The sequence below is a fragment of the Lysobacter sp. CA199 genome, assembly GCF_052078715.1.
GTDB lineage: Bacteria > Pseudomonadota > Gammaproteobacteria > Xanthomonadales > Xanthomonadaceae > Lysobacter.
In genome coordinates this window covers 559,488-601,507 of sequence record NZ_JBQJIL010000001.1, presented here as the reverse complement: position 1 = coordinate 601,507, position 42,020 = coordinate 559,488, and the positions used below count along the sequence as shown (strand labels likewise).

General features: G+C 64.6%; 41 protein-coding genes and 2 pseudogenes (1 of these 43 only partly in view). 24 read left to right on the top strand and 19 right to left on the bottom strand.

The features are described 5' to 3' along the window. Positions 1 to 432: 432 nt before the first annotated feature. Positions 433 to 834 carry a hypothetical protein gene (locus ACTOWJ_RS02865; RefSeq protein WP_441333058.1) on the top strand — a complete coding sequence of 134 codons (402 nt, stop codon included), beginning with the start codon at positions 433 to 435 and terminating at the stop codon, positions 832 to 834. 77 nt (positions 835 to 911) lie between these two features. On the opposite strand, the pseudogene ACTOWJ_RS02860 reads toward ACTOWJ_RS02865, so the two are convergent. Further along, positions 912 to 1,488, bottom strand: a pseudogene (locus ACTOWJ_RS02860) (IS3 family transposase); the annotation flags it as partial. On the opposite strand from ACTOWJ_RS02860, the gene ACTOWJ_RS02855 reads away from it, so the two are divergent. The 7 genes from ACTOWJ_RS02855 (at position 1,482) to ACTOWJ_RS02825 (ending at position 8,140) form a co-directional block, all read left to right on the top strand. Continuing rightward, entirely contained in the window at positions 1,482 to 2,438 is a 957-nt protein-coding gene (locus ACTOWJ_RS02855) for an RHS repeat-associated core domain-containing protein (protein WP_441333079.1), read from the top strand. The pseudogene ACTOWJ_RS02860 and the gene ACTOWJ_RS02855 sit on opposite strands and share 7 nt — an antisense overlap. Next, complete coding sequence (locus tag ACTOWJ_RS02850) at positions 2,425 to 2,961, top strand: hypothetical protein (RefSeq protein WP_441333057.1); 537 nt, start codon at positions 2,425 to 2,427, stop codon at positions 2,959 to 2,961. The genes ACTOWJ_RS02855 and ACTOWJ_RS02850 overlap by 14 nt, the downstream gene beginning before the upstream one ends. A gap of 90 nt (positions 2,962 to 3,051) precedes the next feature. Further along, the gene (locus ACTOWJ_RS02845) at positions 3,052 to 4,860 is read left to right on the top strand and encodes an RHS repeat domain-containing protein (RefSeq protein WP_441333056.1); all 1,809 of its coding nucleotides are present in this window, start codon (positions 3,052 to 3,054) and stop codon (positions 4,858 to 4,860) included. Continuing rightward, complete coding sequence (locus ACTOWJ_RS02840) at positions 4,857 to 5,204, top strand: hypothetical protein (protein ID WP_441333055.1); 348 nt, start codon at positions 4,857 to 4,859, stop codon at positions 5,202 to 5,204. The genes ACTOWJ_RS02845 and ACTOWJ_RS02840 overlap by 4 nt, the downstream gene beginning before the upstream one ends. 130 nt (positions 5,205 to 5,334) lie before the next feature. Continuing rightward, positions 5,335 to 6,099, top strand: a complete 765-nt coding sequence (locus ACTOWJ_RS02835) for a transposase (RefSeq protein ID WP_441333054.1) — start codon at positions 5,335 to 5,337, stop codon at positions 6,097 to 6,099. Positions 6,100 to 6,616: 517 nt separating this feature from the next. Then, the gene (locus ACTOWJ_RS02830) at positions 6,617 to 7,114 is read left to right on the top strand and encodes a transposase (RefSeq protein ID WP_441333053.1); all 498 of its coding nucleotides are present in this window, start codon (positions 6,617 to 6,619) and stop codon (positions 7,112 to 7,114) included. 711 nt (positions 7,115 to 7,825) lie between these two features. Then, complete coding sequence (locus ACTOWJ_RS02825; protein WP_441333052.1) at positions 7,826 to 8,140, top strand: hypothetical protein; 315 nt, start codon at positions 7,826 to 7,828, stop codon at positions 8,138 to 8,140. A gap of 19 nt (positions 8,141 to 8,159) precedes the next feature. Here ACTOWJ_RS02825 and ACTOWJ_RS02820 read toward each other — a convergent pair whose 3' ends face one another. Beyond that, the gene (locus ACTOWJ_RS02820) at positions 8,160 to 9,104 is read right to left on the bottom strand and encodes a LysR family transcriptional regulator (protein ID WP_441333051.1); all 945 of its coding nucleotides are present in this window, start codon (positions 9,102 to 9,104) and stop codon (positions 8,160 to 8,162) included. Between the two features lie 158 nt (positions 9,105 to 9,262). Here ACTOWJ_RS02820 and ACTOWJ_RS02815 point away from each other — a divergent pair, with 158 nt between their 5' ends. The 4 genes from ACTOWJ_RS02815 to ACTOWJ_RS02800 all read left to right on the top strand — a co-directional run bounded on the left by ACTOWJ_RS02815 (position 9,263) and on the right by ACTOWJ_RS02800 (position 12,744). Next, positions 9,263 to 10,279, top strand: a complete 1,017-nt coding sequence (locus tag ACTOWJ_RS02815; protein WP_441333050.1) for a zinc-dependent alcohol dehydrogenase family protein — start codon at positions 9,263 to 9,265, stop codon at positions 10,277 to 10,279. Positions 10,280 to 10,682: 403 nt separating this feature from the next. Next, positions 10,683 to 11,237: a GNAT family N-acetyltransferase gene (locus tag ACTOWJ_RS02810; RefSeq protein WP_441333049.1), complete on the top strand. Its 555-nt coding sequence runs from the start codon at positions 10,683 to 10,685 to the stop codon at positions 11,235 to 11,237. Continuing rightward, the gene (locus ACTOWJ_RS02805) at positions 11,234 to 11,779 is read left to right on the top strand and encodes a GNAT family N-acetyltransferase (protein WP_441333048.1); all 546 of its coding nucleotides are present in this window, start codon (positions 11,234 to 11,236) and stop codon (positions 11,777 to 11,779) included. The genes ACTOWJ_RS02810 and ACTOWJ_RS02805 overlap by 4 nt, the downstream gene beginning before the upstream one ends. 224 nt (positions 11,780 to 12,003) lie before the next feature. Further along, positions 12,004 to 12,744 (top strand): hypothetical protein, encoded by a 741-nt coding sequence (locus tag ACTOWJ_RS02800; RefSeq protein WP_441333047.1) that lies wholly within the window; start codon positions 12,004 to 12,006, stop codon positions 12,742 to 12,744. 55 nt (positions 12,745 to 12,799) lie between these two features. Here the strand turns inward: ACTOWJ_RS02800 and ACTOWJ_RS02795 are convergent, their stop codons facing one another. The 4 genes from ACTOWJ_RS02795 to ACTOWJ_RS02780 form a co-directional block, all read right to left on the bottom strand. After that, on the bottom strand, positions 12,800 to 13,861 hold the full coding sequence (locus ACTOWJ_RS02795) for a DNA methyltransferase (RefSeq protein WP_441333046.1): 1,062 nt from the start codon (positions 13,859 to 13,861) through the stop codon (positions 12,800 to 12,802). Further along, a complete protein-coding gene (locus ACTOWJ_RS02790; protein WP_441333078.1) occupies positions 13,854 to 14,960 on the bottom strand; it encodes a hypothetical protein in 1,107 nt (368 codons plus the stop codon). Before ACTOWJ_RS02790 ends, ACTOWJ_RS02795 begins: the two co-directional genes overlap by 8 nt. A 280-nt stretch (positions 14,961 to 15,240) precedes the next feature. Further along, positions 15,241 to 16,665, bottom strand: coding sequence for a nicotinate phosphoribosyltransferase (locus ACTOWJ_RS02785; protein WP_441333045.1), 1,425 nt, complete (start codon positions 16,663 to 16,665; stop codon positions 15,241 to 15,243). Between the two features lie 75 nt (positions 16,666 to 16,740). Beyond that, positions 16,741 to 17,811 (bottom strand): bifunctional nicotinamide-nucleotide adenylyltransferase/Nudix hydroxylase, encoded by a 1,071-nt coding sequence (locus ACTOWJ_RS02780; RefSeq protein WP_441333044.1) that lies wholly within the window; start codon positions 17,809 to 17,811, stop codon positions 16,741 to 16,743. A 288-nt stretch (positions 17,812 to 18,099) separates the two neighbouring features. On the opposite strand from ACTOWJ_RS02780, the gene ACTOWJ_RS02775 reads away from it, so the two are divergent. Together ACTOWJ_RS02775 and ACTOWJ_RS02770 are read left to right on the top strand one after the other, a co-directional pair. Then, positions 18,100 to 19,095: a hypothetical protein gene (locus ACTOWJ_RS02775; protein ID WP_441333043.1), complete on the top strand. Its 996-nt coding sequence runs from the start codon at positions 18,100 to 18,102 to the stop codon at positions 19,093 to 19,095. Positions 19,096 to 19,174: 79 nt separating this feature from the next. Beyond that, on the top strand, positions 19,175 to 20,194 hold the full coding sequence (locus ACTOWJ_RS02770; RefSeq protein WP_441333042.1) for a hypothetical protein: 1,020 nt from the start codon (positions 19,175 to 19,177) through the stop codon (positions 20,192 to 20,194). Positions 20,195 to 20,323: 129 nt separating this feature from the next. Here ACTOWJ_RS02770 and ACTOWJ_RS02765 read toward each other — a convergent pair whose 3' ends face one another. Beyond that, positions 20,324 to 21,862: a hypothetical protein gene (locus ACTOWJ_RS02765; protein WP_441333041.1), complete on the bottom strand. Its 1,539-nt coding sequence runs from the start codon at positions 21,860 to 21,862 to the stop codon at positions 20,324 to 20,326. A 27-nt stretch (positions 21,863 to 21,889) separates the two neighbouring features. Next, positions 21,890 to 22,114, bottom strand: a complete 225-nt coding sequence (locus tag ACTOWJ_RS02760; protein ID WP_441333040.1) for an RNA-binding S4 domain-containing protein — start codon at positions 22,112 to 22,114, stop codon at positions 21,890 to 21,892. A gap of 171 nt (positions 22,115 to 22,285) precedes the next feature. On the opposite strand from ACTOWJ_RS02760, the gene ACTOWJ_RS02755 reads away from it, so the two are divergent. Both ACTOWJ_RS02755 and ACTOWJ_RS02750 read left to right on the top strand, forming a co-directional pair. Then, positions 22,286 to 23,278, top strand: coding sequence for a zinc-dependent alcohol dehydrogenase family protein (locus tag ACTOWJ_RS02755; protein WP_441333039.1), 993 nt, complete (start codon positions 22,286 to 22,288; stop codon positions 23,276 to 23,278). A 350-nt stretch (positions 23,279 to 23,628) separates the two neighbouring features. Beyond that, on the top strand, positions 23,629 to 24,018 hold the full coding sequence (locus ACTOWJ_RS02750; RefSeq protein ID WP_441333038.1) for an MAPEG family protein: 390 nt from the start codon (positions 23,629 to 23,631) through the stop codon (positions 24,016 to 24,018). Positions 24,019 to 24,035: 17 nt separating this feature from the next. Here ACTOWJ_RS02750 and ACTOWJ_RS02745 read toward each other — a convergent pair whose 3' ends face one another. Continuing rightward, positions 24,036 to 24,344 (bottom strand): GIY-YIG nuclease family protein, encoded by a 309-nt coding sequence (locus ACTOWJ_RS02745; RefSeq protein WP_441333037.1) that lies wholly within the window; start codon positions 24,342 to 24,344, stop codon positions 24,036 to 24,038. Between the two features lie 158 nt (positions 24,345 to 24,502). Here ACTOWJ_RS02745 and ACTOWJ_RS02740 point away from each other — a divergent pair, with 158 nt between their 5' ends. Then, positions 24,503 to 25,540, top strand: a complete 1,038-nt coding sequence (locus tag ACTOWJ_RS02740; protein ID WP_441333036.1) for a fatty acid desaturase — start codon at positions 24,503 to 24,505, stop codon at positions 25,538 to 25,540. A gap of 261 nt (positions 25,541 to 25,801) precedes the next feature. Then, complete coding sequence (locus ACTOWJ_RS02735) at positions 25,802 to 26,116, top strand: metalloregulator ArsR/SmtB family transcription factor (RefSeq protein ID WP_441333035.1); 315 nt, start codon at positions 25,802 to 25,804, stop codon at positions 26,114 to 26,116. Positions 26,117 to 26,155: 39 nt separating this feature from the next. On the opposite strand, the gene ACTOWJ_RS02730 is transcribed toward ACTOWJ_RS02735, so the two are convergent. The 6 genes from ACTOWJ_RS02730 to ACTOWJ_RS02705 all read right to left on the bottom strand — a co-directional run bounded on the left by ACTOWJ_RS02730 (position 26,156) and on the right by ACTOWJ_RS02705 (position 30,591). Continuing rightward, entirely contained in the window at positions 26,156 to 26,830 is a 675-nt protein-coding gene (locus tag ACTOWJ_RS02730) for a serine/threonine protein kinase (RefSeq protein WP_441333034.1), read from the bottom strand. 37 nt (positions 26,831 to 26,867) lie between these two features. Beyond that, positions 26,868 to 27,422: an RNA polymerase sigma factor gene (locus tag ACTOWJ_RS02725; RefSeq protein ID WP_441333033.1), complete on the bottom strand. Its 555-nt coding sequence runs from the start codon at positions 27,420 to 27,422 to the stop codon at positions 26,868 to 26,870. Between the two features lie 114 nt (positions 27,423 to 27,536). Next, positions 27,537 to 28,610 carry a hypothetical protein gene (locus ACTOWJ_RS02720; protein ID WP_441333032.1) on the bottom strand — a complete coding sequence of 358 codons (1,074 nt, stop codon included), beginning with the start codon at positions 28,608 to 28,610 and terminating at the stop codon, positions 27,537 to 27,539. Then, positions 28,607 to 29,593, bottom strand: coding sequence for an acyl-CoA desaturase (locus tag ACTOWJ_RS02715; RefSeq protein ID WP_441333031.1), 987 nt, complete (start codon positions 29,591 to 29,593; stop codon positions 28,607 to 28,609). The genes ACTOWJ_RS02720 and ACTOWJ_RS02715 overlap by 4 nt, the downstream gene beginning before the upstream one ends. Positions 29,594 to 29,851: 258 nt before the next feature. Next, positions 29,852 to 30,346 carry a GreA/GreB family elongation factor gene (locus tag ACTOWJ_RS02710; RefSeq protein WP_441333030.1) on the bottom strand — a complete coding sequence of 165 codons (495 nt, stop codon included), beginning with the start codon at positions 30,344 to 30,346 and terminating at the stop codon, positions 29,852 to 29,854. Between the two features lie 113 nt (positions 30,347 to 30,459). Further along, entirely contained in the window at positions 30,460 to 30,591 is a 132-nt protein-coding gene (locus tag ACTOWJ_RS02705) for a hypothetical protein (protein ID WP_441333029.1), read from the bottom strand. Between the two features lie 237 nt (positions 30,592 to 30,828). On the opposite strand from ACTOWJ_RS02705, the gene dbpA reads away from it, so the two are divergent. Beyond that, complete coding sequence (dbpA, locus tag ACTOWJ_RS02700) at positions 30,829 to 32,229, top strand: ATP-dependent RNA helicase DbpA (protein WP_441333028.1); 1,401 nt, start codon at positions 30,829 to 30,831, stop codon at positions 32,227 to 32,229. Between the two features lie 154 nt (positions 32,230 to 32,383). Beyond that, positions 32,384 to 32,443, top strand: a pseudogene (locus ACTOWJ_RS02695) (DUF6053 domain-containing protein); the annotation flags it as partial. Between the two features lie 24 nt (positions 32,444 to 32,467). On the opposite strand, the gene ACTOWJ_RS02690 reads toward ACTOWJ_RS02695, so the two are convergent. The 3 genes from ACTOWJ_RS02690 to ACTOWJ_RS02680 form a co-directional block, all read right to left on the bottom strand. Next, positions 32,468 to 32,863 carry a DoxX family protein gene (locus ACTOWJ_RS02690; protein WP_441333027.1) on the bottom strand — a complete coding sequence of 132 codons (396 nt, stop codon included), beginning with the start codon at positions 32,861 to 32,863 and terminating at the stop codon, positions 32,468 to 32,470. Between the two features lie 142 nt (positions 32,864 to 33,005). Further along, entirely contained in the window at positions 33,006 to 34,202 is a 1,197-nt protein-coding gene (locus ACTOWJ_RS02685) for a glycoside hydrolase family 64 protein (protein ID WP_441333026.1), read from the bottom strand. 38 nt (positions 34,203 to 34,240) lie between these two features. After that, entirely contained in the window at positions 34,241 to 34,603 is a 363-nt protein-coding gene (locus ACTOWJ_RS02680) for a hypothetical protein (protein ID WP_441333025.1), read from the bottom strand. A 127-nt stretch (positions 34,604 to 34,730) separates the two neighbouring features. Here ACTOWJ_RS02680 and ACTOWJ_RS02675 point away from each other — a divergent pair, with 127 nt between their 5' ends. The 3 genes from ACTOWJ_RS02675 to ACTOWJ_RS02665 all read left to right on the top strand — a co-directional run bounded on the left by ACTOWJ_RS02675 (position 34,731) and on the right by ACTOWJ_RS02665 (position 39,550). Continuing rightward, positions 34,731 to 36,158, top strand: coding sequence for a M1 family metallopeptidase (locus tag ACTOWJ_RS02675; protein ID WP_441333024.1), 1,428 nt, complete (start codon positions 34,731 to 34,733; stop codon positions 36,156 to 36,158). 450 nt (positions 36,159 to 36,608) lie between these two features. Further along, positions 36,609 to 39,029: a TonB-dependent receptor plug domain-containing protein gene (locus tag ACTOWJ_RS02670; RefSeq protein WP_441333023.1), complete on the top strand. Its 2,421-nt coding sequence runs from the start codon at positions 36,609 to 36,611 to the stop codon at positions 39,027 to 39,029. Positions 39,030 to 39,124: 95 nt separating this feature from the next. Next, complete coding sequence (locus tag ACTOWJ_RS02665) at positions 39,125 to 39,550, top strand: TfoX/Sxy family protein (protein ID WP_441333022.1); 426 nt, start codon at positions 39,125 to 39,127, stop codon at positions 39,548 to 39,550. A gap of 352 nt (positions 39,551 to 39,902) precedes the next feature. On the opposite strand, the gene ACTOWJ_RS02660 is transcribed toward ACTOWJ_RS02665, so the two are convergent. After that, the gene (locus ACTOWJ_RS02660; RefSeq protein WP_441333021.1) at positions 39,903 to 40,787 is read right to left on the bottom strand and encodes a LysR substrate-binding domain-containing protein; all 885 of its coding nucleotides are present in this window, start codon (positions 40,785 to 40,787) and stop codon (positions 39,903 to 39,905) included. 316 nt (positions 40,788 to 41,103) lie between these two features. Here ACTOWJ_RS02660 and ACTOWJ_RS02655 point away from each other — a divergent pair, with 316 nt between their 5' ends. Further along, a protein-coding gene (locus ACTOWJ_RS02655) for a DMT family transporter (protein ID WP_441333020.1) crosses the window boundary here: on the top strand, positions 41,104 to 42,020 show its 5' portion. Its footprint extends 13 nt past the window's final position; only the first 917 of its 930 coding nucleotides appear in the window; its start codon is at positions 41,104 to 41,106; its stop codon lies off the right edge, out of view.

The window sequence follows — 42,020 nt, the reverse complement described above, 5'->3', positions numbered from 1 at the left end:
CCGCACAGCGCCTTGAACTACAGACCACCAGCGCCCGAGGCCTTCATGCCTGCCAACGCAAGTGCACATCCACGTTTAGCCGCTTAAACTAACTTTACTTCTGGACCAGTTAACGCAGGCCAGTCAAGGCCAGTCAAAGGGTCCGAACGGCGAGTATTTGTCGGGAAAGAACGTATGGGACATGATCAAGGATGAGTACATAAAGGGTGGCTACAAGAAGATTCGAGTGGCAGCTTGCGAAGCAGGTAAGCCAACTGAAGGCGAGCGCAGCTTCGCGAGCGATCTTGCCGCATGGTCAAAGCAGCCCGTTGAGGCGACACCCTACCTAGTGCGCTATCCGCTTGACGGGAACATATTCGTTGGGCGAGAACTACCAGGATCTGGCGGCCGGAAAACCATCCCATTTGAGAACGTAACGTGGAGAGCGTACTGATGAAAAAACTTGCTCGGTGCATGATTGCACTTTCAGCCCTGGTACTTTGCGCCGAAGCGAGCGCTCAAGCCAAACAAGAGCCCAAGATCTCTTGCCCCATCGATAAAGCACTGTCCGGAGAGGCGCTGGCGGCAAAGTTATGTGCCGATGAAAGCCTCAAGATCGATCAGAGCATGCATCGCTATTGGACTCAGATCGCGGCAGAAAATGGCGACGCCCTTTGTCAGTACAACCTCGCGCTCATTCTGCTAGGCAAGAAAAGGCAGCACGATAGAGTGCGCGCTGTTTTCTGGTTAAAAAAATCGGCTCAAAGCGGCTTTGCACTGGCAAAAGATGTTTTGGAGCAACTCGAAAAGAACCCAAGCATTACGATCCCCGTGGCTCCTCCACCTAGTAATTGAGAGCCCGTTAGTCAGGTGTTTCAGGATAGTGGCATTCATAGGCTGGACTGCCCAGGAATTTAAGACACTCGCCAGCCTCAAATTGAGGCACGCTCAAAGGCCTCAGGACTAACGCCGCCCAGATGGCTGTGGCGACGGGTGGGGTTGTAGAACATTTCGATGTAGTCGAAGACGTCGGCACGGGCCAAATCGCGGGTTTTGTAGACGCGTTTGCGAATGCGCTCTTTCTTCAGGCTACTGAAGAACGATTCGGCGACGGCATTGTCCCAGCAGTTGCCGCGCCGGCTCATGCTGGGCGAGAGACGGTGCGAGCGACAGAACCGCTGCCAATCATCGCTGCCGTATTGTGAGCCTTGGTCTGAGTGAACGATCACGTCCTGGGACGGCTTGCGCCGCCACAAGGCCATCATCAACGCATCGATCACCAGGTCGCGTGCCATGGTCGGTTTCATCGACCAGCCGACCACCTTGCGCGAGTGCAGGTCGATGACGGCCGCCAGGTACAGCCAGCCTTGCCAGGTTCGTATGTAGGTGATGTCGGTGACCCAGGCGCGATCGGGTGCATCGACGGTGAATTCCCGATTGAGCCGGTTCGGCGCGATGATCGATGGACGCCCCAACAATCCGGCGCGGCGCATTATAGCCGGATGAAGCAGGTCAAGCTGGGTGGCGTGGTTAAGATGGGGTATCGCTATAACGCCATCGGTGAGCGGGTTGCCGCGATTAATGGCGATGCCGGCGCAGTCACAACCTACACGCTCTATGACGAAGATGGGCAGTGGATCGGTGACTACGACAGCGCGGGCGCGGCAGTACAGCAAGCGGTGTGGATGGGCAGTACTCCGGTCGGCTTGCTAGCCGGTGTCGGCGCCAGCCAAGCCTTGAAGTACGTGCAACCAGATCATCTTGGCACTCCCCGCGCAATCATCGACCCGACGCGTAATGTAGCGATCTGGACGTGGGACACAAAGAACGAAGTATTCGGCAATAGTCCACCGAATCAAGATCCGGATATCGACGGCGTCGCGTTTGTGTTTAACTTGCGATTTTCGGGGCAGCGTCATGACCCGAGTTCAGGGCTAAGCTATAACTACTTCCGCGACTACGATCCGACTACTGGCCGGTATGTCCAAAGCGATCCTATCGGATTGAGTGGAGGAGCAAGTACCTATGCCTATGTGCGTGGAAACCCACTTAATCTTGTTGATCCGCTGGAGCTACAGGACGGAACATTTCTTCATTTGTATGATTCTTATATGCGGCATTATTATCGCAATGCGCTAAATGTAGTTCCCGCGAATCAAGCGGCTGCGCAAGCGGCCGGAAATTGGAAACAAATGTCGCCTGCTCAGAGTGTATTCCATCAGCAAGGTATGGACGGGAAGTACAATACGAAATGGGTTGATGATTCAGGTCATTGTGAGGCGATTTATAATAAACAAGGTGATTTAGTTGTCGATAATCTAAACGGAGGCACATACAACTACGCGTCACCATACAAGAATTACGGATATGATCACTTAATTCTTGATGTGGTTCCGTATCTCTTGTGGGGGAATGGTCCAGTCATTGTTGATCTGGAGCGTGTAGTTGTTCGTCCATGATATGAATATCTCATCGGCTCTCAAACGGTTCCTGATCTTGGCCTTCGCTATAGTGCTGGTTTTGGCTGTGTTGGGGGTGGCGGCATTTGATCGATATCGCTATTACGATTATGAGCAAGCGGATTGCTCAACGGATGAGTTTTTGATCAAGGCATGGCTGGAAGGCTCATTTCAAAAAAATCATCCTAATGAAAGATCGTCGCCATATTTCTTGCGCGTTGAGGTTGTCTCGAAGTTCCGAAATTCCGATGCCAATAGTGTGAGCGTCAGTGATCTCGTTCTTGCCTCTTCCGCAACAGGGAAGGAAGTTAATCTTCAGCAGTCATCTAGGCACGATTTCGGCGATGCAACTGTCTATCTTGTTCAGTCTATTACAATGCCTTTTGAAGACTACGAGTTGAAGGGGAAGGTGAAGTCGAGCGCGCCTATGTCAATCGGAAAAGCTGAATTCCGTTGCCGGTTGCATAAGAGGTTCGGCCAAGAATTGCGTATCCCGTTATGGGATGCAATTTTAAGCGCATAGCTGGATAAAAGGATTCTGCATTAAAAAGGTTCCAGGTTCATTTTCATTAGTCCTGAGACGTAAAGGTTTCAGGTTCCAGGTTCATTTTCATTGGCTCCGAGACGCGTTACCTACAACGCCGGCCTGCTGGCGACCAAGAAGGATGCCAACGACGCCGTCGCTCACCGTTACACCTACGACGCCTTGAACCGTCCGAAGGCGATCTTCTACACCGCCGCCGGCCCGGCCGATGTCGAGTACGACTACGATGTCGTCAATACCGAGTGCGCCGCAGGTCAGACCTTCGCGCTGGGTCGCGTCACCGCGATGCGTCACGACGGCACCGAACTGAAATACTGCTATGACCGCTTCGGTCAGGTCGTGCGCAAGGTTCAGGTCGTCGCGGGCAAGAGCTTCACCCTGAAGTATGCCTACACCATTGCAGGCCACCTCTACACCGTCACCTATCCCGACGGGACCACAGTGGACTACGTCCGCGATACCCAGGCGCGCATCAAGGAAATCGGCGTTCGCCCGTACGGCGGCACCCGCACGGTGCTGTTGAACAATGCCGCCTACGAACCGTTCGGCCCGGTGACCGGCTGGACGTACGGCAACGGCCGCGCTCTGAGCCGCAGCTATGATCTCGACTATCGGTCAAAGACGGTGTTCGATCCGGCCAGTGGCGGCCTGTCGTTGGGTTACGGCTACAACACCGTCGGCGAGCTGACTCAGCTGAAAGATGGGCTGCAAAGTGCGCTCCAGGCGAAGTACGACTACGACACGATCGGCCGACTCAAAGTCACCAGCGACGGCAACAGCAACGCGCTGGAAACCTACGAATACGACCAGACCGGCAACCGCACGAAACTGCATCACGGTGGGATCACCGATCTTTATGTGATTCTGGCCGACAGTCATCGTCTGAGCAGCGTTGGCGGCATCGGCCGTGGCTACGATGCGGTTGGCAATACCACCAGCATCGGCGGTTCGGCCAAGGAGTTCGTTTACAACGCTAATGACCGGATGAAGCAGGTCAAGCTGGGCGGCGTGGTGAAGATGGGGTATCGCTACAACGCCATTGGTGAGCGTGTTGCTGCGATCAATGGCGATACTGGCCCGGTCACGACGTACACGCTCTACGACGAAGACGGGCAGTGGATCGGCGATTACGACAGCACCGGCGCCGCCGTGCAGCAAGCGATCTGGATGGACGACGTGCCGATCGGTCTATTGGTCGGGTCGGGTACGAACCCGACGTTGAACTACGTGCAGCCCGATCGGTTGGGCACGCCACGTGCAGTCATCGATCCAATTCGTAACGTTGCGATCTGGACATGGGATGCTAAGAGCGAGGTGTTTGGTAACAGTCCGCCGAATCAAGATCCAGACTTGGACGGCGTAGCGTTCGTGTTCAATATGCGGTTTCCGGGGCAGCGCTATGATTCTGGCTCGGGGCTGAGCTATAACTACTTTCGTGACTATGATTCGGCGGCGGGTCGGTATATCCAGAGCGATCCGATCGGACTTGAAGGGGGCGTCAGTACGTATGCCTATGTTGATGGAAACCCGATCAGCTACATCGATATATATGGGCTGAGCAAGTTCGACAAATTGTTTGGCCTGCCTAAGAAGTTCTGGAGCTGGTACCACCGCCAGGTGAAAAAGCCTGGCGATCAAGATATCGGTAGGGAAGAAGCTGAAGCCTTGCATAAGGAATGGAAAGATTTGGAATGTCCAACGCCAGACTCGAAGAAGAGAGGTCGCAACAACCAAAGTGGTGGTGCCGATCTTGGGTTGTTGGAATGGATGATTCCTTGGCAAATAACGCCCACTGAAATAGGTTGCGCTGAGCTGGATTGCGATAGAAATGGCAAGCCAGATATGTTAGAAGAAAATAATCCTAAGGATAGACCATGAGTCGAGCTTCTGTAGGGGCGCTTCTTGCAATCGCTAATCCTGGTATTGTTCCGAATGATGTGCTCGATCATCTAGTCAAAAGAATGCCTCAGGTCCAGGAGGCTGATCCGGCATGGGGTTTGGTGTTGGAAGAATCTTGCGAATACGATGATCTTGAGGGCTGCCTGAATTCGGTCGAAGAGCACATTAAATCTTCGGGCGTCTTCCCCAAGGATGCCGGACTGCTTCTGCGAGTTGCGGTCTATAACGAGGCGTTCACGTACACCGGGAGAATTGAGCCCCGACAAATTTTCGTGGACTGTGGGCTGGCGATAGAGCTTAGTATTTATCCGACTGATGATTAATCCGATATGGATCAGTAAAAAGGTTCCAGGTTCATTTTCATTAGTCCTGAGACGCGCTCATGCCGGCAGAAATTCCTACATGCAAACGCGGAGCGCGCTGGGTCCGGGGCCGAATGAATGGGGCTAGAGTATGCGCATCCCTCAGTGGGCACTTGCCATGCCAAGGTCGCCTCGATTCGATCTTCCCAGTGTCCCGCAACATGTCGTCCAACGTGGCCACGATCGCTTGCCTTGCTTCGTTGAGGAGGACGACTACGTACGGTACTTGCAAGAGCTCGATGAGGCTTCGCGTAAGTATGGTTGTCAGGTTCATGCGTATGTGCTGATGACTAACCATGTCCACCTGTTGATGACCCCGGCCGAGGCCGGTGCGATCAGTCGAATGATGCAAGTGTTGGGGCGGCGCTACGTGCGGGGCTTTAATGAACGCTATCGCCGTCGCGGTACGCTGTGGGAAGGGCGATATAAGTCCTGCCTGGTCGACTCCGACGACTACTTGCTGCGTTGCTATCGATACATCGAGCTAAATTCCGTTCGCGCAAGGATGGTGGCAACGCCGGAGCAGTATCGTTGGTCCAGCTATCGGAGCAACGCATTAGGTTCGCCAGATGCGCTGGTGAAGCAGCACGACGTGTATCGCGCCTTAGGTTGCGATGATGCGATGCAGGGTATCTCGGAACGACTTTGGGAAATATTCGAAAGTACAATCCTAGGGCTAATTCAGTTAGCGATATTCCGCGCCCAGTGGCGCCTAATAATGGAAAATGCGAATGCAGCGCTCAATCAAAATAGTTGGTCGACGCTCTCTTGCGGTTTTGACCGCAGGGGCGATTATATTTGCTCCGCAGGTGTCTGGTGCATCAGGATGGAGTTCCCCTTTTTGCGGAGAAACTGAAGGGCCGGCAAAGGCCATGTCAGTTGCTTATTTGGCGTTCAAGGAGGTGATTCCGCAAAAAGGAAGTGCAACGTCAGAAGACGAGGTTGAGGCATCAGATCCATCAAATTATGACATCGTCGTGACGCAAAATGAGAAAGAATACATTATTGATTTTAAGCCGGCGGCTAACAGGTCGCGGGGTGTAAGGGGAGGGGCTTACCAGTACATAATTAATAAGGAGGGCTATAAAGTTGTTAATGTTACAGCTCGGTCTTGACGTTGGGAGTGGAAAGAGAGGGTTCGTCAGGCTCTGCGAGCGTCCCGCGATTTCCTCGGTCCAATCGATAGAGGAAAGGCTTCGGGAAAAAGTTTCAGGTTCCTTTTCGTTGGCCCGCGGCGCGTTCCAATTGTAGAAATTCCTACATGCAAACGCGGAGCGCGCTGGGTCCGGGGCCGAATGAATGGGGCTAGAGTATGCGCATCCCTCAGTGGGCACTTGCCATGCCAAGGTCGCCTCGATTCGATCTTCCCTTTGATGACCCCGGCCGAGGCCGGTGCGATCAGTCGAATGATGCAAGTGCTGGGGCGGCGCTACGTGCGGAGCTTTAATGAACGCTATCGCCGTCGCGGTACGCTGTGGGAAGGGCGATATAAGTCCTGCCTGGTCGACTCCGACGACTACTTGCTGCGTTGCTATCGATACATCGAGCTAAATCCCGTTCGCGCAAGGATGGTGGCAACGCCGGAGCAGTATCGTTGGTCCAGCTATCGGAGCAACGCATTAGGTTCGCCAGATGCGCTGGTGAAGCAGCACGACGTGTATCGCGCCTTAGGCTTCGAGGACGCGGCGCGGCGCCAAGCCTATGCGGCCTTGGTCTCGAAAGGTATAGATGGAAAAGAGATCGCGGAGCTTCGCGACTATCTTCGACAAGGGCGGGCATGGGGCAGTGGCCGGTTTCAAGCGCACATTGAAGAGATGTTTCGTCGGGTCGCGGTGGTTCGCCCGCGTGGGCGTCCGTCTCCGGCGGGATGAAATTGAACCTGGAACCTTTTCAGAACCTTTTTAAACCTGTCTTGGGAAGGAGTGTCGCAGTGAATAGCGTCGTACGCGGTGCAGGGATGCTGAGCTGGCTAGCGCTAGCGGGCGCATGTGCAGTGAACGATTCTCCCGTCCTTCCAAAGGCGGAACGACGGGTGGTGCTAAGCGACATTTATGGCATTTGTACTATCGGGCCAGGCGAATTGAGGCAGGATGTTGGCCGAAGGGGTATTGATTCGGATTCTGGAACCCTGCGTGCGAACTCAGCCAGGGTGTCGTATGAAGTGGGCTACGGGCCTCAAGTAGATCACGCGCGGGGAAAACGAACGGAATACCCGGCGCTTACTCACGACGATGTCACGATCTATCTATGGGAGGATCCGGACATTTCTGCTTTCGTAGTAGAGGGGCTGCGGGAAAGGAAGCATCCGAGCCAAACTTCAGTGGAAATTTGGTACTCTTTTGAGAAGTCGGATGGCAAGTCCAAAGCGCTTGCGGAATCTCTGACGCCCACGACGGCGAACTGCAAGTAATGGCAAAAAAAGCTACAGATTCATTTTAATAGCTCTGAGGCGCGTTCAAGCCCGCAGAAACTCCTGCGTGCAAACGCGGAGAACGCTGGGCCCTGGGTCGAATCACTGAGGACTGGAGTATGTGTGCTCCGCGCATCCGCCTTGGCAACTGCAGGCCGTCACAGAGGTAAGCATGGAAATTGCGATATCGATTGTCTTCGCCGCGGCTTCCTTGTTCGTGTCTACGAGGGTTTATAGCGAGTTGGGGCGGCTGATCTTCGTCGCGGTCACGCTGGCGTGGGCGTGTGTTGTAGTGCTTCTTTATCCGGGTGCGATCGTGCGGGCTACGATTGCGGCTGCGGATTCGGAGAAAATCGCATACGACTCTTGCAGGGTCGCGCTGCTGCGCTTGTACGAAAGCCTGCAGCCTGCTGGGATCTCGGTACTTTTGTGTTTGGCGGCGTTGGCTGTTCTGGCGGTGGTCCCAAGGCCCAGGAAGGCCGGTTAGGCCTTTCGAAAGGCATTTGCTAAGCCGCCGCACTCCATTCCCCACCATTCGCCCCACCCCCCGCCAACGCCGGAATCCGCTCCACCAGCAAATCGATCGCCGCGCGCGTGCGCAGCGGCAGGTAATGCGTATGCGGCCACACCGCGCTGATGCGGCTGCCGATGACGCGGTCGGCGTGCATCACCATTTGCAGTTCGCCGGTGCGCACGTAACGGGTCAGCAGCCAGCACGGCAGCATCGCCAGACCGGCGCCGGCGATGGCGGCGTCGGCGATGGCTTGGACGTCGTCGAAGCGCAGGCGCGCTTGCACGCGCGGTTCGCGCACGGTGCCGGTGGCGTCGCGCAGCAGCCAGGGGTTGCTCTGGCCGTTGCGGCCGTAGACGACGGCGCGGTGGCCTTCGAAGTCGTCGACGTCGTGCGGTTTGCCGTGTGCGGCCAGGTACGCGGGCGCGGCGCAGATGCCCATGAGTTCGTCGTACAGCGGACGCGCGGCGAGGGTGGAACTGTCGGGCAGGCGGCCCAGGCGGATGGCGAGGTCGTAGCCGTCTTCGACCAGGTCGACGATGCGGTCGTTGAATGACAGGTCGATTTCCAGTTTCGGATGCCGCTGCGCCAGTTCCAGCATCACCGGGGCGATGCAGTGGCGGCCGAACAGCACCGGCGCGCTGATGCGCAGGCGGCCGCTGGGTTCGCGCCGGCCGCTGTCGAGCGCGGCTTCGGCGGCGTCGAGTTCGGCCAGCGCTTTCACGCAGCGCTCGTAATAGGCCTGGCCGTCGTCGGTGAGGCTCTGGCGACGGGTGCTGCGGTGGAACAGGCGCACGCCGAGTTGTTGTTCGAGCCGGGCGATGCGCTTGCCGATCGCCGAACGGGTGACGCCCAGGCGTTCGGCAGCCACCGCGAAGCTGCCGGCCTCGGCGGATTGGACGAAGGCGATGATGCCGAGCAGGCGGTCGTTGACGGCCATATTGGTTCCCTTGTGGATACAAAGAGTGGCTTAACTATAGTCACTATAGAGCGTTGGGCGACGATATCTTAGCGCTACCCGGACCTGCCGGCGCAAGCGCGCCGCCGCTCCGCCCCTGTATCCCCCTTGCTTCTTTCCCTCTTGCTCAGGAGATGTCCATGAAGGCTTTCAGTATCCGCAGCGGCGCCGGTATCGGTTCGCTGCAATCGTTCGAGCGCGCGTCCGCCGCGGTGGCCGCGGGCCAGGTGCGGGTCAAGGTCCGCGCGGTGTCGCTGAACTTCCGCGATTTGATGGTGGCCGACGGCAGCTATCTGACCGATAGCGATGCGCCGGTAATTCCGGCGTCCGATGCGGTCGGCGAGATCGTTGAGGTCGGCGCGGGCGCGTCGCGTTGGCGCATCGGCGACCGCGTGGCGACCAGTTTCTTTCCGTACTGGCACCACGGCGCGGCGACGTCGCACAACAGCCGCGACCCGTTCGGCGCGGCGGTCGACGGGGTGTTGGCGGAGGAAATCGTGGTGAGCGAGGACTCGCTGTTCGCGGTGCCCGATCATCTCGACGACGCGCAGGCCGCGACCCTGACCTGCGCCGGCGTCACCGCGTGGAATGCCTTGTTCGTCGAATCCGGGCTGCGGCCCGGTCAGAGCGTGTTGCTGCTCGGCACCGGCGGCGTGTCGATCTGGGGTTTGCAACTGGCCAAGGCCGCGGGTCTGGAGGCGATCATCACCTCGTCGAGCGACGAGAAGCTCGAACGCGCCAAGGCGCTCGGCGCCGACGCCACCGTCAACTACCGCACCCATCCGGAATGGCAGGAGCAGGTGCGTGCGCTCACCGGCGGCCGCGGCGTGGACGCGGTGCTGGAGGTCGGCGGCAAGGGCACCTTGCGGCGGTCGATCGATGCGGCGGCGATGAATGGCACGATTTCGATCATCGGCGGGGTCAGTGGTTTCGCCGGCGAGTTCAATCCATTCTCGCTGATCATGGGCGCCAAGCGCTTGTCGGGCATCTTCGTCGGCAGCAGCGGCATGGGCGAGGACCTGTCGCGCTTCGTCGGCATCAACAAGATCGTGCCGGTGGTGGACCGGGTGTTCGATTTCGATCAGACGCCGGCTGCGTACGAGTATCTGAAGAGCGGCGCGCATTTCGGCAAGGTGGTGATCCGCGTCGCGGGTTGATTGGATGCGATGCGACCGTCGTCGTTCGGGCGGCGGCGGTCGGCGAATGAGTGTTGGGTGGTTGAAGTGGGGCTGGGTGGCGATCGCTGTGCGGGGTTTCGTCGTAGGGCGGAGGTCGCGGTCGCGGCTTGCGCCGCTCCTGCAGGGGGCTGACGCATTCGCCGGATGGCGAGCCCTGTAGGAGCGGCGCGAGCCGCGACCGCGGGGTAGCCGTCGCGCCGTAGCTATCCAGGACGTGATCGCCCCTGCAAGGGAGCTGCCAAGAATCAGGCAGGTCTGCGGGCCCGAAAATCGCACGTGTGAAGGAAATCGACCGACCCGCCTGCGACTTTCCGCCGATGTGCCGGGTTCGCAGTTCGTGGCATCGTGCCGTCTCCATTTCCGCATGCCTGCGATTCTTGCGATGACTGCTTCCGCCTCCGACCCGACCGCGCAAGTCACCCGCATCCGCCGCGCCGACGCCAACGATGCCGGCGCACTGGCGCTGGTCGGCGCGGCCACGTTTCTGGAAACCTTCGCCGGGATCCTGGCCGGCGACGCCATCGTCGAGCATTGCCGGGTCCAGCACGCGCCGGGCGTCTACGCCGAATGGCTGGCCGATGCGAACGTCGCGGCGTGGCTGGCCGAAACCGAAGGCGCCGCGCCGGTCGGCTACGCGCTGATCGCGCCGCCCAAGCTGGCCTTGCCCGACCTGAGTGAGCGCGACCTGGAACTCAAGCGTATCTATCTGCTGTCGCGTTTCCACGGCGGCGGCGTGGGTCGCGAGTTGATGGATCAGGCCGTGGCGCAAGCGCGCGCACGCGACGCGCGGCGCTTGTTGCTCGGCGTGTACCGCGGCAATGCGCGGGCCTTGGCGTTTTATGCGCGCAACGGGTTCCGCCAGGTCGGCGAGCGCCGTTTCCAGGTCGGCGAGCGGTTCTACGACGATGTCGTGCTGGCGTTGGAGTTGCAGGCTTGAGCGCGACGATCGAGCCGCTGCACGCCGAACATCTGGCGGCGGCGGCGGGTTTCGATTCCGGGTTCGTGGTCGATTCGCGTCTGCGGCTGCGGTTGGGCGAGGACGGCGCGATCGGCTATGAAGCGATACCGGTGGCGCCGTACCAGAAGCGCTACGATCAGGGCACCGACGCCGAAGAATTGCGCGAGTACCTCGGTGACGAAGACTGCGCCGCATTCGTCGCGATCGATTCGGGCGCAGTCATCGGCCGCCTGCTGCTCTCGAAAAGTTGGAACGGTTATGCGCTGATCGACGATATCGCGGTCGACGTCGGCGCGCGCCGCGGCGGTGCCGGCTCGGCCTTGATCGATCGTGCCCTGGCCTGGGCGCGCGAACGTGGTCTGCCCGGCGTGATGTTGGAGACCCAGGACAACAACGTCGCCGCATGCCGTTTCTATGAACGTAAGGGCTTCGTTCTGGGCGGTTTCGATCGCTTCCACTATGCCAACGATCCGGCGGTGGCACATGAAACAGCACTCTTTTGGTATCAAAAAATCACCTGAAGAACGTCGCAAATTTCTTGTGCCATGATCGAGTGCGCAGTGCTTGCACTCAAGTGATGTACGACGGCGTAGTGGTACTTACGTATCTTTCGCCGCCGCATCGGAAGCGGCGTTCGACGGCGTGCAAAATCACGATGAGTTGACATCGATTTGTGCGCAATCCCTCTGGCCTGAACAAAACGTGATAACCATTGCGTCGTTCGGCCACGGCTAAGGAGGGAGCCATGAGCATTTTGGTCGTCGATCGGTGGATCGAATACAGAGGAACCGTCGTTCATGCCATCGATACGGGGGTTCGACAGGCCTACGCATACTTGAGTCCGGGCATCGCCATCACCGCCGCCGGTGCACCCGACGCCTACCATCCCGAAAACATCGGCAGCGGGCACATACGCAGAACCGAGTGGCCGGATGGCGAGTGGCGGTGCGCATTGGTGGCCGATCCCAAGCATCCCCGGCGTCCGTTGCAACAGCCCGCCGGCCGCCATGCCGGCTATTTCGTATCGATCACCGCCTTGAGCGACGTCAGCCGGGCGCGTACCGACCCGGGCGCCTACGTAGACGCGGGCCGGATTCCGTACCTGGTGTTGCCCGCGTCGTTCCGAGCGATGGAAGGCACCGGGGATCTGGGCGATTTCGTCGTCGCTTATCAACCCGCGACCCGCCGCTGCAGCTATGGCCTGATCGGCGACATCGGCCCGGATCGCTCGCTGGGCGAAGTCTCCACGCGGATGGCCAGCGATCTGTCCGGGCAGCGCGCCGAAGCGCGCAGCGGCCGCGGCCTGCCGCCGGGCCCGACCCTGTGCCTGGTGTTTCCACGATCGCGTCTGGCTCCGGTTTGGCCGATACCGCCGGCGGCGATCCGGGGGCGTTGCGAGTATCTGCTCAAGGGGCTGGGCGGGCCGATACGCCTGGTGCAACTGGCCGAAGCCTTGGGCGAACCGGCCTGGGAGGAAACCGCCTGATGCATGGCGGCGGGCGCGAACCTCAGCGCGTCGCGTCCGCCTGCTGCGCAAGCACCTACGCGGCCGCTTGCGAGGCCAGGGACAAGTCCAGCCGCACCAGCCGGCCCAGGCGGTCGCGACGTTGCGCGCGCAGAAACCAATGGGCGCGCAACCGGTCCAGTCGCACCGGCGGGCGTGCCGGTTCGCCCCACAGGCTCAGCTCGAAGTGGCGTTCGTGCAGCCAGTGCAGCAGTTGGTTGAAGCGCGCCTCGTCGTCGGGCAGCAGCAGATCGGCGTCGGCCGGCGGCCGCGGCGATTCAGCGTCGCCGTGCTGCAGCCAGCGCGCGAAGCTGCCGTAAAGCTCGAACGCGAAACCGGCCTGGCGGATCGCTTCGAGCGCCGACAAGGTGCTGGCGATGCAGATCGCCTCGCGGGTCTTCTGAAACACCAGCGCGTACTCGTGGCTGCGATTGCTGTGCGTCGCCGCCGCAGGCAAGGCCTGCGCTTCGCGCGGATAACACAGCAGGCGTTCTTCGCGCGCCACGAACAATCCGCCGAGCAGTTGGCCCAGATCCCAGGCCAGCGGCAGCATGCGCTGCTCGATCACCACGTTCTCGACCATCGCGATGCAGAAGCCGTCGTCGGGCAGCGCGCCGCGCACGGCGTGGAAGATGTCGCGCAGGCGGTGCAGGTAGGTGGCGTAGTCGTTTTCGAGGTAGAGCTGGCCTTCGCTGGGATCGCCCTCATCGGTTGGCCAGCGGCAGCCGAAGTAGGGCACGTTGGTCAGGCACAGATCGATCGCGCGCGGAATCTCGGCGTGCGGCAGGCTGCCGACCGCGATCGGCGCGTCGATGCCGTGGCGGCGCAGGCGTTCGCGCGCCAGTTCGGCGCGGCCGGCGTCGATCTCGATGCCGCACCCCTCGCGGCCTTCCAGCGCGGCGGCGAGCAAGGTGGTGCCGAATCCGCAGAACGGATCGAACACGCATTGGCCCGGGCGGCTGAAATGGCGCACGAACGGACGCATCTGCGCGACCCAGCCGCAGTCGCGGCCGCCGAAGCGATCGCGCGCGCGCAGATCTTCGGGCAGGGTGTGCTGCGGCGGATCGGGTTCCAGCACCAGCCAACTGCGGCTATCCATGCGCAGGCTCCGTCCGGGGCGGTCGCGCACCGGGCTGCCAGAGCACGTCGCGATCGGGTTGCCAGCCCGCGCACAGGCGGCCGTCGGCATGCAGCACCAGTTTGTAGATATCGCCGGACGCGTGGCGTTGGTGCATGGCGCTGTAGTCGGAGGATTCGAACACCACGTCCAGGCCGCGGGCTCGATCGCGCAGGCGCAGATTCCAGAAGTAATAGCCTTCGGTGATCCGCTGCGGCGTCATCGCCGACCACCAGTCGGCGGCCATGCATTCGTCCAGCACCTGTTCGATCGGCACGCGGTGGCTGTCGAGATAACGGCGCGTGCCGTTGTCGCGATAACCCTCGCCCAGGCGCGAGAACTCGCGGAAGATCACCGTGCCGGCGCCGCACTGGCGCGCCCAGTCCAGATACGCGGCCACGCCGGACGCATCGTCCACGCCGCCGTGTTGCAGGATGCAGATCTGGCGCAACGGCAGGGCCGCGGCGATCGAGCGCGCGACCTGCTCGAATACGGCGTTGTCGGCGATCGGCTCGCCGCCCTGGAAACGCATGATGTGCTGGTTGCGCAGGCCATCGGGATGGTGCCGCGACAACTCCAGCCACGACAGGCCGAAGCCGGTCAGCGCGGCGATCAGCTCGGCGCCGCGTCCGCGGGCGAAGCCGGCGCCGTTGCTGTAGAGCACGCGTTCCTCGGCCACGATGCCGTCGCGCTCGGCCTGTCGCAGGGCGCTCAGCAGGCGCAGGAACCAGTCTTCGTCGTCGCTCGATTCCAGTCCCGACAGCGACCACGACAGCGGCAAGCCGCGCAGTTGCGCCAGCGCCTGGCCGAGGATGTCGAAGTAGTCGACGCCCGGCCGCAGGGTTTGCGCCATCGCGCCGCCTTGGGCCGGGCGCAGGGTTTCCGAACAGAAACGGCAGCGCGCCGAGCACGGGCGCGCCGAGGCGTAGGGCGTGAAGGTGATCGGCTGGGCGAAGCGATAGCGGCGGCCGTCGAGGGTGTGCGAGCGCCAGCGGCTGGCATCGTGTTCGACCGGCGCGCGGCGGGCGAGGAGCGGCGTGCTCGCGCGCAGGCGTTCGAACAGACGGGAGGCTGCGCTCAGGGGCAGGGTCGCCGGGTCTGCGGCGGCGAGCCCTTCGATGGGGGCTGGCATGGTGGGTTCCGATGTTGTGGATGTCGCGAAAGCATTCGCGCCTTCGGCGCTCATCCCCTCACCCTAGCCCCACCCCGGCCCAAACGCATAGCGTTTGGGTGTTCGCGGACGCGCGAGCCAATGGCTCGCAAGCAGCGCCCACTCACCCCGCAAGCGGGAGAGGGGCTAGGAACGCCCAAACGCTATGCGTTTGGGCCGGGGTGGGCGTGGGGTGAGGGCAGCCGAGCGCTCAAAGCCGCGTAGCGTTCGCCAACTCGCGCACCTGCGCGAACGTCCAGTCGTTGACGATCCGGCCGTCCTCCCACACCGTCACCATCGCATCGTCGAAGCCCAGCGGCTTGACCGCCTCGTCCAACGACGCCGCTTCCGGCGGCACCGGCACGGTCTTGAAGTGGCCGTACTCGCGATGGCGCAGCAAGGTCATGCGGCCGCGCTTGCTCGACTTGCCCTTGTCGGTGATCGGATCCTTGTACACGTCGATCCACTCGCCGTTGACCCGCGCCGCCGAACACTTCAGCGCGAACTTCTGGGTGTCCCGGTCCAAGCGCTGCAACAGCGCGCCGCCCATGCCGAAGGCGAGGTTGTCGGTGGCGTAGCCGTAACTGGTGATGCGTTCCAGGATCGCGCGGATGCTGGTCGGGTTGATGCCGTCGCCCTGGATCACCCGCACGTGGTTGAGCACCTTGAAACCCTTGCTGTTGACGGTGTGGCCGAAGGCCTCGTCGAGCATGGTCACGCACTGATGCACCACATCGACCGGGTCGCCCGAGTCCGGGCGCACCACCAAGGTCGCCCCCGAAGCGATCACTTCCTCGCGCAAGGTCTTACCCCAATGCTCGCCGATCGCGTGGAAGATGTCGTAGCTGTCGGACACCACCGCGACGATCGCGCCGGGCTTGCCGAACTGGGTCAGCATGTTGCGGTACGCATCGACCTCGTGCTCGCGTCCCCAACTGGTGATGGTGCTGTGCTCGGCGGCCGGGATCGAAAAACCGGCCATCGGCTCATGGTAGTAACGACGCGCCAGCAGCAGGCCGGACACGGTGTCGGTGCCGAGGAAGTTCACCAGATGCGCGGCGCCGCCGAACGCCGCCGATTCGGTGCTCGACACGCCGCGCGCGCCGAAGTCGTGCAGCTTGAACGGCAACTGGCCTTCCGGATCGTCGCTGGTGCGTTCCAGGAACTGGCGGATGGTCTGCTTGGCGTGCCAGCTGATCGTGGCGACCGTCACCGGGTACCACAGGCGCAGCAGCAGGGTTTCCAGGTACGAGGGCACCCAGTAGGCGTTGGGATCGGTGGATTCGATCGTCACCAGCGCCTGGTGCGTCGGCACCACCGTGCCCTCGGGCACGGCGCGGATCCGGATCGGCATCAGCCCGCCGTGCTGGTCGACGATGTAGCGCCAGCCGGCTTCGTTGAACGGCTCGCCGTGCGCGGCGAACAAGTCGCGCGCCTCGTCGATGTCGGCATGAGTGATCGGCTTGGCCAGGTATTCCTTGAGGATCGCCTGCAGACCGAAGAACACCGTGCGGTCGTGCACGCCGCCGCGCGATTCGACGTAGAAGAACGTCGCGTCGGTGCCGGGCGGGTATTGCAGCCAGTGGCTGGCCTTGTAGCTGTCGGTGTTGAGCAGCAGGTTGTCGAGGCATTGCATGACGGAAGCTCCTTCGCGTCTGGGATAAGCCGGCGGTCTGTCCACCGGCGCGTGCGGCCGGGCGGTCCCTGTGGACTAACCGTGGCCGAGGAAGAATTCGAGAATGTGCAGATGGTCTTCGAACAGTTGCGGACTCATCTCCAACGCCTCGCTGACCGGAATCCAGCGCGCCTTGTCGGCGTCGTCGCCGCCGCGCACCGCCGGCAGTTCGCCGGCCGGGAATTCGAAATGGAAGGCGTGGGTGATGGTGCGGCCGCGCGCGCTGCGTTCGGGGTGGTCGAACACGTGCTCGCCCTTGATCGAGCCCTTGAGCACCGGCAGCGGCAGCTTGAGCCGGGTTTCCTCGCGCAACTCGCGTAGGCAGGCATCGAGCAGGCTCTCGTGCTGGCCGACGAAACCGCCCGGCAGCGCCCACAAACCCTTGCCCGGTTCGGCGCGGCGGCGTACCAGCAGCACGTGGCCGGAATGCACGACGACCGCATCGGTGGTGACGAAGGTCGGCGCATACGGCGCGTCGGCCCAGGCGGCGCGGTACTGCTCGATGAACTGGTACTCGGCGACCAACTGGGTGAAGGCGGGCGAACTCTTACGGAAGGCCTCGAGCATGTCGAACACCGGGCCGGGCACGTTGGCGCGGATCAGCATCAGGCCGCCGTGGCTGTCGATCTGGTTGGCTTCGAACAGGAAGCGGCGCAGCTCGGTCGCCGACAAGGTCGCGGTATGGCTGACGTCGACCAGCGGCCACTGCGGGAATTCGCGCAGGTAGTAGCTGGAGGCGTCCTTGTCCATGCCGATCAGGCCGATACGTGCCTCTCTGAGCGGCGCGTCCGCATCGCCGCCGTCGGCGCGTACCGCTTCGGCGACGCTGCGCTGGACGTTGGCGATCCACAGGCTCTCGTTGTAGAGGTGGTCGCGCAGCGGGCGCACGATCAGCCGGTCGGCGGCGTCGGCCAACGCGGACTGGATCATCACCGCGCGCTCGGCGACGGTGAACGGGTTCTTGATGGTGCGGGGAGTGTCGGCGGAGCCGACCAGGAAGATGACCTTGGCGGCCTTGCCCAGCGCGTGGCGGGCGACGGCGGCGTGGCCGTTGTGGAAAGGCTCGAAACGGCCGATAAAAACGAGGTAATCGAATTCGATTGCCATGAGAATCCCTCACGGTAGTTGGGTCGCCATCGGTCTGTCCGCTGGCGTATGGGAAATGCTACGCCGATGGTTTGGCTCGTCAAGTGCCTGTGTTCAACGGCGACAGTTTCGGGTCACCCCCGTGCAGGAGCGGCGCGAGCCGCGACCGCGATACCGCACTTGCGTCGCTGCCATGAGGAGGCGTCGTCGATGTAATGACGCGGTCGCGGCTTGCGCCGCTCCTACAGAGGCGATCGCTGAATTCGAAGCATACTGTCGCCCTGGCCCAGGGAAGCGAGGAGGACAAGGATGGCGATGATCGTTCCGGAGTTTTGGGCCGAGGGGCGGGTCAGTGAGAAATTTGCGAAGGGGCATGGCTCCGGGCGGTATTCGCTGACGGTGCGTCGCTTCGGTTGGTCCGACATCAGCCTTCTCGAAGCTCAGGCGATGGCCGATGCGCGCGCACGCGAAGCCTTCGACCGCATCCTGGCCGGCGCGAGTCTGCCCAAGCGCGACCCGCGCGTGCCTTACGACGCCGAAGGCCTGCCGATCCGCGAGCAGATCGTCGAACGCGATGGCGATCTGGTGATCACCCGCAACAGCTATGGTGCGCGTTGTCTCAACTCACCCGACGTCTTGTTCGCGGACGTCGATTTCGACGCGCCCAAGTCGGCCTGGAACAGGTATTACTTCCTCGGCGCGCTGCTGGTCGCGGTCGCGGTGGGGGCAATTGCGCGCAATCTCGGCGTGTTCCTGATCGCGATGATTTTTGCGGTCGGCATTGCGATCGGATTGGCTAATCGGCAAGGCCGGCGACGGCATCGTGCCGACGGCGGCCCGGAACGGCGCGCCCGCGCACCCATCGACGCCTTCGTCGCCGCCCACCCGGATTGGCATTTGCGCCTGTACCGCACGCCCAACGGATTTCGCCTGCTGGCGATGCATCGCGTATTCGATCCGCTGGACCCTGCGGTGCCCGAGTTTTTCAAAGCCATCGGCGCCGATACGTATTACGCGTTGTTGTGTCAGCGCCAGCATTGTTTTCGCGCCCGCCTGAGTCCCAAGCCCTGGCGCATCGGTATGAGCGAGCGCATGCCGCCGCGTACCGGCGTGTGGCCGATCGCCCCTGAAAAGAGACCGGAGCGCGAACGCTGGGTGGCCGAATACGAACGCAAGGCCGAAGCGTACGCTTCGTGTCGTTTCGTCGAAGCGCTGGGCAGCCGCGATTACGTTTCGGCGACCCAGGCCGTGCAGCGGATGCACGATACGATGTGCCGGGCCGAAACCACGCTGCCGCTGGCATGATCGTAGTGGGTTCGTCCGGGCCATCCTCTGCCGGTTGCCCCCCGGAATACGGTCCTGCGATACAGCCATGGAGACACATATGAGCAGGGACGCAGGATCGAAGCTCAACACCAGGTGGATCGCCTGGTTCGCTTGCGCGCTGGTGGTCGTGGTCGTGGTCGCGGCCATGATCGCGAGTCGTCGCGATGCGGCGCCCGTCGGTTCCCTCGACGAGCAGCCTCTGGCGATGATCGTCGACGAGAATCCGCAGCCGCATGTCCTCCGGGCACAGCAACGGGAGCGGCGCATCCTGCGAGAGGCCGGTGAGCTTGGTTCGCGGCACGCATGGGCCGGCCGTTATCACTGGTCCACGGGCTTCGTGTACGCGCACCTCTCGCTTGCCCCCCGATCCGGCGCAGTCCTGGTCCATGGCTCGGATGTGATAGGCAGTGAAGCCTACTTCGAAGGCGCGTTGCGAACCGGCGCCGATGGTTCGATCCAAGTGCAGTGGCTCGAAGCCGCACGGCGTGCGTACTCTCCGTTCGTCCCGGCCGCGCTGATTCCGATCCGTTGGGGGGACCGGCGTTACCTGGTTGCCGCGGAACGGCTGCCGCGTTTCGTCGATGCGATCAATCTGGGTGAGGAACCACGCATGTACGCGATAGTTCGATCGCCGGAGCACGACGCTTTTGCGTTGCTGCGCGAGAACGACGAGCTCAAGCCCGTGTCCGGCGTGCCGCAACTTTCGGCCGGACCCTTGCCCGGCGTTCGTCTGGCGCCGCAACCGATAGAGGTGGTAGAGGTCGTGGTGGTGGAGCGCCGACGGACCGGGGACGGATGCAGCATCGATTATCGATTCGTCCTGGGTCGGGGGCGCGACGAGGACCTGCAGGTCGGTGAAGTATTGGACATGAGGTCGGCCGAGGTCCAAGGGCAGCTGCAAGTTTCCGACGTCGGCCCGCGGCAATCGCGCGCTTTGTGGAGCCAGGACGGTTGCAGCGACCGGCTCGCTTCGTTACGCGGCGCCAAGGTCAGCCGGAAGTTTTACAACCCGGTCGCGGCGCAGATGGCGCTGGCCGCGGCCGCGCTCGATCGGCCGGCGGGGTCGGAATCTAAGTAAGACGAAACGATCCGCATCGGGACACGAGCGCGCGGCCAAGATTCGTTTCCAGGACGAAAGCGACCGTCCGCGGCTGCGTATTGGCGGACGCCGATGCGCAGGGCCGACAAGCTCAGAGCGAATCGCGCTTTAACGGGGTTCGCCGCTGTCCAACCGTGAGCGCAACTCCGAGGCCGTTTCGGCGGGCAGGTGCGTTACGGCCGCTTGGAACAGCGCGCGCAGATGGGGCAGCGCGGCGGGGTCGAGCGGTCCGAAGCGGTAGGCGGCATCGTTACCCCAACGCCGCAGGCCTTCCACGATGGCATCTCGCACCGCCGCGGGCTGCGGCTGCGCGAGCACGCGCAGCAGAAACTCCAGTGCCTCCCATTTGTTGATCGTATCGGTGGTCTGAACCAACAGTGCGCGGAACTCCGGTGACGTCTGTAGCGTCCAGGCCTCTAGCACGGCGGCCGCGGACATCGGTGCGCGGCCGTAACGGGCGGCCTCGAAGGCGGGCTTGAACAGTACGTGCTCTCGCGATCCCAATGCTTGGCCGATCAGGCCCGCCAGTTGCGGCGCCTTGGCCAGGATCAGCCCGTCCAGGGCGTGGCTGCGCACGCGTGGATGGGGATGGGCGAACCAGCGCACGAACAGTTCGGCGTCCTCGATGCGGCCATGGCTGCTCAACGACATCAGCGCCTTGCGCGCGTCGCGGCTGTCCGGGCCGGAGGCGATTGTGCGCCAGAATCCGATGGCGTCTTCGCCGTATTCGGTCTGGAGCAGATAGCGGGCCAATCCGCGTACCGACGGCGAGCGGTCGAGCAGCGCCGTCAACAGGATCGAACGCGCGTCCGCCACGGCGAATCGCTGCAGCTGGCGCAGGGCTTCGATGCGCACGGCGAAGTGGGCGAACCGATCGGTCTGGGCGAGCGCGGCGTCGCGTTCGATCGGCGGCAAGACATCGCCGATGGCGCGCAGCGCCGGCAGCGCGATGCGCGGATGCGGGTCATGTAAGGCGGCGATGGCGGCCTGGGCGGTGCGCTCGGGATCGCATTCGCGCACCGCCGCATACGCCCATGCGCGCACGCCAGGCGATGGATGCGCGGTGGCCTGCCAGCGCGCCAGCGCATGCCGCGGCGAGCGCAGGGCGGGCTCGAGGCGGCGCGACCAGATGCCGTCGCGGAAGCGGGTTCGCATGCGCAGGCGCAGCGCCAATTCCAGGGTTTCGAACAACAGCGCGTCGTCTTGCAGCAACAACCGGCCGAGCAGCCGTTCGGCTTCGCGACGCACCGTGTCGACCCAATCGTCGCAACGGATCAGCGCGGTGGTCAGCGCCAACCGGCCCGGGTAGGCGGCGAACTCGCGCAGCGCGGGTTCGCGCACGTAGCCGCTGGCATCGCAGGCCGATACGAACAGACAGGCCTGCGCCAGCCGCGGGGCGTCGCTCAGCGAATCCAGGCGGATGTGGCCGCCGGGACAGTCGCGCGGTCGCGAGTAGCCGGATTTGCCGCGCAGGTAATCGTCGAGTTGCATCAGCCGCGCCGGCTTGAGTTCGAACAGATCCTCGATCGCATCGTCGTAAGCGGCGGACAAGGACAGCCGGCCGTGCCAGGCCGCCAGCGCGGCCGCCAGGTAATGGCGCCAGCCGGCCGGCATTCGCGCGGAATTGGAGAAAGTGGTGAAAGTCATGGCGCAGTTCCGTCTGCGTGAGTTCGCTCAGACGGCGATCACTTCGATCGTCACGCCCTCGAACTGCACGGTCTGGCCCGCGCGGATCTTGCAGGTCTTGCGCAACTCGACCTGCCCGTCGACCCGCACTGCGCCGCTGGCGACCAGGGCCTTGCCGGCGCCGCCGCTGCCGCACAGGCCGGTCAGTTTGAGCAGTTGGTTGAGTTCGACGTGGTCGTGGCCGGGGTCGAGTTCGAAACGGATCGGTTGCATGAGGCCGGCAGGTCGTAAGGCAGGGCAGGGTCGCAGCGCTGAGACTTGGATGCAAGACGTTTGCACCCCGCCCGGCGTACTCTCGCGTATGTGCGCGGGTTCGGCCGGTCGATAGCGGCCGTCGACCCCGCCGATCCACTCACGACCCGCTGACAAAACCCGAGGATGGCGATGAAGAAGGCCCTGTACGAGCAACGCGGTCCGGTACCGCAGGACGTGATCGACGCGGTGGAATTCCAGGCGCCGCCGTTGACCGCCGGGCAGGTGTTGATCGAGGTGCTGGCCGCGCCGATCAATCCCTCCGACGTGCTGACCCTGACCGGCGAATACGGCCTGTTGCCGCCGTTGCCGGCGGTGGGCGGCAACGAGGGCGTGGGCCGGATCGCCGAGATCGGCCCGGAAGTGACGAACTTGAAGCCGGGCCAGACCGTGCTGCTGCCGATCCAGGGCGGTACCTGGGCTACGCATATGGTCGCATCGGCCAAGCATCTGATCGCGCTGCCCGACGGCGCCGATCCCAAGCAACTGGCGATGATCACGGTCAATCCGCCGACCGCGCTGCTGATGCTCAGCGAGATCGTCGAACTGCAGCCGGGCGACTGGGTGATCCAGAACGCGGCCAATTCGGCGGTGGGCACCTATCTGATCCAGATCGCCAAGGCGCGCGGGCTGCGCACCATCAACGTGGTGCGGCGCGAGTCGGCGGTGGAAGCGGTGCGCGCGGCCGGCGGCGACGTGGTGTTGGTCGACGGCGAGGATCTGGGCAAGCGCGCGCGCGAAGCGGCGCAGAAGACCCCGGTCAAGCTCGGCATCGATGCGGTCGGCGGGCTGGCGACTCAGCACGTCGCCCAGGCCTTGGGTGAGGGCGGGGTGGTGGTCAATTACGGCGCGATGAGCGGCGAGGCCTGCCAGATCTCTCCGGCTTCGTTCGTGTTCCGCGATGTCAGCCTGCGCGGCTTCTGGTTGTCGCGCTGGTTCCAGACCGCGACGCCGGCGCGGCGCGCGGAAGTGTTCGGCGAGATCACCCGGCGGGTCGCGACCGGCGAACTGCATGTGCCGGTGCAGGCCACTTACGGCCTGGATCAGATCAAGGATGCGGTGATCGCGGCGGCGGCGGGCGAGCGCGACGGCAAGATTCTGGTTCTGCCCAACGGGCCGGTGTAAGCGCCGCAGGGCGCAGTGGTTTCCAGGACAGGCCTTGCCGTCCTGGCGATGTCGCAAGGCTTGGCTTGGGCCCTGGGAATGGGTTTGGCTGTGGTGGGAAGGGCTTGAGCCCCGGCGCTTTTCCAGAACTGTTGCGAATGCATCGCCTTGAAGGAAAAGCGTCGGGGCTGAAGCCCCTCCCACAACCGCAAGGCCCCTCCTGCAACAGCTAAGGGCTTCCCACAACAGCAAAGCCCCTCCCACAACAGCTCTGCCTTGCCGAAACAACTGCAGCAACCGCAAGCGCGCAGCCGTGACGGTCGGGTCCATCGCATACGATTGCGATAGGAATTCATTCGAGGCGCGCGTCGATGAGCACCGAACTGCAGATGCTGGCCTGGACCATCGCTCTGGGCATCGTCCACCTGTTGGTCAACGCCGGCTTCATGACCGCTCAGCGCGGCGTGCGCTGGAACGCCGGCGCGCGCGACGGTGTGGCCGAGCCGCTCACCGGCGTGGCCGCGCGCATGGACCGGGCCTGGCGCAATTTTCTGGAAACCTTCCCTTTGTTCGCCGCCGCCGTGCTGGCGGTGAGCCTGAGCGGGCGCGGCGACGACGCCACTGCGCTCGCCGCGCAGGTCTACTTCTGGGCGCGGGTGGCCTATGTGCCGGTGTACGCGGCGGGCATTCCCTATCTGCGCTCGGCGATCTGGGCGGTGGCGTTATGGGGTCTGCTGCAACTGCTATGGGCCTTGTTGTGAGCCCCGGCCCGGGTCGTTCATGCGGGGATCGGGTCGCCGGCGGCTGCGTCCGGACCGGTGTCGGCCGCCGAGGTTTCGCGCAGGTTCGCGCATAAAGCCCGTTTGGCCGGGGGACTCAACTGCTTGATCGCGTACTCGGCGCGCAGCGCCGACGAACGGTCGGGGTGCTCGAATCGCGCCAACAGCCGCTCCGGCGGGTGCGATCGGGTGTAGCGCGCGCCCTTGCCGGCAGCGTGCTCGGCATAGCGGCGATCCACGTCTACGGCAATGCCGGTATAGAGGCTGCCGTCGCGGCATTCGATGACATAGACGTACCAGGGCGACATGGGACATAGCCTAACGGCTGTCATGGGCGGGCGCAGGCGGGTTACTTACGTCATGGCTTATGTGAACCCCGCCGTTCATCACAACCATACGGACGCGAACGTCATTGCCTAGACTTGATGCGCTCACCACAATGTAGAGTCCTCTCTGGAGTTGCCGCTTGAACGCCGACGCCGAACCGCAACAGTCCGTTTCCAACCTGCGTCAGCTTTGCGCGCGTTTCGCCAAGCCCCAACTCGGGCGGGCCGTCTGGCAACTCGTCAATACCCTGGTGCCGTTCGCGGCGATGTGGGTGCTGATGGCCTGGAGCGTGGTCGGCCACTGGGGCTACGGCTGGACCTTGCTGATGGCGATCCCGACCGCCGGCCTGTACGTGCGCGCCTTCATCATCCAGCACGACTGCGGCCACGGCTCGTTCTTTGCCAGCAGCCGCGCCAACGACATGGTCGGGCGCTGCCTGGGCCTGGTCACCCTGTTCCCGTACGGGTACTGGAAGAAGACCCACGCCATCCACCACGGCACCTCGGGCAACCTCGACCGCCGCGAGATGGGCGACATCGAGACCCTGACCGTCGCCGAATATCGCGCGCGTTCCTGGCTGGGCCGCCTGAGCTATCGCCTGTACCGCAGCATCCCGGTGCTGCTCGGCGTCGGCCCGGTCTATCAGTTCGTGATCAAGCACCGTTTCCCGTTCGACCTTCCGTTCACCTGGAAGCGCGAGTGGGCGAGCGTGCTGTTCAACAATCTCGCCCTGGCGCTGACCGTGATCGCGATGGGCTTCGCGATCGGCTGGCACACGGTGTTCATGGTGCATCTGCCGATCGTGCTGTTGGCCGGCGCCGCCGGCGTGTGGCTGTTCTATGTGCAGCACACCTTCGAAGACGCCTACTGGACCCGCAAGGGCGAGTGGGATTCGCACGAGGCGGCGATCGCCGGCAGCTCGTACTACGACTTGCCGGGCATCGTGCATTGGTTCACCGGCAACATCGGCTACCACCACATCCACCATCTGGCCAGCCGCATCCCCAACTACCGTCTGCGCGAGGCGTTCGAATCCAGTCCGCTGCTGCAGGCCGCACCGCGCCTGACCCTGTGGTCGAGCCTGAAGTGCGCGCGCATGAAGCTGTGGGACGAGGAACTGCAGCGGATGGTCGGTTTCCCCAAGCGCTTGAAAGAACCCAAGTGCGCCAGCGCCTGAAACAACCCAAACGCACAAGCGCTTGACCCAATCCCCTCTCCCGCTGGCGGGGTGAGCGGACGCGGCTTGCGAACCATCGGCTCGCGCGTCGGGGAACCCCCAAACGCTATGCGTTTGGGCTGGGAAAGGCAGGGGTGAGGGGCTCCCGGCCGCTGAAATCCCTCCCCCAACCGCGAAACAATTAGCATTTTAGTTAAATAAGCATCACTATAATCCGACCCGCGCCATCCCCGGCGCCGGCCCGATCGCAGCGGTGCCCTCATGACGCAGGACAAGATCTTCGAAGCCCTGGCCTCGTCGCCGCGACGGCAGATCCTGGCCTTCCTGTCCGAACGCGAGCTCAGCGCCGGCGACATCGCAGCGCGTTTCGACATGAGCGCGCCGGCGGTCTCGCGGCACCTGTCGGTGCTGGTCAATGCAGGCCTGATCAGCAGCGAGCGCCGCGGCCAGTTCGTGGTCTACAAGCTGGTGCCGGACCATCTGGGCAACACCCTGACTCAGTTCGCCTTCGAGATCTGCCCGATCGGCGGCCCGCTCAAGCGCGAAAGCCGGCGCGCCAGGAAGGCGATCGGCTGAGCGTGCACGGCTACGATCGCGGGCATTGAGCCGCGCGCCTTACTCGCGTTCGAACTGCTTGATCTCGTCCAACAGCGCCTGCGCGCGGCGCAGGCTGACGCCGGTGACGCTGTCGTTCATCAGCTTGGCCAGGCGCGGCCGGCCGGGCTGGCGCGACCAGTGGTAGAACCCCCAGCTCGCAAGCAGGCCGATCACCCCGATCACGCTGCCGGTGACGAATACCGAAGGCGCGTTGCGGTACAGGTCGACGCCGAACAAGGTCATGAGCAACACGCTCACGAACGGCATCCACAGCAGCCACCACACCAGCCCGACCGCCAGGCCGGTGCGGATATAGGTCTTGCGCAAGCTCGCCAGGCGTTTTTGGATCGTCACCACCGGCGCGTTGTAGTCGTTGTCGGCGAGCAGCGCCTGCATCGCGGCGCCGCAGCCGATCAGGGCGATGCCGTAGACGCTCACGATGAGGCCGAACGCGAACAGATGCGCGGTACCCAGGTGATGCAATCCGAACACGGTGCCCAGGATCACGCACATCACGCCGAACACCATCTGCAGTGCCTGTCCCCATGCCAGCGGACGCAAGCCGGACTTCATCCGCTGCCCGCGCTCCTCGCGGAAGCGCAGCAGTTCCATCGTGTATTGGCGCTCGAGTTTGCGGTCGAGTTCCTGCCAGGCCAGCTTGAGGTCGTCGAGTTCCATCGTCATTGCGCTCATGGGTTCGTGGTGCCGTGTCGGGTGGTGAGGGGGGCGGTCAATCGGCCAGATCGTTGCGGATGCGCTGCTTGAGCCGCGCGATCTTGGTGGCGACGTTGGTTTCGCTCAGGCCGAGCACTTCGCCGATCTCGCGGTAGCTGCGTTCTTCCAGATACAGCAGCAACAAGGCGCGATTGAGCGGCTCCAACGCCGCGATCAGCCGGTTGAGCGCGCGCAGGCGCTGCTCGGTTTCCGGATCGGCGGCGCGATCGTCGGCGATGTCGTGTAAGTCTTCGTCCAGCGCGACCGCGTGGCGTTGCCGCGGCGCATCGCCGCGCACGTGCGAGATCGCCACATTCAGGGCGATGCGGTACATCCAGGTGGAGAAACTGCGTTCGGGATCGAAAGCGGGAAACGCGCGCCACAACTGCACGGCGATTTCCTGGGCCAGATCGGCGCGGTCCTCATCGCCGCGGCAGTAGCTGTTGACGACCTTGTAGACGATGCCGCGATGGGCCTGCAGCAGCGTTTCGAAACGCTGCCGCGCCGCCGTTGCCTCGCTGTCGCCTGCGGCCTTGCCGCCGCGCGCCGATTTGATCTGCGTGTGTTCCATCGCCTGCCGGTTCCTGCCCGTATGCCTGGTGATTCGCGCGATGGGGCGAATCATCACACCCCGCGCCGGGCCACGGCGTCGGGACGGGCGGGGCAGGGCTGGCGCCGGCCGGGTTCAGGCGGCCGGAGCGGGCGGGCCGGCCTCGGCGCGGTGGCGGTAGAACTCCAGGATCACCTGGCTGAAATCGCCGATCAGCCAATCGGCCAGCGGCACCGTGTACCAGTTGAAGCCGGTGCTGACCCGGTAGTCCATGCGGATCGTAAGCTCGGTCGCGTCGCCGCGCGGGGTCAGGGTGTAACGCGTGTCGAGCAGATCGAAGTAATCCCCGCCGATGCGCACGTGATCGTCCAGGGCGCCGGCGGGTACCGAATCGGGGTCGAACTTGTACTGCCAGCGCACGTAGCGCTGCGGCTGCCAATCGGTCGACATCTGCTTGAAGTGGATGCCCTTGCCCATGCGCACCTCGCGCACCAGGCCGGTCGGCGTTTCGTGCGTGAGTCCGGCCAACGGCGTGGGCACGCCGATGCGGTACATCCAGGCGCGGTCGACTTCGGCCGATTGGATGCGATCGGCATCGAGCAGGCCCTGCCAGACCTGCGCGGGCGCGGCTTGGATCAGGATGCTGCGTTCGACGTGTTCGAACCGCTGCGGCTCGTTCTGTCCGACGCCCAGCATCCCCAGCACCAGCGGCAGCGCCACGAAGCTGTAGACGGTCGGTGTTTTCGACCAGCCGGCGCGACGGCAGACTTGGCCCATCACCAAGCCGCCGATCGCGCCGAAAACCGCGAAGATCGGCATGATCAGAATGACGCAGATGGCGCCTTCGAGCATGAACCACATGCTGCCGAACATGCACAGCACGACGCTGAGCATCGGCGCGAAGAAGTGGTATCGGTTGCTGCGCGCCCTGACCCGTTCGGCGAGATACACCGTGACCGCGCCGATCGCGAACGGCGCGAGCAGGATGAAGATCCACAGCATGGCTGCGAACGTGCTGCCGGGCTCACCGTTGAAGGCCAGTCGCAGCAACAACCCGATCAGCGCGCCGCCCAGCACCGGCGATGCGTGGGCGAGTATCTCAAGGCTGTAGTCCTTGCGCGGCCTGGGAGACTGCGGCAACGGCAACGGCAACGGCGGCGGTGTCGCCGGATCGGCGGATTCGGTCGGTTCGGCGGGTTGTTGGGTCATGGCGCGGTCCGGGTGAGCAGCGGAGCGACGGCGTCGGCGCGCCTCGGCAAGGGTTGCGGATCCAGCCGATGCAGTTCCTCGCGCGCCGGCAGATCCTCGGGCAAGCGCAGACCGCTCACCAGACCGATCCTCTCGCAGCCGCGCAAGAACCACCAGCCCGGATCCCATTCGCCCGGATACAGGCCGAGCTTGGACGAACCGGGGAACGCGTGATGGTTGTTATGCCAACACTCGCCCATGGTCAGCAGCGACATGAAGCGCACGTTGCGGCCCTGCACCGCCGCGCCGCGCACTTCGTGGTGCATGCCGCCGTGGTTGTGGGCGAAGTAACCGACCAGCCAATGGCCGAACACCCCGGCGGTCACCCGCGCGCACACGCCCCAGAACACCCAGCTCCAACCGCCCAGGGCGAAGAACGCCAGCGCCCAGGGCAGGTGCTGCAGCATCCAGGTGCGCTGCAGGAAACGGTAGAAGCGATCCTGCGCGATGCGCGATTCGATTTCGATCCGCGGCGTTTGGCTCAGGCGTAATTCGCAATGCAACTGCCACCACGCATCGAGCAGGAAGCCGCGTCGATGGGCCAGATAGTCGTGGCAGTGCGGCAGGCGCTGGGCGTAATCGCGCAGATCGTGAGTGCGCACCAATCCGATCGGCCCGGCCAGGCCGACCTGCACGCCGCAGTACACCAGCAGATATTCCAGCCACTTGGGGCAGGCGAAGCTGTCGTGGATCAGCTTGCGGTGCATGCCCACCGAATGCCCGAGCAGCAGCACCAGCGCGGTCGACATCGCGAACAGGGCGAAACCGGACCAAGTGAAACAGACGATGCCGCCGCCGACCGCGCCGAGGGCCATCAGCGAGAACCACAGCGAGCGGACCGGTTCCCAGACCACGCGGCCGTCGCTGACGGCGCGGACCGAGTCGGCCGTTTCGCCGTGCGACCGGACCCGGTGCGATTGCAGGCTGGCGGGCAGTGCGTTCATGAACCTCTCCCTGGTGGAACCGCGATCGCCGGACAGGTGTCCGGCGCGTCGCCGCCGAGGCCTGTATGTATTCAGCATTTAACTAATTTGCTAAATGATTCGGCGCGAGCCCGCGCAACGTCAAGCGCTTGCCGACGAGCGGTCGCCGGCGCGGGTTCGCGTAGCGTCGGGGTGAGGCTTGGAGTCGAGTCGATGCTTCGGCGCAGGGCGCGGTTCGGTGCGAGCGCCTGCGCCACGGACGAAGCCGCGGCCGGTCGCTCAGCCGTACTCGATCGCCAACACTTCCACCTGCACATCGCCGATCGGCCGTTTCCAGGTCACGCTCTCGCCCACGCGCGCGCCGTGCAGGGCGCGCGCCAGCGGCGAGACCCAACTGATCAGGCCGTGCTCGGGATCGGCCTCGTCCTCGCCGACGATGCGGTAGCGGTATTCCAGCCCTTGATCGTCGATCAGCTCCACTCGCGCGCCGAAGGCGACCCGATCGGGGGGCTGGCGCTCGGGCGCGATGGTGATCGCGCCGAGGATGCGCGCCTGCAGCCAGCGCACCTCGCGTTCGATGTGGGCGCGTTCGAGCCTGGCGCCGTCGGTGTCGTTTTCCAGCGCGGCGATGCGGCGCGCGGCATCGTCCAGACGCGAGCGCAACAACGCCATGCCACGCGGCGTCACGTAGTTGGGATGCTCGCTGATCGGCAACTCCGGCAGATCGCCGGGATGCGGCTCGCCGTCGCCCTCCTTGACGAAGGCGCGGCTCATGACGGGACGTTCGAATTGGGCATCAGGTCACTTTATGACAGCAAACGTTGCCGGCGGGTGAGCGATTCGGCGGCGGTATTTGCGCAACTTGGCCGCAAACCGTCGCCATGCGTTCATTCGACGAAATCGTACAGCCGGTAGATCCACGACAACGGTACGGCACGCTGGCGACGACGAAGGTCTGGTGAAAGCGTTCCGAGCGCGTGCGCATTGCCCTTGATCAGGGCGTCGTCGAAATCGATCACGGTGGCGGCTCGACGCGCTGTGCGGCGAGCGGGCACAGCATAGGACGATCGCGACAGCGATGGCGCGGGGCGCGGGCTTCAAGAGCGGATTCGCCCTCTTTGAGCGGCGCTGCGTGGCCGGTCCGGGCGACGCGGCAGGGGCGCGGCTTCTGCACGGGATTCGGGGTTTTCCAGCGAATCCGGGCCGCGGTCGGGCCGGTGGAGACAAAGCTCGGTCCGAAGCTGCGATCATGGCGCATGAATTCGCCCCTCTCTTCCGTCGACGCCGCAGGCTTCGACACGCTGGCCCTGAGCCCGGCCTTGCTGCAGGGCGTGGCCGCGCTCGGCTACACCGCCATGACCCCGGTGCAGGCGCGCGCGCTGCCGGCGATCCTGGACGGCCGCGATCTGATCGCCCAGGCACCGACCGGCAGTGGCAAGACCGCCGCCTTCGGCCTGGGCCTGCTGCAGCGGCTGGATCCGGCCGCGATCCGCACCCAGGCCCTGGTGCTGTGCCCGACCCGCGAGCTGGCCGATCAGGTCGGCAATCAACTGCGCAAACTGGCCTTCGCGATTCCGAATCTGAAGGTCTCGGTGCTGTGCGGCGGCATGGCCTTGGGCCCGCAGCTGGCTTCGCTGGAACACGCGCCGCATGTCGTGGTCGGCACCCCGGGCCGCTTGCAGGAGCTGCTGCGCAAGAAAGCGCTCAAGCTCGACGGCGTGCGCACGCTGGTGTTCGACGAGGCCGACCGCATGCTCGACATGGGCTTCGAGGAACCCATGCGCGAAATCGTCGCCAAAACGCCGAAGACCCGGCAGAGCCTGTTGTTTTCGGCGACCTTCCCCGACGCCATCCGCGAACTCGCGCGCGCCGCGATGCGCGATCCGGCCGAGGTCACGATCGAAGGCCAGGCCACCGCGCCGCAGATCGAACAGTATTTCTACGAAGTCGAACCGGCCAAGAAAACCCCGCTGCTCGGCGCGCTGCTGCTGGAATACCGGCCCGACTCCTGCGTGGTGTTCTGCAACATGCGCAAGGACACCGAGGAAGTGGTCGGCTCGCTCAGTCACTACGGTTTCACCGCGCTGGCGCTGCACGGCGAAATGGAGCAGCGCGACCGCGACGAAGTGCTGGTGCGATTCTCCAATCGCAGCTGCAACGTGCTGGTCGCCAGCGACGTGGCGGCGCGCGGGCTGGACGTGGAAGAGCTCGGCGCGGTGGTGAACTACGACTTGCCGACCGATCCGGACGTCTACGTGCATCGCATCGGCCGCACCGGTCGCGCCGGCCGCGGCGGCGTCGCGCTGAGCCTGTGCGGCCCGCGCGAGACCGGACGCGCCCAGCAGATCGAACAGATGCAGGGCGCGCCGCTGCAGTGGCGTCGCGCCGAACCGCTCAGCGGCAAAGCCAAGAACGCGCCCGCCGCGCCGATGACCACGCTGCGAATCGACGCGGGCAAGACCGACAAACTGCGGCCCGGCGACATTCTCGGCGCGCTGACCGGCGATGCGGGGCTCAAGGCCGATGCAGTCGGCAAGATCAACGTCTACGCCACCCGTTCCTATGTCGCCGTCGCGCGCGGCCAGGCCGCCGCCGCGTTGGCGCGCTTGCGCGAGGGCAAGATCAAGGGGCGCAAGTTCCGGGTCAACCGGATCTGAGTCGACGCGGCTGGCGTGACTGGGCTACTGCGATGGGTCGCGAGGTTTTTGTGGGAGGGCTTCAGCCCCGGCGCCTTTCGATACTAGCCAACGGCGATCGGTCGCGGGGTCTCCGTGGGAGGGGCTTCAGCCCCGACGCCTTCGATCAGATCAGATGAAGTTCGCCGCGATCCGGGCCAAGAGCGTCGGGGCTGAAGCCCCTCCCACAAAAAACCTCGCGGCCCATCGCCGTCAACGATCACTTGCCATTGAGGCTGTACCGCCCAGGACCGATCAACGCGATCGCAACGGCGGTGCCCAGGAACAGCGCCTGCAGTTCGATCGCCCAGCCGCCTTGCTCGTTGAGTTGGCCGAGCTGGCCCAGATGCACCAGCCCGATCGCCACCAGCATGTTGCCGGCGATCAGCACCGCGCCGATCCGCGCATGCCAGCCCAGGATCAACAACAACGGCGCCAGTACCTCGCCGATCAGCACGCCGTAGCCCAGAAAACCCGGCAGGCCGTGCGATTGCACCAGGCCGACGATGCCGTCGGTGCCGCCGCGCAGCTTGGACACGCCGTGCAGCAGAATCAGCGCGCCCAGTGTCAGGCGCAGCAGCAGCTTGCCCAGGTCCTGGTACTTGTCGGCGGTCATGGCGGGTCCTGCGATGAGGGGCGAAGCGCGCAGCATAGAACCCGGCCCCGCCCAGACTTCGTGAAGCCGCCGCGACCACGCATGCCCGGCCCGGCGTTCGACGCGGCGGACGCGCTGGGCGCCCGCCGCGTCGCCGGGCGCTTCAACGCAGCGCGCGCAGCGTCACCGTCAAGGTGTCCGGATCGCCCGAACGCGCCGCGCCGCTGAAGTCCTGGCCGCCGGTCGGCGAGACGTCGTCGTAGGGGAAGGCGTAGCCGCGATTGTCCGGCAGCCGTTCGTGCACCAGCCGCGCATAGTGGTTGGTGCGCGGGTTGCGATAGAAGCGGCTGGCGACTTCGCCGTTGGGCTGGTTGGCGTTGTCGAGCAAGGTGGTGCGGTTCAAGGCCGCGGCCAGACGCGGAATGATCGCCTTGCGCACGTCGCTGGCGCCGGCCAGGCTGAAAGGGCCGCTGTCGCAGCTCAGCACATCGGCGGTGCTGGGCTTGGCGAAGGTTTCGCCGTTGTTGAACCGCAACAGGCCGCCGCTGACCCGCGCGGTGAGGACGCCGAAGTGCGACTGCGTGTCGACGGTCAAGGTGCTCGACGCGTACTTGTTCCAGACCGAGTCGACGTAGCCGGTCAGGTAGTTCTGGAAGCGGCTGGCCTGGTAGTGCGCGCTCATCGCGCGCAGATTGCGCCCGTCGCTGCCGCGTTGGACCAGCGAATCCCAGGCCGAGCCTTCCTGCGCGGCTTGTTGTTGCAAGGCATAGGCGATGGGATCGAGCGACCCGGCCGGCAGCCCGGGAATGGTTTCGACCCGGCCCGACAACGAGCGCAGCGACAGTCCCAGGGGCGCGGCGACGAAATCGACGTAGCTGATGTTGGAGAACAGCTCGTACTCGTTGAAGGTGAATTCGGCGAAGGTCCAGTTTTTCTGGAAATTGGTGTCGCTGGTGTTGAGGAAGCTGGGATGGACGATGGCCGGCCCGGGATTGACGTAGAAATTAAGCTTGCTGCCGGTGACCACGTAGATGCGCGCGCCGTACATGCGCGGCACCGAAACGCGGGTGGTCGAGCCCTGTGGGCCGAGCGGAATCGCGCAGTCCGCGCCCAGCGGCGTGACCGGCGCGGACGGCGAAGGCGGGTAATAGCTGCTGCCGTCGGCGCGCACGAACAAGGGCCGGTCGTTGAACAGGCCGACTACATAGGCATAGGCGGTGTTCTGCCCCGAGGCGTTGACCAGGGCCAGATTGAACCGCGCCGGGGTGGCGGCCGACGCGTTGCGCGATACCAGCGGACCGGCGATGCCGGCGGCGAGCGCGGCCGCGCCGGCGCCAAGGAAACTACGGCGAGTGACCATCGTTGAGACTCCTGAGCTGGGCAAGCGATGGCTTTCCGTCAGGGCTCAGACCCGATGGGCCTGGCGGCAGCATGCCGCGACAGGGCCTTGCAGAAGGCGGCGAGCTTGCGTGGGTGGGCGTGACCGCCCGCGACACGATCGCCCGCGCGCCTGCGCTCACGGTCCGCACCTTGTCCTATGACTGACAGCGCTGTCAGTGATCGCGAGCGCAGATCGGACAGTGTGCTCGATGCTGCGGTGCGGCGCGAAATCGTCGCCGACACGCTGAATTCGAAGTCTGAACGAGCCTGCGCCGAGGCCAAGACCTTTACCGCATCTGCCGGTTCGCGCGCGTTTCCATAACCCGGCCCAACGCGCATGACGGATGTGGGTTCCGGTGTCGCGCCGACATCGGCGATCATCCTCGCGTCGGTCCGCGCACCCGAAATCCGCGCGGACCTTACCACGATCCAGCGCCGGCGCAGCCGGCCGCGGATCGATCGCACACAGGAACGCGCCACGCGGCGCGAGGGGCAGGACGAATCACCGATGCGACATGCAGCCAGACACACCGCACGACCGTTTTCGCGTTACCGGCGCATCGCTACGTCGCTGGCCCTGCTGCTGTTCGCGGCGCCATGGGCGGCGTCGGCGCAGAACGCCGCGCCGCGCGCCGGCGCCAATCTCGACGTATTGCATTACAGCGCGCGGATCGAACCGGACATCGCCGCCAAGACCGTGCGCGGCCAGGTGTCGATCCGTCTGGCGTTGCGCGGCGAGAACGCGCAACAGCTGGAATTCGACGCCGGCGATCTGGAGATCGACCGGGTCAGCGAGAACGGCCAGGTGCTGAGCTTCGAAAAGACCGAACAGCGATTGCGCATCCGCCTGCCCAAGCCCGGCGCGTTCGGCGAGCGCCGCGAGATCGATATCGCGTATCACGGCGCGCCGCGCTACGGCCTGGAATTCCATCCCGAGCGCGGCGAGGTCTATACGATCTTCTCCACCAGCCAGTGGCTGGTATGCATCGACGCGCCGTCGGAGCGGGCGACGCTGGATCTGACGGTGACCGTGCCCAGCGGTTCGAAAGCGATCGGCAACGGCCGTCTGGTGTCCAAGTCTGCGCTCGGCGGGCGCCGCGATTCGTTCCGCTGGCGCCAGGACGTAGCCATGCCCAGCTACGTCTACGGCTTCGCCGCAGGCCGCTACAACGAGGCCGGCGGCACCGGCGAGAACGGCGCACTGCGCTTTCTCTCGGCCGATTTGAACAGCGCGCAACTGCGCCGCGTGTTCGCCGACAGCGCCGACATGATGCGTTTCTTCGGCCGCCGCGCCGGCATCCGTTACCGCGGCGATTACATCCAGGCGCTGGTGGCCAAGACCGTCGGCCAGGAGCTCGACGGCTTTTCGCTGTTGTCGGAAGCCTATGGCCGCGAGGTGTTGGATAAACCCGAGAGCGAATCGCTGATCGCCCACGAACTGGCCCACCAGTGGTGGGGCAATATGGTCACCTGCCGCGACTGGGGCCATTTCTGGCTCAACGAAGGTTTCGCCAATTTCATGGCCGCCGCCTACATGCAGCATCGTTTCGGCGATGCGGCGTATCGCGAGCGGGTGGAGGCGTGGAAGCGCCGGCTCGACAAACTGCGCGAGACCGGCAAGGACCACGCGCTGGTGTATGCGGTGTGGAACAAGCCCAGCGCGGACGATCGCGCCGTGGTCTATCAGAAGGGCGCCTACGTGCTGCATCTGCTGCGCGAGGAACTGGGCGAGCGCGCGTTCTGGCGCGGCATCCGCGCCTACACCCGCGCCTACTACGGCCACTCGGTGGTGACCGCGGATTTCCGCAAGGCGATGGAGCGGTCCAGCGGCCGCGATCTGTCGGCGTTCTTCGCGCACTGGGTGGAATCGGCCGAGCCCGCGCCGGCCAAGCCGGCCGAAGCGGCGCCGGCGAAAGTCGAGGCGTCTGCTCGATAAACCGGCCTCAAGCCGCAATCGATCAGGCGCAGCGCGAGCTCCGCCTCGGTAAGGCCCTCCTGGCGCCGATGGCGATGACTCCCTTCGCCTCCCAGCGCCTCCTCCTTTGAAAAAGGGGGCAGGGGGATTTGCTCCCGCTCCGGACGCTCCGCCGCCTCGGCCGAATCGGCGGCAACGCGCCCGCACCCGCCGCGGTGGCCATCCGCCCAAGCGCGGCGGACCTCACGCTTCCTTTCACATTTCCGGTTGGCCCACTGTGCACGAACGGCTGTCTTGGCTTTAGGCTAGGCGATCGCCCCGTCAGACTCGCAAGGACCAGCCACTATGACCCAGCCCCGCCTCGCCCCCCGCCATGCCCGCCCGCATTGCGCCGACCCGCTTCGAACCGGCGTGCTTCGAACTGGTGTGCTTCGAACTGGTGTGCTTCGAACTGGTGTGCTTCGAACTGGTGTGCTTCGAACTGGTGTGTTCCGCGCGGTCCATTGCGCGCTCTGGCTCGGCGGCAGCCTGTTCGCCGGCAGCGCGCTGGCTCAGGACGCTCAGCAGGACGCGGCAGCCGCGCCGGCGAGCGAGGCGCGGACGCTGGAGACGGTCTCGGTGCTGGGCTCGCGGCGCAGTCAGCGCTCCTCCGACACCACCTCGATCTCGCCGGTCGACGTGCTGCCGATGGCCAAGGCGGCCGAGGAAGGCGGTCAGTTCGATCTCGCCCAGTCGCTGCAATACACCGCGCCCTCGTTCAATTCGACCCGCCAGAGCGGCGCCGACGGCGCCGATCTGATCGACTCGGCCGCGCTGCGCGGCCTGGGTTCGGACCAGACCCTGGTGCTGGTCAACGGCAAGCGCCACCACACCACCGCGCTGCTCAACCTGTTCGGCGCGCGCAACCGCGGCAATACCGGCACCGACCTCAACACCATCCCGCTGATGGCGATCGACAGCGTCGAGATCCTGCGCGACGGCGCCGCCGCGCAGTACGGTTCCGACGCCATCGCCGGCGTGATGAATATTTCGCTGAAGAAGCGCAAGGGCTGCGAAGCGGTCGCCGGCTACGGCCAGTACTCCAAGGGCGACGGCGAGAACTGGCTGGGCACCGCGTACTGCGGCTTCGGCCTGGGCAGCGACGGCAGCATCGGCATCACCGGCGAGTGGCAGGACCGCGGCCGTTCCGACCGTTCCGAACCGGCCAACAATCCGCGCATCATCGGCGACTCCAAGGTCCGCAACAAAACCCTGTTCGTCAACGGCGACAAGCCGCTGGGCGAAAACCTGGACCTGTATTTCACCCTGGGCGTGCAGAAGCGCGATGCGTCCTCGGCCGCGTTCGGCCGCGACGGTGTGGGCTCCGGCGACATCCCCTCGCGCAATTCCGCGGCGATGTATCCCAACGGCTTCGTGCCGTTCATCGATGCCGAGATCGACGACCGCTTCGGCATCCTCGGCCTGCGCTGGGCGATGGGCGATTGGAACGCCGATCTGTCCTACACCCACGGCTACAGCAAGATGCGCTATGAGATCAACAACACGCTCAACGCATCGATCGCCAACCTGGACCTGTTGAACGGCGGCCGCGGCATCAGCCCGACCCGCTTCGACGCAGGCGGTTTCTCGTTCGAACAAAACACGGTCAACTTCGACGTCAACCGTTTCTACGATCAGGTGTTCAACGGCCTCAACGTGGCCTTCGGTCTGGAACGCCGCGACGAGAAGTACAAGATCTTCGCCGGCGAGCCGGGTTCCTACCTGGATTACGACGGCCTGGCCGAAGGCACCGGCAATGCCGGCAGCCAGGGCTTCCCGGGATTCCGTCCCAGCGACGCCGGCAGCCACAGCCGCGACAACTGGGCCGCCTACGCCGACGTCGAAGCCGACTTCACCGACCGCTTTACCGCCGGCGTGGCCGTGCGTTACGAGGACTACAGCGACTTCGGCACCACGACCACCGGCAAGCTCGCCGCCGGCTTCCGCGCCACCGACACGCTGCTGCTGCGCGCTTCGGCCAGCACCGGCTTCCGTGCGCCATCGCTGCAGCAGAAGTATTTCTCATCGACCATCACCGACTTCGTCAACGGCATTCCGACCGACGTGGTGATCGCGCCCGACGGCGGCAACCTGGCGCTGGCCGCCGGCCTGCCGGCGCTGACCAAGGAAGAATCGCGCAACTTCACCCTCGGCCTGACCTGGTCGCCGACCGCCGACACGTCGCTGACCTTGGACGCGTACCGCATCGACATCGACGACCGCATCGTCCTCAGCGGCCGTTTCGACGACACCGATCCGGTGATCGGCCCGGCATTGCAGGCGCTCGCGGTGGGTCAGGCGCAGTTCTTCGTCAACTCGGTCGATACCCGCACCGAAGGCGTGGACTTCACCTTCAACAACGAACGCGAGCTGGGCAACGACTTCAAGCTCGGCACCTTCTTCGCCCTCAACCTCAACCGCACCAAGGTCCGGGCGATCCACGCGCCGCTGGCGATGGCCGGCCGCGAAGATGTGCTGTTGTCGGAGAAGGAGCGCTTGTTCATCGAACAGGGCGCTCCCAAGTCCAAGGCCGTGCTCGGCTTCGATTTGAGCCGCGGCGCCTGGGAAGGCAATCTGAAGGTGATCTACTTCGGTCCGCAGACCCTGGGCACCTACTCCGGCACCGCCAACGGCGTGCCCAACGCGCATTACAAGGCCAAGACCTCGGCCGATCTGAGCGTGACCTACGCCTTCAGCGAAAACACCAAGCTCACCGTCGGCGGCACCAACCTCTTCGATGTCACCCCGACCCGTCAGGACGATCTGGAAACCGACAACGGCCACATCTTCGACAGCGTGCAGTTCGGCTTGAACGGCGCGGCGTACTTCGTGCGCTTGTGGCATAAGTTCTGATCGGGCGCATCGAGCGCAATATCCAGTCGTGGCGAGGGCCGTCCGGATCGGGCGGCCCTCCGCGTTTGCGACGCGCGCGAGGCTAAGATGGCGTCATGAGCGAAGACTTCATGGCCCATCTGCGCGATCTGGCGTCGGACTTCGGCGCGCTCAGTGCGCGGCGGATGTTCGGCGGGAGCGGGGTGTATCACGACGGCCTGATGATCGGCCTGATCGAGGACGAGGTCTTGTACCTCAAGACCGACGACCTGACCCGCGCGCGGTTCGCCGCCGCGGGCAGCGCGGCGTTCGTGTACACGCGGCAGCGCAAGCCGATCGAGTTGAGTTACTGGTCGGTGCCGGAGTCGGCGATGGATTCGCCGCAGGAGATGCGACCTTGGTTGGCGCTGGCGTTCGAGGCGGCGCTGCGCAAGGCGAATGCCGCGCCGGCGAAAGCCGGATCTGCGAAAACCGGGTCTGCGAAAGTCGGAGCCGTTAAGTCCGCGACAGCGAAGTCCAAGCGAAGACCCGATCGTCGGTGACGGCGGTCTGCGTCGCCGCGGCGAGGCCGCGCGGGCCGGTGGTGCGGCGTGTCGGGGCTTAAGCCCCTCCCACGGAGACCTCGGTGCTGCGAGAGCGTTTGCGGAAAAAGATCCCGGTTTCAGCGACCCCTCCCATAAAAACTCGCCCCTGTTTGAGCCTTTTCAACAAGAGACTTTGAGTCTTTCCAGCTAAGGCCGTTTAGTCTTTCCAGCTAGAGGCTCTCGCATGCCGAGAGCGCTCCATCAAAGCCCCGGATGCTGCGAGGTCTCCGTGGGAGGGAGCTTCAGCCCCGACCGCGAACCCGCGCCAACGACGCAGGCGTCAAGCAGTGCGCCAAGCCCGCGCGCCGACTCACCGCTTCTCCAACGCCAACAACCAATCCAGAAACGCCTGCGCCGCCGGACGCAGCCGGCGGTGCGCGGGATAGATGGCGTAATACCCCCAACGCGCCGGCATCGACGGCCCGGGCAGGCGGACCAACTGGCCCGAGTCGAGATAGGGCACCACGATCTGCTCGCGCGCCAACGCCACGCCGATGCCTTGCACGGCGGCCATCATCGCGTCGGTGGTGTTGCTGAAGATGTAACGCTCCTCGAGCTTGCGTCCGTGCACGTCGGCGGCGCGGAACCAGTCGTGCCAGCCTTGCCTGGCCTGATCGGCGATCAAGGGCATCTCGGCGATCTGCGCCGGCGTCTTCAGCGCGTCCAGGCCGGGCAGGTGCGGCGAGGCGACCGGAAACAACGCATCGTCCATCAGATGGTGCGCGGTCAGCCCCGGCCAGTGGCCGGCGCCGTGGCGGATGCCGATATCGGGGCCGCTGTCGTCGAAGCGGGTCAGGGCGATCTCGGTGTCGACGCGCAACTGGATCTGCGGATGAGCGCGAGTGAACTGGCCCAGGCGCGGCAGCAGCCAGGTGTAGGCCAGCGAATGCAGGGTGGTGATGCGGACCCGGTCGCGCTCTTCGCGGGCCAGACGCAGGCTGCGCAGCACTCCGTCCATATCGGCCAGCGCGGTGCCGGCGGCATCGGCGAGTTGGCGGCCCTGATCGGTCAGCGCCACCCCGCGTGCATGGCGCTGGAACAGGCTCAGGCCGAGACGGCTTTCGAGCTTGCGCACGTGGTGGCTGATCGCGCTCGCGGTCAGGTGCAGCTCTTCGGCGGCATGGGCGAAATTCTGATGCCGCGCGGCGGCTTCGAACGCCGCCAGGGCCGGCAACCAGTCAGCTCTGAGGGCCATATCGAGCCTTGAGTAAAATTTGTGGCTAGGTTCGAAAGTATGCGCTTGTCTGGGTTTGGCGGCCAGTCAGAATAGCGGTCAGGGAAAAGCCAGATTGTCGCCAAGGTCGACGCAGGCGCCGTTCGCGGGCCTGGCCAGGGCGGGGCGAAGCGGTTGCACGCGGTGCGTGCGGCGGCGCCGCGATGGCCGTCGCAGGCTGGTGAAACGACACTCGATCCGGATAGTCCCGTCGCCGCGCTCGCGGCATGCTGCACCCAGATTCGCAAGCCGGCGCCCCCACGCTCCGGTTCCGCCACCGTCGCTTCGCGAGGTCACAATGAGTACGTCGGAAACGCTTCGCTTGCCTGCCGAGCCGCAATCCAAGACCACGCCGTCCACGGACGCGACGACGGTCCAGTCCTGGCGCACGCCGCTGGAGCTGACCATCCTCGGCGCGATCTGGGGTTCCTCGTTCTTGTTCATGCGCGTGGCGGCGAAAGATTTCGGCGCGGTGCCGCTGGTCGAGATGCGCCTGGGCCTGGGCGCGCTGATCCTGCTGCCGTTCCTGTGGAAAGCGCGCGAATCGTTCAAGGGCGCGATCTGGGCCAAGTTGGCGCTGATCGGCCTGATCAATTCGGCGATTCCCTTCATCCTGTTCGCCTGGGCCGCGCGGCGCGCGCCGGCCGGCATCGGCGCGATCACCAACTCGATGGCGGTGCTGTTCACTGCGCTGGTCGGGTTCTTGTTCTTCGGCGAAAAGATCGGCACCCGGCGCGCGATCGCCTTGCTGGCCGGTTTCGCCGGCGTGGTCGTGCTGGCCAGCGGCAAGACCGCGGGCGCGAGCATCGGTTGGGCGGTGGCGGCCGGTTGTGCGGCCGCGTTCTTGTACGGCATCGGCGCCAACCTGGTGCGGAGCCAGCTCACCGGCCTGCCGGCCGCCGCGGTGGCCGCGGCGACCTTGGGCACGTCGGCGCTGTTGATCGCGCCGTTCGCGATCGCGCAATGGCCCGACCATGCGATCCAGGCCAAGTCGTGGTTCTCCGCGTCGATGCTCGGCGTGGTCTGCACCGGCATCGCCTTCGTCATGTATTACCGGTTGATCCAGCGCATCGGCGCCGGCCGCGCGGTTGCGGTGACCTATCTGGTGCCGCTGTTCGGCGTGGCGTGGGGCTGGATGCTGCTGGGCGAGCCGTTGACGCTGAGCATGTTGATCGCCGCGGCGATGATCCTGGGCAGCGTCGCGTTGAGTCAGAA

Coding starts and splice junctions, on each gene's coding strand:
- ACTOWJ_RS02865 (WP_441333058.1), top strand. CDS start 433: ATGAAAAAACTTGCTCGGTGCATGATTGCACTTTCAGCCCTGGTACTT.
- ACTOWJ_RS02855 (WP_441333079.1), top strand. CDS start 1,482: ATGAAGCAGGTCAAGCTGGGTGGCGTGGTTAAGATGGGGTATCGCTAT.
- ACTOWJ_RS02840 (WP_441333055.1), top strand. CDS start 4,857: ATGAGTCGAGCTTCTGTAGGGGCGCTTCTTGCAATCGCTAATCCTGGT.
- ACTOWJ_RS02835 (WP_441333054.1), top strand. CDS start 5,335: ATGCGCATCCCTCAGTGGGCACTTGCCATGCCAAGGTCGCCTCGATTC.
- ACTOWJ_RS02830 (WP_441333053.1), top strand. CDS start 6,617: ATGACCCCGGCCGAGGCCGGTGCGATCAGTCGAATGATGCAAGTGCTG.
- ACTOWJ_RS02825 (WP_441333052.1), top strand. CDS start 7,826: ATGGAAATTGCGATATCGATTGTCTTCGCCGCGGCTTCCTTGTTCGTG.
- ACTOWJ_RS02820 (WP_441333051.1), bottom strand. CDS start 9,104: ATGGCCGTCAACGACCGCCTGCTCGGCATCATCGCCTTCGTCCAATCC.
- ACTOWJ_RS02815 (WP_441333050.1), top strand. CDS start 9,263: ATGAAGGCTTTCAGTATCCGCAGCGGCGCCGGTATCGGTTCGCTGCAA.
- ACTOWJ_RS02810 (WP_441333049.1), top strand. CDS start 10,683: ATGACTGCTTCCGCCTCCGACCCGACCGCGCAAGTCACCCGCATCCGC.
- ACTOWJ_RS02800 (WP_441333047.1), top strand. CDS start 12,004: ATGAGCATTTTGGTCGTCGATCGGTGGATCGAATACAGAGGAACCGTC.
- ACTOWJ_RS02795 (WP_441333046.1), bottom strand. CDS start 13,861: ATGGATAGCCGCAGTTGGCTGGTGCTGGAACCCGATCCGCCGCAGCAC.
- ACTOWJ_RS02785 (WP_441333045.1), bottom strand. CDS start 16,665: ATGCAATGCCTCGACAACCTGCTGCTCAACACCGACAGCTACAAGGCC.
- ACTOWJ_RS02780 (WP_441333044.1), bottom strand. CDS start 17,811: ATGGCAATCGAATTCGATTACCTCGTTTTTATCGGCCGTTTCGAGCCT.
- ACTOWJ_RS02775 (WP_441333043.1), top strand. CDS start 18,100: ATGGCGATGATCGTTCCGGAGTTTTGGGCCGAGGGGCGGGTCAGTGAG.
- ACTOWJ_RS02770 (WP_441333042.1), top strand. CDS start 19,175: ATGAGCAGGGACGCAGGATCGAAGCTCAACACCAGGTGGATCGCCTGG.
- ACTOWJ_RS02765 (WP_441333041.1), bottom strand. CDS start 21,862: ATGACTTTCACCACTTTCTCCAATTCCGCGCGAATGCCGGCCGGCTGG.
- ACTOWJ_RS02760 (WP_441333040.1), bottom strand. CDS start 22,114: ATGCAACCGATCCGTTTCGAACTCGACCCCGGCCACGACCACGTCGAA.
- ACTOWJ_RS02755 (WP_441333039.1), top strand. CDS start 22,286: ATGAAGAAGGCCCTGTACGAGCAACGCGGTCCGGTACCGCAGGACGTG.
- ACTOWJ_RS02750 (WP_441333038.1), top strand. CDS start 23,629: ATGAGCACCGAACTGCAGATGCTGGCCTGGACCATCGCTCTGGGCATC.
- ACTOWJ_RS02745 (WP_441333037.1), bottom strand. CDS start 24,344: ATGTCGCCCTGGTACGTCTATGTCATCGAATGCCGCGACGGCAGCCTC.
- ACTOWJ_RS02735 (WP_441333035.1), top strand. CDS start 25,802: ATGACGCAGGACAAGATCTTCGAAGCCCTGGCCTCGTCGCCGCGACGG.
- ACTOWJ_RS02730 (WP_441333034.1), bottom strand. CDS start 26,830: ATGAGCGCAATGACGATGGAACTCGACGACCTCAAGCTGGCCTGGCAG.
- ACTOWJ_RS02725 (WP_441333033.1), bottom strand. CDS start 27,422: ATGGAACACACGCAGATCAAATCGGCGCGCGGCGGCAAGGCCGCAGGC.
- ACTOWJ_RS02720 (WP_441333032.1), bottom strand. CDS start 28,610: ATGACCCAACAACCCGCCGAACCGACCGAATCCGCCGATCCGGCGACA.
- ACTOWJ_RS02715 (WP_441333031.1), bottom strand. CDS start 29,593: ATGAACGCACTGCCCGCCAGCCTGCAATCGCACCGGGTCCGGTCGCAC.
- ACTOWJ_RS02710 (WP_441333030.1), bottom strand. CDS start 30,346: ATGAGCCGCGCCTTCGTCAAGGAGGGCGACGGCGAGCCGCATCCCGGC.
- dbpA (WP_441333028.1), top strand. CDS start 30,829: ATGAATTCGCCCCTCTCTTCCGTCGACGCCGCAGGCTTCGACACGCTG.
- ACTOWJ_RS02690 (WP_441333027.1), bottom strand. CDS start 32,863: ATGACCGCCGACAAGTACCAGGACCTGGGCAAGCTGCTGCTGCGCCTG.
- ACTOWJ_RS02685 (WP_441333026.1), bottom strand. CDS start 34,202: ATGGTCACTCGCCGTAGTTTCCTTGGCGCCGGCGCGGCCGCGCTCGCC.
- ACTOWJ_RS02680 (WP_441333025.1), bottom strand. CDS start 34,603: ATGATCGCCGATGTCGGCGCGACACCGGAACCCACATCCGTCATGCGC.
- ACTOWJ_RS02675 (WP_441333024.1), top strand. CDS start 34,731: ATGCGACATGCAGCCAGACACACCGCACGACCGTTTTCGCGTTACCGG.
- ACTOWJ_RS02665 (WP_441333022.1), top strand. CDS start 39,125: ATGAGCGAAGACTTCATGGCCCATCTGCGCGATCTGGCGTCGGACTTC.
- ACTOWJ_RS02660 (WP_441333021.1), bottom strand. CDS start 40,787: ATGGCCCTCAGAGCTGACTGGTTGCCGGCCCTGGCGGCGTTCGAAGCC.